Origin of the sequence: Amycolatopsis sp. WQ 127309 (assembly GCF_023023025.1) — a bacterium.
In the GTDB taxonomy this organism is placed as follows: Bacteria; Actinomycetota; Actinomycetes; order Mycobacteriales; family Pseudonocardiaceae; genus Amycolatopsis.
Genome location: NZ_CP095481.1, coordinates 6,002,800 through 6,060,470, shown reverse-complemented (window position 1 = coordinate 6,060,470; position 57,671 = coordinate 6,002,800). Strand labels below are relative to the sequence as shown.

General features: G+C 74.1%; 6 protein-coding genes (2 of these 6 only partly in view). All 6 read right to left on the bottom strand.

Annotated elements, in window-relative coordinates; translation table 11 throughout:
- Positions 1–1,545: the start of an amino acid adenylation domain-containing protein gene (locus MUY22_RS27940; RefSeq protein ID WP_247049355.1), read on the bottom strand. The gene continues 1,599 nt to the left of window position 1, outside the view; only the first 1,545 of its 3,144 coding nucleotides appear in the window; its start codon is at positions 1,543–1,545; the stop codon falls past the left edge of the window.
- Positions 1,546–1,556: 11 nt separating this feature from the next.
- The gene (locus MUY22_RS27935; protein WP_247049352.1) at positions 1,557–2,339 is read right to left on the bottom strand and encodes a hypothetical protein; all 783 of its coding nucleotides are present in this window, start codon (positions 2,337–2,339) and stop codon (positions 1,557–1,559) included.
- Between the two features lie 109 nt (positions 2,340–2,448).
- Positions 2,449–17,268 (bottom strand): type I polyketide synthase, encoded by a 14,820-nt coding sequence (locus MUY22_RS27930; RefSeq protein ID WP_247049351.1) that lies wholly within the window; start codon positions 17,266–17,268, stop codon positions 2,449–2,451.
- Positions 17,269–17,404: 136 nt separating this feature from the next.
- Positions 17,405–27,778 (bottom strand): SDR family NAD(P)-dependent oxidoreductase, encoded by a 10,374-nt coding sequence (locus tag MUY22_RS27925; protein WP_371827692.1) that lies wholly within the window; start codon positions 27,776–27,778, stop codon positions 17,405–17,407.
- A 16-nt stretch (positions 27,779–27,794) separates the two neighbouring features.
- Positions 27,795–43,175 (bottom strand): type I polyketide synthase, encoded by a 15,381-nt coding sequence (locus MUY22_RS27920; RefSeq protein ID WP_247049347.1) that lies wholly within the window; start codon positions 43,173–43,175, stop codon positions 27,795–27,797.
- 42 nt (positions 43,176–43,217) lie between these two features.
- Positions 43,218–57,671, bottom strand: the 3' portion of a protein-coding gene (locus MUY22_RS27915) for a type I polyketide synthase (protein ID WP_247049345.1). The gene runs 8,040 nt beyond the window's last position; 14,454 of the gene's 22,494 nt are visible here — the last part of the coding sequence; its start codon lies off the right edge, out of view — the gene reads right to left on this strand; it ends in the stop codon at positions 43,218–43,220.

Sequence of the window (57,671 nt, the reverse complement as noted above, 5' to 3'; positions counted from 1 at the left end):
GACGATGTCGCCGGGCCCGGCGCCCTGGCCGCGCAGCCGGTCGGCGGTGGCCTGCGCGGTGAGCCACAGCTCGCGGTAGGTCACCGCGCGCTCGCCGTCCCGCACGGCGACGGCGGCCGGCTGGGTGGCGACGTGGTCGGCGACCGCCTCGAGGACCGTGCGCGCCCGAGTCGGCCGCCGGGTCCTGTTGGCCGCGTCGACCACGGCCCGGTCGGTGGGGCTGAACAGCGGCAGCTGCCCCACCGGCCGCTGCGCGTCGGCGCCGGCGGCGACGAGCAGTGCGTCGTAGCGGCGCAGCAGCGCCTCGACGTCGGCGCGGAAGTGCGAACCGGTCGCGTACCGTCCTTTGAGGACGGTCTCGTCCGCGTCCGCCTGCACCACCAGCTCCAGGTCGAACTTGCTGGTGCCGTTCTCGACGCTGACCGGCCGGGTGTGCACCCCGCCGATGCCGAAGCGCGGCAGCCCGCCGCCCGGCTGGTAGTTGAACAGGTGCCGGAAGATCGTGCTGCGCCAGTCGGAGCTCGCCCGCGGCAGCTCCGGGAGCAGCAGGTCGACCGGGACGTCGGCGTGCGCCAGCGCGTCGAAGTACACCGAGCGGGTGCGGGCGACGAGGTCGGCGAAACCGGCGCCGAACTCGACGCCGACCCGCAGCGGCAGCACGTTCACGTGGTAGCCGATGGCACCCTGGGCGTGCGGCGGCCGGGTGTTGACCGGCGTGCCGACGACCAGGTCCGGGCCGGCGCCGTGCCGGGCCAGCAGCAGGTAGTAGGCGGCCATGTGCACGACCGCGTCGGGGGCCCGCAGCTCGCGCCGCAGGCGGTCGAGCGCGGCGAGGGCCTCACGGGAGAGCCGGTGCTCGACGAAGTCCCCGTCCAGGACGGACCCGGCCGCCTCGGGCGTGCCGACCGAGAGCCCGAGCGCGGTGGCGTCGAACCCGGTGAGGTGGTCGCGCCAGTAGGCGATCCCCGTCTCGGTCGGCACGACGTCGGGGGTGGCGCGGACCTCGGCCGCGAGCACGGCCGGGCACGAGCGCCCGACGGCCAGCGCCTCGTAGGCCTTCGCCAGTTCGGTGAAGAAGACGGCGGCGGAGATGGTGTCGAACACGAGGTGGTGCGCGGACACGCACACCACGTCGCCGTCCGGGCACCGGAAGTGCGCCAGCCGGATCGGCGGTGTCCCGCCGATCTCGAGCGGCGCCGCCGCGAACCCGGCGACCCGCGCGTCCACCAGCTCCCGGCTCGTGTCCACAGTGGACACGTCGAGGGTGACCGCGGACGCGGGCAGCACCTCGGCGGTGAGGCGGGTGCCCTCGTCGTGGAAGACCCGGCGCAGCCCGTGGTGCCGCCGCTGGACCAGCCGCGCCGCTTCCGCGAGCACCACCGGGTCCAGCGCGACCGGCACCTCGAACCGCACCGCGACAGTGTTGACGCCGCTGCCGGGGACCAGCCGGTCCAGCAGCCACAACGCCTCTTCCTTGGACGTGACGCCGGCTCTCGCCGGTACCTCGACGTCCTGCCCCGGGCCCTTGCCGGTGAACGTGCGCATCGTGGGTTCTCCTACTTCAGCAGGCCCGACACGGCTTCGGCCACCGCGGAGCGGCGAAGCAGGTCGTGGCGGTCGAGGTCGAAGGAAATCTCGGCGCCGGCCAGGTGGCGGCCGTCCGCCGGGGCGTCGGAGTTGATGACCGTGCAGGTGCTCAGGTCGACGGCGGTGTCGACCTGGGTCGCGCCGACGAGGTAGTGCACGTAGGCGTCGAACCAGCTCATCATCTCGTTGCGGCGCGCCTCGTTGAGGCCGAGCCGGCCGAGGCCGACGTGCCCGACCTCGCGGTAGAGCTTGATCAGCGAGTCGCCGAGCACCACGAGGTCGTCGGCGCCGTCGGTCTCGGCGAAGCCGACGGTCTTCGACTCCTCGATCTCCTGCGGGGTCAGCACGCCGACGAGCTTGTCCAGCAGCTTGTGGAACTGCCAGTACAGCACGATCGCGCTGACCGGTTCCGGGTCGAACATGACGACCGCGGGCTGCGTGCCCCGGCGTTCGCCGATCCGGCGGGCCAGCGCCGAGGCGTAGACGCCGCCGACGCAGAACCCGAGCACGCCGCGGATCTCGCCGCCGGGCAGCGCGTCGAGCCACCGGGTCAGGTAGTCCTCGCCGGTCATGTCGTCCTCGGTGCCCGGCTCCGGCTGCATCGTCTCCCAGACCGTGCTGGGCACGCTCAAGGCGGGCGCCAGATCGGAGAACGTCGCTTCGGAGCGGCCGGGGGAATAGAAGTCGACCGCCAGCACGAAGTCGTTCTTCGCGCCGTTCTTCAGGATTCGCCATTCGGTGAAATCGTTCATCACAACTCCCCAGTACTCTGGAATTCGCGTCAAGCCTAAATGGAGGACCCCCAGGTCATTAACCCCTACCGGAGACCCTAGGGGTGCGAGATCTCCGGCAGGGCGGTGATCAGGAAAGCTGGGCCAGCCAGTCGTTGACGTGCTTGGCGACGACCTCGGCGTGCTCTTCCAGCATCGTGTAGTGATTTCCTTCGGTCTCCGCCTCGGTGGTGGCGGAAACCCACTTCGACCGCCAGTCTCCGGCGGGCCATTCCGGCATCGGCTCGGCCGCGGTGACGAGCAGGACCGGAACGGTGACTGCGGGGGCGCGCCATTGTTCGAACAGCCGGAAATAGGCGCCCATCGCGGTGAGCCGGTCGTCGTCGACCGGCGCGTAACGGCCGTCGCGGTCGGCCATGCCGCCCATCAGGCCGGGCAGCAGTTCGTCGATTCCGTCGCCGCCCGGCGCGTACCCGTCGAGAACGACCAGCGCCCGCGGGCGCAGGCCGCGTTCCTCCAGCCGCGCGGTGACGGCGTGGGCGAGGACCGCCCCCGACGAATGCCCGGCCAGCACGAACGGCCCGTCGCCGGCCCGCTCGGCGACGGCGTCGGCGATCAGCTCGACCGCCGCGTCCGCCGAGGCCGGAAGTGCTTCCCCGGTCCCGAATCCGGGCACCGACAGCGACGACACGCCACGCACGCCACGCAGCGCGGCGCCGATCCCGGCGTACTGGTGCGGCCCGGAGATGGCGGTCATCGACGGGACGCAGATCAGGCTCGGCTCGGCCGTCTCCGGCGCCAGCCGCACCAGCGACGCGGCGGGCGTGCCGGTGGGCCGGAACCGCGACGCCGTCATCAGCATGCTGACGAAGTCGCCCGCCTGGCCCTGGGCGCAGGCTTGCCGGAACAACGCGCCGAGCGTGCTTTCGGCCGGTTTGCCGGAGGACGTGCCCGCGAGCCGCTCCGCCAGGTGTCCGGCCAGCGCGTTCGGCGTGCCGAACTCGTAGACCAGCGCGGGCGGCAGGTCGAGACCGGTCAGCTCGGTGAGCCGGTTGCGGAGCTCGACCGCGGTGAGCGAGGCGAACCCGAGTTCGAGGAACTCGCGATCAGCCTCGACGGCGTCCGCGGAACGGTGACCGAGCACGAACGCGGCCTGCTCACGGACGACGCCGAGCAGGATCCCGACGCGCTCGGCACCGGTCGCCGAGCCGAGCCCCTCCAGCGCGCCGAGGCGGACCGGTTCCGGCTTGGCCTCGACGACGGGGGCCAGCACGTCCAGGAACGCGGCCGGCCGGGTGGCACGCAGCCCGGGAGCCACGGCCGCCCAGTCGACGTCGGCCAGCACGAGCCCGCGCTCGCCCCGCCCCGCCGCGGCACGCACCGCGGCCAGCAGGTGCCGCGGATCGAGCGGAGCCACACCTGGTGTGGTCGGCGTGCCCTCCCACGGCCCGGTGGCGACACACAGCGTGCCGGCCCCCCGCCGCTGGGCAAGCGCCATGAGCTGGGCACCGGCCGCGGCGTCGACCGCCGCCCCCGCCCCGCCCCAGACGCACGCGCCCGGCACGAGCACCAGGAACGCCTCGACGTCATCGCCGACTTCGAGCGCTTCGGCGACCTGCTCCTGCACGGCCGCTTCGAACGCGCTCGGCGTGAGCGCGTCCAGCGGCGCGGGCGAAGACGGCGTCACGAGGTGGACGACCGTGCGAGCGCCCGCGGTGACATCGCGGGTCGGTTCGGCGCCGAGGCCGACGAGCCAGTCCTCGACCGACTCCGACACGGCCCCGGTGAGCAGCACCGGACCTTCCGGCGTCCACGGCGCGCCCGCGTTGTCCTCACGCCCACCGCCGGCGAGCACCGCGCCCTCCGGCATCCCCGCGTCGCCGAGCGGCGCGCGCACCAGCCGCCGGGCGAGCACACCCGCCGGCCGCACCGCGACCTCGTCCTCACGCCCACCGCCGGTGAGCACCGCCCCCACCCGGCGCCAGTCCGCGGCCGTGGGCGCGGCCGGCAGGTCGAGCAGGCCACCCCAGCGGTGCGGGTACTCCTGCGCGGCCACCTGGCCGAGCGCCCAGACCTGCGCCGGGCCCGCCGTGGGCACCGCGTCGGCCGTCCCGGTCCGGACGGCGCCGCTGGTCAGGCACCACAGCGGCGCCTCGACCCCGGCGTCGCCGAGGGCTTGGACCAGCGCGGTGCTGAGCGCGAGCCCGTGCGTCTCGTCCAGCGCCAGCAGCGAAATCACGCCGCCGACCGGGCCGTCGAGCACCGTGCGCAGGCCGCCGGCGAGCAGGTCGCGGTCGGCGTCGGTGTCGTCCAGCGCCACCCCGGCCGCGGTCGCGCCGAGGCCTTCGAGCAGCCGCACGGCACCGGCGACACGCTCGTCCTCGGCGTGCGTGGCGGGTGCCACGACGAGCCAGGTGCCCGACGTCATGCCACCGGCCGGTTCCGGGATCGAGTGCCACTCGGCCCGGTACCGCCAGCTGTCCACAGTGGACTCGGTGCGCCGGCGGCGGTGCCACGCGGACAGCGCCGGGAGCACGGTGTCGAGCGCGGCCCGGCCGTCCTCGCCGACGTTCAGCGCTTCGGCCAGCGCACCGGCGTCGGCGCGTTCGACCGAGGCCCAGAACGCCGAGTCGGGAGCCGTCGCGGCGGCCACGGGTGCTTCGGCCCGCAGCCAGTAGTGCTCCCGCTGGAAGGCGTAGGTGGGCAGGTCCGCCCGGGCCGGGCCCCAGCCCGCGGCCCGCGTCGCCCAATCGAGCCGGACGCCGCGGACGTGCAGCGCGGCCAGCGCCGCGGCGAACGCGGCCGGTTCCGGCCGGTCGCCCCGCAGGGCCGGGACGACCAGGACCGCCTGGTCGTGGTCGAGCGACTCGCGGGTGAGGCCGGACAGCGGCGCGTCCGGTCCCAGCTCGACGAACGTCCGGACGCCCAGGTCGTGCAGCGCGGCGACCCCGTCGGCGAACCGGACCGCGGCGCGGACGTGCCGGACCCAGTAGCCCGCGTCCACCTCGGTGAGCAGCTCGCCGGTGACGTTCGAGACGATCGGCACCACCGGCGGCCTGTAGGACAGGCGTTCGGCGACCGCGCGGAACTCCTCGAGCATCGGCTGCATCCGCGCGGAGTGGAACGCGTGGCTCACGCTCAGCCGCTTGGTCTTGCGGCCGAGGCCGCGGAAGTGCTCGGCCAGCGCGAGCACGGCGTCCTCGTCGCCGGAGACCACAGTGGACTCCGGGCCGTTGAGCGCGGCGATCGAAACGCCGTCGCCCAGGTGCGCGTGGACCTCGTCCTCGCCGGCCTGCAGCGCGACCATCGCGCCGCCGGCGGGCAGCGCCTCCATCAGCCGGGCGCGGGCGGTGATCAGCTCGGCCGCGTCGGCCAGCGACAGCACCCCGCCGACGTGCGCGGCCGTGATCTCGCCGACCGAGTGCCCGAGCAGGAACGCCGGGCGCAGCCCCGCGTGCTCGGCCAGCCGGTACAGCGCGACCTCGATCGCGAAGAGCGCCGGCTGGGTGTACCCGGTGCGGTCGAGCAGGTCCGGCTCGTCGATGATCGTCTTCAGTGGACGGTCGAGGTGCCGGTCCAGTGCCACGCAGACGTCGTCGAACGCGGCGGCGAACACCGGCTCGGTTTCGTACAGCTCGCGGCCCATGCCGGCGCGCTGGCTGCCCTGCCCGGAAAACAGCACGGCCACCGCCCCGGCGTGCCCCGCCGTCCCGCGCAGGACGCCCGGGCCGTCGGAACCCGCGGCCACGGTGCGGACGCCGTCGAGCAGCTCGTCCCGGTTCGCGCCGAGCACGACGGCCCGGTGCTCCCAGGTCGCGCGGTGCGCGGCCAGGGTGCGGGCCACCGCCGCGGCGGACAGCTCGGGTTCCCCGGCGACGCGGGCGGCCAGCCGGTCCGCCTGCTCGCGCAGCGCGGCCTCGGTCCGCCCGGAGATCAGCCACGGCACCTGAGTGTCCTCAGTGGACTCGTCGGGCACTGCGACGGCCGGCGCCTGCTCGATGATCGCGTGTGCGTTGGTCCCGCTCACGCCGAACGACGAGACGCCGGCGCGGCGCGGGCGGCCGGTCTCCGGCCACGCGCGCTCCTCGGTCAGCAGCTCGACCGAACCCGCCGTCCAGTCCACTTGGGACGACGGCGCGTCGACGTGCAGCGTCTTCGGCAGCACGCCGTGACGCAGCGCTTCGACCATCTTGATGATGCCGCCGACACCCGCCGCGGCCTGGGTGTGGCCGATGTTGGACTTCAGCGAGCCCAGCAACAGCGGTTCGCCGGAGCGGTCCTGCCCGTAGGTCTCCAGCAGGGCCTGGGCTTCGATCGGGTCGCCCAGCTTCGTGCCGGTGCCGTGTGCCTCGACGGCGTCGACGTCCGATGCAGCCAGACCGGCCGTCGCCAGCGCCTGGCGGATCACCCGCTGCTGCGCCGGGCCGTTCGGCGCGGTGAGGCCGTTGGACGCGCCGTCCTGGTTCACCGCCGTGCCGCGGACGACCGCGAGCACCTCGTGGCCGTTGCGCCGCGCGTCCGACAGCCGCTCTAGCAGCAGCATGCCCGCGCCCTCGCCCCAGCCCGTGCCGTCGGCGGCGTCGGCGAACGACTTGCACCGGCCGTCGGAGGACAGGCCGCGCTGGCGGGAGAACTCGATGAACACGTTGGGCGTGGCCAGCACGGTGACGCCGCCGGCCAGCGCGAGCTCGCACTCGCCGGACCGCAGGGCCTGCGCCGCGAGGTGCAGCGCGACCAGCGAAGACGAGCAGGCCGTGTCCACGGTGACCGCCGGGCCCTCGAGCCCGAAGGTGTACGACAACCGCCCGGACGCGACGCTGCCCGAGGTGCCGGTGCCGAGATAGCCCTCGACGCCCTCCGGCACGGAAGCCAGCGAAGTCGCGTAGTCGTGGTACATCACGCCGGCGAAGACGCCGGTCCGGCTGCCGCGCAACGTGCCCGGGTCGATCCCGGCGCGCTCGAAGGCTTCCCACGACGTCTCCAGCAGCAATCGCTGCTGCGGGTCCATCGCGATGGCCTCACGCGGCGAGATGCCGAAGAAGGCCGCGTCGAACTCGCCCGCGTCGTAGAGGAAAGCGCCTTCACGGGCGTACGAGGTGCCCTGGTTGTCCGGGTCGTCGTCGAACAGCCCGGCGACGTCCCAGCCGCGGTCGGCGGGGAACACCGAGATCGCGTCGGTGCCCTCGGACACCAGCCGCCACAGGTCCTGCGGGCCGCGCACGCCGCCCGGGTACCGGCAGCCCATGCCGACGATCACGACCGGGTCGTCGGCGGTGGCCGCCTTCCGGGCGACCGGCCCGGTCCGGACCGCACCGGCCAGCCGGCGGTCGAGCTCGGCGGCCAGCGCCGCGGGCGCCGGGTAGTCGAAGACCATCGTCGCGGGCAGGCGAAGGCCGGTGGCCGCGCCAAGCCGGTTGCGCAGCTCGACCGCGGTCAGCGAGTCGAAGCCCAGCTCGCGGAACGCGCGGTCCGGGTCGACCGCCTCGGCCGACGCGTGCCCGGCGACCGCGGCGGCCTGACCGCGCACCAGGTCCAGCAGGAACGCCGCGCGCTCGCCGGCGGGCATGCCCGCCAGCCGCGCCTCGACCGAATCGACGGCGGCCGCGCCCGCCAGCGCCGCCGTCCGCCGGCCCGGCGCGCGGACCAGGCCGCGCATGACCGGCGGGATCATCCCGGCCGCGGCCTGCTTGCGCAGCGCCGGGACGTCGAGCCGCATCGGCACGACCAGCGCGTCCGGCGAACCCACGGCCGCGTCGAACAACGCCATGCCCTGCGCCGACGACAGCGGGGCGACTCCGCCGCGGCTCATCCGGCGGACGTCGGCGTCGTCGAGGTCGCCGGTGAGCGCGCTGCGCTCGGCCCAGAAACCCCAGGCCAGCGAGACCGCGGGCTTGCCAGCGGCGCGCCGGCGCTGGGCCAGGGCGTCGACCACGGCGTTGGCCGCGGCGTAGTTGGCCTGCCCGGCGCTGCCGAGCAGCCCGGCGGCCGAGGAGAACAGCACGAACGCGCGCAGGTCGCGGTCCGCGGTCAGCTCGTCCAGGTGCAGCGCCGCGTCCGCCTTCGGCCGCAGCACCGTGTCGAGACGCTCTTCGGTCTGCGCCTCGACAACCCCGTCGTCGAGCACCGCCGCCGCGTGGATCACCGCGGTCAGGTCGGGCACCCCGGCGAGCAGCTCGGCCAGCGCGTCGCGGTTGGCGACGTCGCAGGCCGCGATGGTCACCTCGGCACCCAGCTCGGTCAGCTCGGCGGCCAGCTCCGGCGCGCCCGGCGCCGCCCAGCCCTGACGGCCGGTCAGCAGCAGGCGACGAACGCCGTGCGTGGTCACCAGGTGCCGGGCCAGCAGCGAGCCGATCGTGCCGGTGGCCCCGGTCAGCAGGACCGTGCCGTCGCCGCCCAGGACGTCCACAGTGGACTCGGCGGGCGCCAGGCGCGGCACCAGGACCCGGCCGCCGCGGATCGCCCGCTGCGGTTCGTCGCCCGTCAGCGCACCGGCCGGGATGCCGCCCGCCGGGTCGACGTCGAGCAGCAGGAACCGGCCCGGGTGCTCGGACTGCGTCGAGCGGAGCAGGCCCCAGACAGCGGCGGTCGCGACGTCCGGCGACTCGCCGTCGATCGCGACGGCGCCGCGCGTGACCAGCACCAGCTGTCCGGTGAAACGCTCGTCGGCCAGCCAGCCGCGCACCAGTTTCAGCGCGCGTCCGGCGTTCGCCCGGACGTCGTCCGCGGCGAAGCTGACCAGCACCAGATCGGGCTGGTCGGCCTCGGCGAGGGCGTTCGGCGTGTCGTGGCAGACCGCGCCGAAAGCGACGGCCAGGCCGAACGGGTCCTCGCCGAGTACCGCCACCGACGGCGTCTCCTCGGTGACCGGAACGTCGGTCCAGGTGACGCGGAAGAGCGAGTCCGCGGCGGCCGGCGTCGCGGGTGCCGCCATCGGCCGCAGCACCAGCGACTCCACCGTCACCACCGGCCGGCCCGCCGGGTCGGCCGCCGACAATGCGAGACCGTCGGTCCTGGACGGCGTGAGCCGGACCCGCAGCGAACTGGCGCCGGAAGCGTGCAGCGTGACCCCGGTCCAGGCGAACGGCAGGCGCCCACCCTCGACCAGCCCCAGCCCGGCCGCCTGGACGGCGGCGTCGAGCAGGGCCGGGTGCAGGCCGAACGCGGCCGCGTCGGCGCCGTCGGGCAGCGTGACCTCGGCGAACACCTCCACCCCGCGCCGCCAAGCGGCGGTCAGGCCCTGGAACACCGGACCGTAGGCGAACCCGTAGTCGGCCAGACCGTCGTAGTAGCCCGCCAGCGACACAGCTTCGGCGCCCGCGGGCGGCCACTCGGTGTCCACTTCGGACTCCACCGCGCCGGAGCCGAGCACACCGGACGCGTGCCGCGTCCACGCCTGCTCGTCCAGCGAGCGCTCTTCCCGCGAGTACACCGTGAACGCGCGCATCCCGTTCGGGTCCGGCTCGCCGACGACGATCTGGAGCAGCACGTGGCCGGTCTCGGGCAGCACCAGCGGGGCGTGCAGGGTCAGCTCGTCGAGGCGGTCGCAGCCGGACTGGTCGCCGGCCCGGATCGCCAGTTCGACGAACGCGGTCCCGGGCAGCAGCACCGCGTCGCCGACGACGTGGTCGGCCAGCCACGGGTGCGTCTGCCGGGAAAGCCGGCCGGTGCACAGGTACCCGGCGTTCTCGGCGAACCCGACCGCGGCACCCAGCAGCGGGTGCGCGACCGCGCCCAGCCCGGCCGACGACACGTCCGCGAACGCGGGCGCGGCCGGCTCCGGCCAGTAGTGCTCGTGCTGGAAGGCGTAGGTCGGCAGGTCGGCGCGGCGGGCGCCGGAACCGGCGAACACCGCGGCCCAGTCGACGGTGACGCCGTGCGCGAACGCCTCGGCCAGCGCGAGCAGCATGCGGTCGCGGCCGCCCTCGTCACGGCGCAGCGTGCCGCTGACGGTGGCCGCCGAACCGGCGTCGTCGATGGTCTGCTGGATCCCGACGGTCAGCACCGGGTGCGCGCTGACCTCGACGAACGACTCGTGACCCAGGGCCAGCAGCGCCCGGGTGACCTCCTCGAACCGGACCTGCTGCCGCAGGTTGCGGTACCAGTAAGCGGCGTCCAAAGCAGACGTCTCGACGGGGCCGCCGGTGACCGTGGAGTGGAACACCGTGTCGGTGTCGCGCGGCCGGATCGGGGCGAGCAGCCGCAGCAGCTCGTCTTCGATGGCCTCGACGTGCTCGCAGTGCGACGCGTAGTCGACCGCGATCCGGCGCGCGCGGACGTGGTGGCCGCGGCAGTGCTCGACCAGTTCGTCGAGCGCGTCGGCGTCGCCGGACACGACAGTCGCCTCGGGGCCGTTGACCGCGGCGACCGAGATCCGCCCGGCCCACCCGGCCAGGAGTTCTTCCGCACCGGCGCGGGAAAGCGCGAGCGAGACCATCCCGCCGCGACCGGACAGCGCCAGGATCGCCTGGCTGCGCAACGCGACGACGCGGGCGGCGTCCGAAAGGGACAGTGCCCCCGCGACGGCGGCCGCCGCGATCTCGCCCTGCGAGTGCCCGATCACCGCGGCCGGGCGGACGCCGTAGGCGCGCCAGACCTCGGCCAGCGAGACGTTGATCGCCCACAGCACCGGCTGCACGACGTCGACCCGCTCGATGGGCTCGGCCGCGCGGACGACGTCCAGGAGCTGGAAGTCGACGAACGGGGCCAGCGCGGCAGCGCACTCGGCCATCCGCGCGGCGAAGACCGGCTCGGTTTCCAGCAGCTCGACGGCCATGCCGGGCCACTGCGAACCCTGGCCGGGGAACACGAACACCGGCCGCTCGCCGCGGGCGAACCCCTGCGAGACGCCGTGCCCGGCGATGCCACCGGCCAGCGCGGCGAGCCGCTCCTTCAGCTCGTCGGCGTCGCGCCCCACCACGACCGCGCGGTGCTCGAACACCGACCGCGTGGTGGCCAGCGCGTGGCCGACGTCGACCGGGTGGCCGTCCACAGTGGCCAACCGAGCGGCCTGGGCCCGCAACGCGCCTTCGGTCCGCGCAGTCAGGACCCAGGGAATCGCGCCCTGGTAGGACGGTTCGACAGTCTCGACGTCCATTTCGGACGGTGCTTCGATGATCGCGTGCGCGTTGGTTCCGCTGACGCCGAAGGCCGACACGGCGGCGCGACGCGGACGGCCGGTCTCCGGCCACGCGCGCTCCTCGGCGAGCAGCTCGACCGCGCCCGCGGCCCAGTCGACGTGCGGGGTCGGCTCGTCGATGTGCAGAGAGCGCGGCAGGACGCCGTGCCGGATGGCCTGGACCATCTTGATCACGCCGCCGACGCCGGCCGCGGCCTGCGTGTGCCCGATGTTCGACTTGAGCGAGCCGAGCCAGAGCGGTTCCGTGCGCTCGCGGCCGTAGGTGGCCAGCAGGGCCTGCGCTTCCACCGGGTCACCGAGCGTCGTGCCGGTGCCGTGCCCTTCGACGACGTCGACGTCCGAAGTGGACAGTCCGGCGTTGGCCAGGGCCTGGCGGATCACCTTCTGCTGCGCGGGTCCGTTCGGCGCGGTGAGGCCGTTGGACGCGCCGTCGGAGTTGACCGCGCTGCCCCGGACGATCGCCAGCACCGGGTGTCCGTTGCGGCGAGCATCGGAAAGCCGTTCCACGACGAGCATCCCGGCGCCCTCGCCCCAGGCGGTGCCGTCGGCGGCGGAGGCGTACGGCTTGCAGCGGCCGTCCTTGGCCAGCCCGCGCTGGCGGGAGAACTCGACGAACGGCCCCGGCGTCGGCATCACCTGCACGCCGCCGGCCAGCGCCATCGAGCACTCGCCGCTGCGCAGCGCCTGCACCGCCCAGTGCAGCGCGACCAGCGACGACGAGCACGCCGTGTCCACCGTGACCGCCGGACCTTCGAGGCCGAGCGTGTAGGCGATCCGGCCGGACATCACGCTGGACGACGTCCCGGTGAGCATGTAGCCCTCGGCGTTCGCCGTGCTGCTGGTGAGCACCGAGGTGTAGTCCTGCGTGGCCCCGCCGACGAACACGCCGGACCGGCTGCCACGCAGGGTTTCCGGGTCGATCCCGGCGCGTTCCAGTGCCTCCCAGGCGATCTCCAGCAGCAGCCGCTGCTGCGGGTCCATGCTGAGCGCCTCGCGCGGGGTGATTCCGAAGAACCCGGCGTCGAACAGGCCCGCTTCGTGCAGGAAAGCGCCTTCTCGGGTGTAGCTCGTGCCGGCCGCTTCGGGGTCGTCGTCGTACAGCGCGTCCAGCGCCCAGCCGCGGTTGTCGGGGAACGTCGAGATCGCGTCGCGGCCCTCCGCGACGAGGTCCCACAGCTGTTCCGGCGTCGAGATCCCGCCCGGGTAGCGGCAGGCCATCGCGACGATCGCGATCGGCTCGTCGGTGGCGCCGACCGCGGTGACCTGGGCGGCGTCGGCCGCGACGCCGAGCACCTCGGCACGCAGGAACTCCGCGAGCACCCGGGGCGAGGGGTAGTCGAACACCAGCGTGGTGGGCAGGGTCAGGCCGGTGACGATCGTGAGCCGGTTGCGCAGCTCGACCGCGGTCAGCGAGTCGAAGCCGAGCTCGCGGAACGCCTTCTGCGCGCCGAGCCCCTCCGCGCCGGCGAAGCCGAGCACCGCGGCGGCGTGCTGCGAGATCAGGTCGACGAGCAGGTCTTCCTGGTCGGCGGCCGACATCCCGCTCAGCCGCGCGTGCAGCGCGGACGCCTCGGGCGTGCGCTCGGCGGCGGCCTGCTCGGCCGCCGCCCGGAGCGCGCGGACCGCGGGCAGCTCGTCCAGCAGCGGCCGCGGGCGGGCCGCGGTAAACGCCGGGAAGAACCGCTCCCAGACGACGTCGGCGACGGCCAGGAACGTCTCGTCACGCTCCAGCGCCTGACGCAGCGCGGCGATCGCGAGCTTCGGGTCCATGGCCGGGACCCCGCGGCGGCGCATCTGCTCCCCCGCCTCGCCCTCGGCCATGCCGCCGTCGGCCCAGGCACCCCACGCGATGGAGGTGGCCTTGAGCCCGCGGGCGCGGCGCTGCTCGGCGAAGGCGTCGAGGTAGGCGTTCGCCGCGGCGTACGCGCCCTGGCCACCGCCACCCCAGACGCCCGCGTTGGAGGAGAAGAGCACGAAGGCGTCCAGCTCGGGGAAGACGTCTTCGAGTGCCTGCGCGCCGGTGATCTTGGCGGTGGCGATCCGGGCCAGGTCGTCGAGGACGAGGTCGTCGACGGCGCCGGTCTCGCCGAGGCCGGCCGCGTGGAAGACCGCGGTGACCGGGCCGTCCAGGCTCGCGGCGAGCGCAGTGAGGGCGTCGCGGTCGGCGGCGTCGCAGGCCGCGACGGTGACGCGGGTGCCCAGCTCGGTCAGCTCCGCGGCCAGCTCGGCCGCCCCCGGGGCGTCCGCGCCGCGACGGCTGGTGAGCACGACGTGCGCGGCCCCGGCCGAGGCGAGCCAGCGCGCGACGTGCGCGCCGATGGCCCCGGTGCCGCCGGTGATCAGGACGGTCGCGCCGTCCGGCCGCCAGCCCGGCCGACGCGAGACGGTACCCGCGACAGGCGCGGGCACCAGGCGTCGCGCGAGAACGCCGTTGTCGCGGACCGCGACCTGGTCCTCGGTGCCGGTCAGCACGGCGGCGAGCCGGGCGGCGGCGCGGTCGGAGACCTCGATGGGCAGGTCGACCAGGCCGCCCCAGCGCTCGGGCCGTTCCAGGCCGAACACCCGGCCCAGGCCCCAGACCGCGGCCTGGGCCGCGGACGAGACCGGCGCGACCGCACCGGCGGTGGCGATCCACAGTGGAGTGTCGCCCAGGGCCCGCATCAGCTCGGCGGTGGCCGCGAGTCCCATGGGGACGGACGCGGCGTCCGGGTGCGGCCGCTCGTCCAGCGCCAGCAGGGAAAGCACGCCGTCGACGGGCTCGGTGAACTGGTCGATACCGGTCACGACACGAACGTCGACACCGGCCGCGCGCAGCGCCTCGGGCCACGCGGTCTCGACGCCTTCGGGGACGACCACGAGCCAGGTGCCCCGCGGAACCCCGGCCGGTTCCGGCAGCGGGTTCCACGCGATCCGGTACCGCCAGCCATCCACAGTGGACTCTTCAGCGGCCTGGCTGTGCCACGCCGACAGCGCGGGCAGCACCGCGCTCAGCGGGTCGTCGGCGTCGACGGCCAGCGTCGCGACCAGTTCCCCCAGGTCACCGCGGTCGACGGCGGCCCAGAACGCGGACTCCAGCGCGTTCGTAGCACCGAACGCCGCGCCCGCGGGGAGTTCCGGCGCGTCGAGCCAGTACCGCGCCCGCTGGAACGGGTACGTCGGCAGGTCGACGCGCTTCGGGCTGATCCCGGCGAAGAGCGCCGACCAGTCCGGCGACGCCCCGGCCGCGATGGCCGCGGCGAGCGCGTGCCGCACGGTCGTCTCTTCGTCACGCCCGGCCCGCAGCGCCGGGACGGCGGTGACGGTGCCGGTCAGGCACTCCTGCGCCATCGCGCAGAGGATGCCGTCCGGCCCCAGCTCGGTGAACGTCGTGACACCGCGCTCTTCGAGCGTGCGGACGCCGTCGGCGAACCGCACCGCGCGGCGGACGTGGCGCACCCAGTAGTCCGGGTCGGCCAGCTCTTCGGCGGTGGCGAGCCGTCCGGACACATTGGACACGATCGGAATGCGCGGCTCGTGGTAGGCCAGGGTTTCCGCGACGGCGTAGAAGTCCTCCAGCATCGCGTCCATCCGCGGCGAGTGGAAGGCGTGGCTGACCGTGAGCAGCTTGGTCTTGCGGCCCAGGGCGGTGAAGTGGTCGGCGACGGCGAGCACGGCGTCGTCGTCACCGGAGATGACGGTCGAAGCCGGGCTGTTGAGCGCGGCGACGCTCACCGCGTCGGTCAGCAGCGGCGTGATCTCGTCCTCGGTGGCCTGGATCGCCACCATCGCACCGCCCTCGGGCAGCGCCTGCATCAGCTCGCCGCGCGCGGCGACGAGCGCGACCGCGGCCGGCAGGTCCAGCACGCCCGCGGCGTGCGCGGCCGCGATCTCGCCGATCGAGTGCCCGATCAGGAAGTCCGGCGTGACGCCGAAGTGCTCGAACAGCCGGAACAACGCGACCTCGACGGCGAACAGTGCGGCCTGCGTGTAGCGGGTCTTGTCCAGCAGCCGCTCGGGGTCGTCGAACAGGACTGTCCTGAGTGGAGTGTCCAACCGGGACCCGAACGCGGCGCAGACGGCGTCCAGCGCCTCGGCGAACGCGGGCTGGGAAGCGTACAGCTCGCGGCCCATGCCGACGCGCTGGCTGCCCTGACCGGTGAACAGGAACGCCGTCTTGGCGCCGGCGACCCCGGTGATCGCGCCGGGCTCCCCCGCGGCGATCGCGGCGAGGGCGTCGAGGACCTCCCCGGGTTCGTCGGCGAGGACGACCGCGCGGTGCTCGTGCAGCGTCCGGGTGGTGGCCAGCGAGTAGGCGACCTCGGTGACGTCGAACTCGGTGAGCTGGTCACGCAACTGCGCGGCCTGGGCGCGCAGGGCGGCGTCGGACCGGCCCGAGACGACCAGCGGAACCCGCCGCCCGTCGTTGGTGGGCTCGTCGACCTCGGCGGGTTCGGCCTGCTCGACGATCACGTGGGCGTTGGTGCCACTGAACCCGAACGAGCTGATCCCGGCGCGTCGAGCGCGGTCGACGTCCGGCCACGCGCGCTCTTCGGCGAGCAGCTCGACGGCGCCGGACTCCCAGTCGACGTGCGGGGTCGGCTCGGCCAGGTGCAGAGTCTTGGGCAGGACGCCGTGGCGCATGGCCTCGACCATCTTGATGATCCCGGCAACGCCGGCCGCGGCCTGGGTGTGGCCGAGGTTCGACTTGATCGACCCGAGCAGCAGCGGCTCGCCGGCGCGGTCCTGGCCGTAGGTCGCGAGCAGCGCCTGGGCTTCGATCGGGTCACCCAGCTGGGTACCGGTGCCGTGCGCCTCGACGACGTCGACGTCCGAAGTGGACAGTCCGGCGTTCGCCAGCGCCTGGTGGATCACGCGCTGCTGCGACGGCCCGTTGGGCGCGGTCAAGCCGTTGGAAGCGCCATCCTGATTGACCGCCGACCCGCGGACGACGGCCAGCACAGGGTGGCCGTTACGACGGGCGTCGGACAGCTTCTCGAGCAGCAGCACGCCGGCACCCTCACCCCAGCCGGTCCCGTCGGCGTCCGCGGAGAACGCCTTGCACCGGCCGTCGGAAGCGAGCCCGCGCTGCCGGCTGAACTCGACGAACGCCCCCGGCGACGCCATCACGGTGACCCCGCCGGCCAGCGCGAGGGTGCATTCCCCGTTGCGCAGCGCCTGCGCGGCGAGGTGCACGGCGACCAGCGACGACGAGCAGGCCGTGTCCACGGTGACCGCCGGCCCCTCGAGCCCGAGGGCGTAGGACACGCGGCCGGTGACAACGCTGCCCGCGGTACCGGTGGACAGGTACCCCTCGACGCCCTCGGGCACGGCCAGCAGCCGGGTCGCGTAGTCGTGGTACATCACGCCGGCGAACACACCGACCCGGCTGCCACGCACAGCGGCCGGCGGAATCCCGGCGCGCTCGAAGGCCTCCCACGACGTCTCGAGCAGCAACCGCTGCTGCGGATCCATCGCGACGGCCTCGCGCGGCGAGATCCCGAAGAACTCGGGGTCGAACTGCGCGGCATCGTGCAGGAATCCGCCCTCACGGGTGTAGCTCGTGCCCGCGGCGTCGGGATCGTCGTCGTAAAGCGCGTCAAGGTCCCAGCCACGGTCGGCGGGAAACCCGCTGACGCCGTCCCGCCCCTCGGCGACCAGCCGCCAGAGGTCCCCGGGCGTACGCACCCCACCGGGATAACGGCACCCCATCGCCACAATCGCGATCGGCTCCTGCGCCCCGGCTTCGGCCTCCCGAAGGCGGCGCCGCGTCTCGTGCAGGTCAGCGGTCACCCGCTTGAGGAAGTACCTGAGCTTGTCATCGTTCTGTTCGGTCATGTCAGCGCGCCCCTCAGCGTCGAGCCGTAGAAGTCTGTGTGCCGCCGAGCCCCAGCCCTGGCGTGTTGGCCACTCCGGTCAGCGAGTTGGCCGTCCTGGTCGGCGTGTTGGCCGTCGGCGGTGGTGAGTCGAGTGGTCATGAGATGCCGAACTCCTTGCCGATGAAGTCGAAGATCTCGTCGTCCGAGGCCACTTCCAGGTCTTCGGCGACCGACTGCTCCTCTTCCGGTTCCGGCTCCGCCCAGGCGGACGCCAAGCCCCGAAGCCGGCCGGCGATCCGGGCGCGGCCGGACTCGTCCGGCACCACCTGCGTCAGCGCGGCACCGAGCCGGTCCAGCTCGGCCAGGAGTGCGGTGATCGCGGCGGTGCCGTCCGGGGCCAGGTCGGCCGCGAGCCGCGCGGCCAGGTCCAGCGGGGTCGGGTGGTCGAACACCAGCGTCGCGGGCATCCGCAGCCCGGTGACCACGGCCAGCCGGTTGCGCAGCTCCACCGCCGTCAGCGAGTCGAACCCCAGCTCCTTGAACGCCCGCGCCGGCTCGACCAGATCGGCGTCGGCGTGCCCGAGCACCGCGGCGACCTGCCCGCGGACCAGGTCCAGCAGGATCCGCTCGCGGTCCTCGGCCGACGCGGTCGACAACCTCGCGGCCAGCGCCGCCCCGGCCCCTGCCGAGACGTCCGCACCACGCCGCGCGGGAACCCGGACGAGACCCCGCAGCAACGCGGGCACCTCGCCCTGCGCGCGAGCCGCGGCGAGGTCGAGCCGGACCGGCACGAGCGCCGGGTCGCCGGTCGCGACCGCCGTGTCGAACAGCGCCAGACCCTCCTCCGTGGACAGTGCGGCGACGCCACCCCGGTGCAGACGCCGGACGTCGGCGCCCTCGCCCATGCCGTCGTCCCACAGGCCCCAGGCCAGCGACGTCGCCGGCAGCCCCCGGGCGTGCCGGTGTGCGGCCAGCGCGTCGAGGAAAGCGTTTGCGGCGGCGTAGTTCCCCTGCCCCGCGTTGCCGAACACGCCGGCCGCGGAGGAGAACAGGACGAACGCGTCGAGGTCGCCGGTCAGCTCGTGCAGGTTGACCGCGGCGTCGACCTTCGGCCGCAGCACCGCGGCCACCCGCTCGGGCGTGAGCGCCGACAGGACGCCGTCGTCGAGGACGCCGGCCGCGTGCACGACGGCGGTCACCGGGTGCTCGGCCAGCACGGCGGCCAGGGCGTCGCGATCGGCGACGTCACAGGCAAGCATCCGCACCTCGGCCCCCAGTCCCGAGAGTTCGGCCGCCAACTCGGCGTCCGCACCCCGACGGCTGAGCAACAGCAGGTCACGGACGTCGTGCGCGGTGACCAGGTGCCGCGCGAGCACCCGGCCGAGCGCGCCGGTCGCGCCAGTGAGCAGGACCCGGCCACCCGGCCGGAACCGCGGCGCGTCCTCCGGCCGCGGCACCCGCGCCAGCCGCGGCGCGAAGACGTCCCCGGCACGCACGGCCAGCTGCGGCTCGTCGGTGGCCAACGCCCCGGCCAGCGCCTTCGAGGACTCGACGTCGTCATCGAGGTCGGCCAACCGGAACCGGCCGGGCTCCTCGGACTGCGCAGTGCGGATGAGACCCCAGACCGCAGCGGCGGCCGGATCCGGCACGGTGTCACCCTCGGCGGCGGCGACCGCGCCCCGGGTGAGCAGCACGAGCTGGGTCGCGGCGAACCGCTCGTCCGCGAGTACCGCTTGGACCAGCGCCAGCGCGAACCCGGTGGACTCGTGCGCGGCTGCGGCGGTGAACCCACCGGTGACCGGCACGACCAGCGTGTCCGGCGCCGGCCCGCCGTCGTCAAGGACGTCGGTGAGCGCGGCGAAGTCCGCATGGGCCACCGCCCCGATCGCCTCGGCCGCGGCCGGGTCGCCGGTGAGCAGAGCGAGCTGCCGGACGCCGTGGGCCACCGGGGCAACGGGCTGCCAGCCCATCCGGAACAGCGACTCGACGCTGCCCCCAGACGGCAGCGCAAGCGGCCGGACCACCAGCGACTCGACGCGGGCGACCGGCGTACCGGCGTGATCGGTGACGTCGAGCGCGATCGCGTCCACACCGGCCGGACGCAGCCGAACCCGCAGCGCGGTGGCCCCGGTGGCGTACAGCGAGACACCGGACCAGGAGAACGGCAGCCGCGGCCCACCGTCTCCCCCGGTCTTCGTGCTCCCCCGCGACATCGCGTGCAGCGCGGCGTCGAGCAGCGCCGGGTGCAGGCCGAACGCCGTCGCGTCGGCATCATCGGGCAGCGTGACCTCGGCGCAGACGTCCTCACCGTCCCGCCAGATCGCCCGCAGCCCCTGGAATGCCGGCCCGTAGTCGAACCCGGCCAACGCCAGGTCGTCGTAGATCCCCTCCACCGCAACAGATTCGGCACCCACGGGCGGCCACTCGGCCAGCACCTCCGGGACGGCCGCACCGCTCGCAAGGGCGCCAGTAGCGTGCACGGTCCACGGCTCACCGTCACCAGTGCGCGAATGCAGCGCGAGTTCCCGCGCCCCGGACTCGCCGGGAGCCCCGACAGAAAGCTGCAGCTGGACCGAACCCTGCTCGGGCAGGACCAACGGCGCGGCAAGCGTCAGCTCCTCGACGCGATCGCAGCCGACCTGGTCACCGGCCCGCAGAGCGAGTTCGACGAACGCCGTGCCGGGCAGCAGCACGGTGCCCCCGACGGCGTGGTCGGCCAGCCACGGGTGCGTCCGCCGCGACAGCAACCCGGTGAACACGACGGAGTCGTCGCCGGCCAGGTCGACACTCGCACCGAGCAGCGGATGCCCGGCAGCACCAAGCCCCGCCGACGCGACATCACCGACCATCGCCGGCGGGTGCAGCCAGAACCATTCACGCTGGAAGGCGTACGTCGGCAGGGCAACCCGCCGCGCCCCGGTCCCGGCGAACACCTGGCTCCAGCCCGGCGCGGCACCCACGGTCATCGCCGCACCAGCGGCACCCGCAGTCATCGCGGCACCTGCAGTCATCCCGGTGATCACGGCGCCCGCCGCAATCGCGGCGCCGAGTGCGGTGACCGCCGAGGCGACCTCCGGACGGCCCTTGCGCAGCGCCGAGACCGCCGTCGCAACCACGGTGTCCTGGGCCATCGCGGACAACACACCGTCCGGGCCCAGCTCCACGAACGTCGTGACCCCGGCGGCCTCCAGCGTGCGAACGCCGTCGACAAACCGCACGGCCTCCCGAACGTGCCGCACCCAATAGTCGGCGTCGAACTCCGTGACCAGCTCACCGGTGACGTTCGAGACAATCGGTATAACCGTCTTACCGTAAGACAGAGACTCAGCTATACCCCGGAACTCCGCCAGCATCGGATCCATCAGCGGCGAGTGGAACGCGTGGCTCACGGCTAGCCGCTTCGTCTTGCGGCCCAGGTCGGCGAAGTGCCCAGCGATCGCCAGCACCTCGGCCTCGTCACCCGAAATGACCGTCGACTCCGGGCCGTTCAGCGCCGCGATGGTCACACGGTCAGACAGATATACCGAAACCTCGTCCTCGGACGCCTGCACAGCCACCATCGCCCCACCGGACGGCAGCGCCTGCATCAACCGCCCCCGCGCGGCGACCAGCGTCACCGCGTCAGCCAGGGACAACACCCCGCCGACGTGCGCGGCGACGATCTCGCCGATCGAGTGCCCGGCCAGGTACCCCGGCTTGACGCCCCAGCTCTCGAACAGCCGGAACAACGCCACCTCGAGCGCGAACAACGCGGCCTGGGTGTAGTCGGTCCGGTCCAGCAGGGCGTTCTCGTCGAAGAGAACCGTCTTCAGTGGAGTGTCCAAAGTGAACTCGGCACACACCGCGTCCAGAGCGGAAGCGAACACCGGGAACGCGTCGTACAGCTCACGCCCCATGCCCGAACGCTGACTGCCCTGCCCGGTGAACAGGAACGCCAGCCCACCAGCGGTCGTGCCGGTCTCGACAGCACCCAAGGCGTCCAGCAGCGCACCGGGCTCCTCGGCGGTAAGCACCACGCGACGCTCGTGCAACGTCCGGTTCGTGGCCTGCGAGAACGCAACGTCGGCGACACGGAAGTCCGTACCCGCCAGGTGATCACGCAGCCGCCGCGCCTGCGAGCGCAACGCCGCGTCGGTGCGGCCGGAAACGACCACCGGCACCGCACGGTCCACGCCCGGCACGACCCGAGCAGGCTCGACAGGCGCCTGCTCGATGATCGTGTGCGCGTTGGTCCCGCTGAACCCGAACGACGACACCGCCGCCCGCCGCGGCCGGTCCACCGACGGCCAGGCCCGCGGCTCGGTCAGCAGCGAGACCGCGCCGGCCGTCCAGTCGACGTGCGGAGTCGGCTCGCCGACGTGGAGCGTCCGCGGCACCACGCCGTGCCGCATGGCGAGAACCACCTTGATGATCCCGGCGACCCCGGCCGCGGCCTGCGTGTGCCCCAGGTTCGACTTGACCGAGCCCAGCAGCAGCGGCTCACCGGCACGCTCGGCGCCGTAGGTGGCCAGCAGCGCCTGCGCCTCGATCGGGTCGCCCAGCGATGTCCCGGTGCCGTGCGCCTCGACGACGTCGACGTCCGAAGTGGACAGACCGGCGTCGGCAAGGGCCTGGCGGATCACGCGTTGCTGCGACGGTCCGTTCGGCGCGGTCAGGCCGTTGGACGCGCCGTCCTGGTTGATCGCACTCCCGCGGACCACCGCGAGCACCTCGTGACCGTTGCGCCGCGCGTCCGACAGCCGCTCCAGCAGCAGCACGCCGGCGCCCTCGGCCCAGCCCGTGCCGTCCGCGTCGGCCGAGAACGCCTTGCAGCGACCGTCGGACGCGAGCCCGCGCTGCCGGCTGAACTCGACGAACGCGCCCGGCGTCGCCATCACCGTCACACCGCCGGCCAGCGCCATCGTGCACTCGCCGGAGCGTAAAGCCTGCGCGGCCAGGTGCACCGCGACCAAAGAGGACGAACACGCCGTGTCGACCGTGACCGCGGGGCCCTCCAGACCGAGCACATAGGACACTCGGCCGGAGGCGACACTGCCCGACCCGCCGGTGCCCAGGTAACCCTCGACGCCCGGCGGAATCGCGGGCAGCCGCGAGAGGTAGTCGTGGTACATCACACCGGCGAACACGCCGGTTTTGCTGCCACGCAAGGAAGTCGGGTCGATCCCCGCTCGCTCGACGGCCTCCCACGACGTCTCCAGCAGCAACCGCTGCTGCGGGTCCATCGCGATCGCTTCACGCGGCGAGATGCCGAAGAACGCCGGGTCGAACTCGCCCGCGTCGTAGACGAACCCGCCCTCGGAGGCGTGGCTGCTGCCCTCGCGGTCCGGGTCGCCGCCGAAGAGCCCGGAGACGTCCCAGCCGCGGTCGTCCGGGAACGCCGAGATCGCGTCCCGGCCGTCGCGCACCAGGTCCCACAGGTCCTCGGGGCTGCGCACGCCGCCGGGGTAGCGGCAGGCGGCCGCGACGATCGCGATCGGCTCGTCGACGCCGGTCTTCGCGGTGACCGCCTCGGCTTCGGCGACCTCGCCGAGCAGGTCGGTCCGGAGCTGCCCGGCCAGCGCGGCCGGGGTCGGGTAGTCGAAGATCAGCGTCGCGGGCAGCCGCAGCCCGGTTGCCGCGCCCAGCCGGTTGCGCAGTTCGACGGCGGTCAGCGAGTCGAACCCGAGGTCACCGAAGGTGCGGGTCACGTCGACGTCCTCGACGGCCGCGTGCCCGAGCACCGCGGCGATCTGCGTGCGCAGCGTCGCCAGAACCAGCTCGGAACGGTCGGCTTCGGGCGTGGCGGCGAGCTTGCGCGCCAGCGGCGAGCCGGTCGGCCCGGCCGCCGCGGTCCGCCGCGCGGCCGTGCGGATCAGTCCGCGCAACAGCGGCGGAACGTCGCCGCCGGCCCGGATGCCGGCCAGGTCCAGCCGGATCGGCACGACCAGGGCCCGCCCGGCGTCCGCGTCGAGCAGCGCCAGACCGTCCTCCGTGGACAGTGCGGCGATCCCGCCGCGGCCCAGCCGGCCGACGTCGGCGCCGTCGATCATGCCGTCGTCCCACAGACCCCAGGCCAGCGACGTCGCGGCCAGGCCCTGAGCCCGCCGGTGGGCCGCGAGGGCGTCGAGGAAAGCGTTTGCGGCGGCGTAGTTGCCCTGGCCAGCGTTGCCGAAGACCCCGGCGGCCGAGGAGAACAGCACGAACGCGTCGAGGTCTTCGGTCAGCTCGTGCAGGTTGAGCGCCGCGTCGGCCTTCGGGCGCAGGACGGCGTCCAGGCGATCAGCCGTCAGCGTGGACAGGACGCCGTCGTCGAGAACCCCGGCGGCGTGCACGACAGCGGTCACCGGGTGCTCGGCCAGCAACGCGGCCAGCGCAGCACGGTCGGCGACGTCGCACGCGGCCACGGTCACCTCGGCGCCCAGCTCACGCAACTCCGCCACCAGCTCGGACGCGCCGGGCGCATCCGGCCCACGCCGGCTGGTCAGCAGCAGCCGACGAACGCCGTGCGCCGCGACCAAGTGCCGGGCGACCGCGCTGCCGAGCGCGCCAGTGGCGCCGGTGACCAGCACCGTCCCGTCGGGTCGGAGCCCGGCGAGGGTGCCACCGGACGCGCTCACGCGAGTCAGCCGCGGCGCGAGAACCCGGCCGCCGCGGACCGCGACATACGGCTCACCAGCGGAAACGGCGATGGCCAGCGCGACCGAGCCGTCGGTGTCGACGAGCGCGATGCGGCCCGGGTGTTCGGCCTGTGCCGACCGCACGAGCCCCCCGGCGGCCGCACCAGCGAGGTCGGTGACGTCCTCGCCAGGCAGCACCGCGGCGCCGCGGGTGAGGACGACCAGCGACGTCTCGTCGAAGCGGACGTCGGTGAGCAGCGTCTGCAGCAGCGCCAGAGCGAGGTGCCCGCGCTCGTGGACGTCGCCGGTGAGGTTCAGCACCAGCACGTCCGGCGCCGACTCCAGGTCCTCGTCCAGCTCCAGGAAGTCTTCGTACCGCTCGATGTCCAGACCAGCGTCCGGTCCCAGCAGCACCCAGCGGCCGTCGACGGTCGTCTCGGCGGGCACCGGCACCCAGTCGACGCCGAACAGCGCGTCGGTGCCACGCTCGACACTTCCCAGCGGACGCAGGGCCAGCGACGACACCGTCGCGACGGGTGCGCCGGTGCCGTCGGCGATGGTCAGCGCAACCCCGTCCACAGTGGACGTCAGACGGACTCGCAGCTCAGTGGCCCCGGTCGCGTGCAGCGCAACACCGGACCACGCGAACGGCAGGTGCGCGCGGCCCGGCTCGACGAACGCGCCGAGCCCGATGGCGTGCAGCGCGGCGTCGAGCAGCGCGGGGTGCAGCGCGAACCCGGCCGCCGCGCGCTCGTCGGGCAGCGCGACCTCGGCGTAGACGTCCTCGCCGCGGCGCCAAGCCGCGCGCAGGCCCTGGAACAACGGCCCGTACCCGAAGCCGGCCTCACCGAGCGCGGCGTAGTGGCCGGACAGGTCGATCGCGTCACCGGCCGGGGGCCAGTCCCCCAGCGGCTCGGCCGGGATCTCCGACGCGGTCAAGGTGCCTTCGGCGTGCCGCGTCCACGGCTCGTCGGCGAGCGCGCTTTCGAGTCGCGAATGGACGGTCAGCGGGTACCGGCCCTGCTCGTCCGCGTTACCGACCCACACCTGCAGGTGGACGGCGTCGCGCTCGGGCAGCACCAGCGGCGCGTGCAGCGTCAGCTCCTCGACGCTCCGCGCGCCGACCTGGTCGCCGGCGCGCACCGCGAGCTCGACGAACGCGGTCCCGGGCAGCAGCACGGTGCCGCCGACGGCGTGGTCGGACAGCCACGGGTGGCTGTCCAGCGCGAGCCGGCCGGTGAGCAGCAGGCCGCCGTCGGCTCCGGCGACGCCGACCGCGGCGCCGAGCAGCGGGTGGTCGGCCGGGCCGAGGCCGAACCCGGTGGCCGAGCCGGTGAAGGTCCGCGCCGGGTACAGCCAGAAGTGCTCCTTCTGGAAGCGGTAGGTGGGCAGGTCGACCCGCGCGTGGTCGCCGGGCAGCAGCCGCGTCCAGTCGACGCGCGCGCCGTTCGCCCAGGCCAGGCCGAGCGCGGCGACGGCGGTCTCGGGCTCAGGACGGCCGGCGCGCAACGCGGGCAGCGCCTGGACACCTTCAACGGTCTGAGCCGTGAGCGCGGAGAGAACGCCGTCGGGGCCCAGCTCGACGAACGTGCGGGCGCCGGCCTCGTGCGCGGCGGTCACGGCCTCGGCGAACCGGACGGTCTCGCGGACGTTCCGCACCCAGTAGCCGGGGTCGGCCACCTGTGCGCCGATTTCCACTGTGGACACAGCAGGAATCCGCGGTTCGCTGTAGGTGAGCGACTCCGCGACCGCGCGGAACTCGGCCAGCATCGGGTCCATCAGCGGCGAGTGGAAGGCGTGACTCACGGTGAGCCGCTTGGTCTTGCGCTCGGTGAAGTGCGCGGCGACGGCGAGCACCGCGTCCTCGTCACCCGAGAGCACCGTCGACATCGGACCGTTCACAGCGGCGATCGCTACCCGATCCGTCAGGTGCGGAATCACCTCGGCCTCGGACGCCTGGACGGCCAGCATCGCGCCGCCCTCCGGCAGCGTCTGCATCAGCCGTCCACGCGCCGCGACGAGCTTGGCGGCGTCGTCGAGCGAGAACACTCCGGCGACGTGCGCGGCGGCGATCTCCCCGATCGAATGCCCGATCACGACGTCGGGTCGCAGGCCCCAGTGCTCGACCAGCCGGAACAGCGCCACCTCGATCGCGAACAGCGCGGCCTGGGTGTACCGGGTCTGGTCCAGTCGGCCGTCGTCACCGAACACGACATCGTGATCCAGCTCCAGGCGTTCGCAGACGGCGTCGAACGCGGCCGCGAACTCCGGATAGGCGGCATACAGCTCGCGCCCCATGCCGATCCGCTGGCTGCCCTGTCCGGTGAACAGAAAAGCCAGTTTCCCTTCCCCGGCCACACCCGTGACCGTGGTGTCGCCGACCAGTACCGCGCGGTGCTCGTGCGCGGCCCGCCCGGTCGCCAGCGCGTGGGCGACGTCGGCGGGATCGGCCGTCAGCTCGCGGATCGCCTCGACCTGCGCAGCCAGCGCCTCCGGCGAGCGTGCCGACACGACCCTCGGCACCGCCGGAACGTCCACTCGCGACAGTGCGGCGGGCTCTTCCGGTGGCGCCTGCTCGATGATGGTGTGCGCGTTGGTGCCACTGAACCCGAACGACGACACGCCGGCACGGCGCGGCCGGTCCACCGACGGCCACTCGCGCCGCTCGGTGAGCAGCTCCACTGCGCCCGCCGACCAGTCGATGTGCGGCGACGGCTCGCCGACGTGGAGGGTCCGAGGCAGCACACCGTGGCGGATGGCCTGGACCATCTTGATCACGCCGCCCACGCCGGCGGCGGCCTGCGCGTGCCCGATGTTGGACTTGAACGACCCCAGCCACAGCGGTTCGCCGGCGCGCTCGGCGCCGTAGGTCGCGAGCAGCGCCTGAGCTTCGATCGGGTCGCCGAGTGTGGTACCGGTACCGTGCGCTTCGACGGCGTCGACGTCCGCTGTGGACAGTCGCGCGTCGGCCAGCGCCTGGCGGATCACGCGCTGCTGCGACGGGCCGTTGGGCGCGGTCAGGCCGCTGCTGGCGCCGTCGGAGTTGACCGCGCTCCCCCGGATCACCGCGAGCACCGGGTGCCCGTTGCGACGCGCGTCGGAAAGCCTTTCCAGCAGCAGCATCCCGGCACCTTCGGCCCAGCCGGTGCCGTCCGCGTCGGCGGAGAACGCCTTGCAGCGGCCGTCGGCGGCGAGCCCGCGCTGACGGCTGAAGTCGATGAACGCGGCCGGGGTGGACATCACCGTGACGCCGCCGGCCAGCGCCATCGTGCACTCCTGGCGGCGCAGCGCCTGGCACGCCCAGTGCATCGCGACCAAAGAGGACGAACACGCGGTGTCGACGGTGACCGCCGGGCCCTCCAGCCCGAAGGTGAACGACACCCGGCCCGAGGCGACGCTGCCGGAGCTGCCGGTGCCGAGGTAACCCTCGACGCCTTCGGGCACGGCCGGCAGCCGCGACGCGTAGTCGTGGTACATCACGCCCGCGAAGACGCCGGTCCGGCTACCACGCAACGAAACCGGGTCGATCCCGGCCCGCTCGAAGGCCTCCCACGACGTCTCCAGCAGCAGCCGTTGCTGCGGATCCATGGCGAGCGCCTCACGCGGGCTGATCCCGAAGAACGCCGGGTCGAACTCGGCCGCGTCGTGCAGGAAACCGCCTTCGGCCGAATAGGACGTGCCGGCGTGGTCGGGGTCCGGGTGGTACAGCTTCTCGACGTCCCAGCCGCGGTCGCGCGGGAACGGCGTCACACCGTCCACACCGGACTCGACGAGCTGCCACAGGTCCTCCGGGCTCGTGATCCCGCCCGGGTAGCGGCAGCTCATCGCGACGATCGCGATCGGCTCGGCCTCGACCTCCTGCAGTCGCTGCCGGGTCTGGGCCAGGTCGGCGGTCACCCGCTTGAGGTAATCGCGGAGTTTCTCTTCGTTCACCATGGCTGCGTCCCGTTCAGATGCCGAGTTGGTTGTCGATGAAGTCGAAGATCTCGTCGTCGCTGGCCGAACCGAGCCGCGAGACCGATTCGTCCACAGCGGACGCGGGTGCACACCGGCCGAGCAACGCCTGCAGCCGGACGGCGAGCCCGGCGCGGGCGTCGTCGTCCAGCCCGGTCAGCGCGTCCCCGAGCGCGGTCTCCAGACGGCCCAGCTCGGCGAGCACCGGCGCCGGGCCCCCTGCGTCGACGGCGCCCAGCTCGCCGGCCAGGTGCGCGACGAGGACGTCCGGGCTCGGGTGGTCGAACAGCAGCGTCGCGGGCAGCCGCAAGCCGGTCGCGGTGCCGAGCCGGTTGCGCAGCTCCAGTGCGGTCAGCGAGTCGAACCCCTGCTCGAGGAACCCGCGGGCCGGGACGATCGCCTCCGCTCCGCTGTGCCCGAGCACCGCTGCGGCCTGTGAACGCACGAGGTCCAGCAGCAGCGCGACCCGGTCCGCACCGTCCACTCCGGACAGTGCGGCGTGCACCGCGGCGGCCGGATCCGCCTCGGCCGCCACGCGACGGGCCGGAGTGCGGACCAGGCCGCGCAGGACCGCGGGCACCCCGTGCGTCGCCGCGCGGGCCTGGACCAGCCCGGTGTCGAGCCGCATCGGCACGAACGCGGGTTCCCCGGACGCCAGCGCGGCGTCGAACAGCGCCAGGCCTTCGTCTTCGGTCAGCGCGGCCACCCCGCCGCGGGACATCCGCTTGACGTCGGCGTCGGCGCCCATGCCGCCGCCCTCGGTCGCCCACAGGCCCCAGGCCAGCGACGTCGCCGGCAAGCCCTGGTCCCGCCGGTACCCGGCCAGCGCGTCGAGGAAAGCGTTGGCCGCCGCGTAGTTCGCCTGGCCGGCGTTGCCCATCGTGCCCGCCGCGGACGAGAAGAGAACGAACGCGTCGACGTCCCCGGCCAGCTCGTGCAGGTTCAGCGCGGCGTCGACCTTCGGCCGCAGCACGACGTCGAGGCGGTCGGGGTCGAGCCCGGCGAACGTGCAGTCGTCGAGGACACCCGCGGTGTGCACGACCGCGGACACCGGATGCTCGGCCAGCAGCGCCGCCACGGCGTCGCGGTCGGCGACGTCGCAGGCCGCGAACGTCACCGCGGCGCCCAGCTCGCGCAGTTCGGCGCCGAGCCCGGTGTCGGTGCCGCGGCGGCTGACCAGCAGCAGGTTCCGCACGCCGTACGCCGTGACCAAGTGCCGGGCGAACAGCCCGCCCAGCGCGCCGGTGGCCCCGGTGACCAGCACCGTTCCGGCCGGGTCGAGGGACGCGAGCCCCTCGACAGCGGACTCGGCACGCGCCAGCCGCGGCGCGCTCGCCACCCCCCGGCGGAGCATCAGCTGCGGCTCGCCGGTGGCCAGTGCGGCGGGCAAAGCGCGCAGCGACGCGTCCTGGTCGTCGGCGTCCACCAGCACCAGGCGGTCCGGGTGCTCCGACTGCGCGGATCGCAGCAGGCCCCAGACCGCGGCGTTCGCGAGGTCGTCGGCGTCCGGGCCGGCCGCGTACCGGGTCCGGAACACGATCTTCGTGTCCAGCAGACGGTCGTCGGCCAGGGCGGCCTGGGCCTGGGCCAGCGCGCGGAAGACGGCCAGCCGCACCGCGCCGGCGTCGGCCGGGCCCGCCTCGCACGGCAGCACCAGGACGTCCGGAGCGACCTCGTCGTCGGTTGCGGAAAGGAAGTCCTCGTACTCGCGGACTTCGACGCCACTCGCTCGCAGGGCATCCGCCAACGCAGGGTCGTCACCGGCGATCGCCCAGGTGCCGGGCAGCTGCGCGGCCAGCGGGACGCCGGACCAGCCCAGCTGGAACAGCGACCCCGAGCGGGCCGGGGCCAGCCGCCCCGCCGGGCGGAGCACCAGGGCGTCGATCGTGGCGACCGGCGCGCCGGTGGCGTCCGCGATGTCCAGCTTGACCGCGTCTTTGCCCGCGCCGCTCAGCCGGACGCGCAGCCGGGACGCCCCGGTGGCGTGCAGGCCGACCCCGGTGAAGGAGAACGGCAGGCGGCCGGTGCCGGTGTCTTCGACCAGCGTGCCGAGCCCGACCGCGTGGAGCGCGGCGTCGAGCAGGGCGGGGTGCAGCCCGAACCCGGTGGTCTCCTCGGCGAGTTCGACCTCGGCGAAGACTTCGCCGTCGCGCCGCCAGGCGGCCTGCAGGCCCTGGAACGCCGGGCCGTACCCGAATCCGGCGCCGGCCAAGGCCTCGTACCAGCCGTCCAGGGGCACCTGCTCGGCCTCCGGCGGCCAGGACTCGAGGTCCGCGGCGGCCGGTCCCGGCTCGGCGGTGAGCGTCCCGGCCGCGTGCCGCGTCCAGGGGTCCCCGGTGTTCTCCGGTCGCGAGTGAACGGTCACCGGGCGACGCCCATCCTCGTCCGGCGCGCCGACGCCGACCTGCACCGCGACGCCGCCCTGCTCGGGCAGGATCAGCGGCGTCTCCAGGGTCAGCTCCTCGATCCGGGGGCAGCCCGCCTGGTCGCCGGCTCGCAGCGCGAGCTCGACGAAGGCGGTGCCCGGCAGCAGGATCACCCCCTGGACGGCGTGGTCGGCGAGCCACGGGTGGGTCCGCGTCGACAGCACGCCGGTCGCGACGAGTCCTTCGCCCCCGGCCAGCGCGACGGTCGCGCCGAGCAGCGGGTGGCCGCCCGGGGCGAGGCCGAACGCGCTCGCGTCGCCCGGTCGCGGTGCGCCCGCCGAGGGCCAGAAGCTCTGGCGCTGGAAGGCGTAGGTCGGCAGCGGGACCGGCCGGGTCGATGCCGGGCCGAACGGCTTGGTGACGTGCCCGCGCACCTGGAGGGTGCCCAGCGCCGTGACCGCGGTGAGCGGCTCGGGCCGACCCGAGCGCAGCGCGCTCACGAAGGTGCCGGTGGCGCTCTCCTGGGCGAGCGCCGTCAGGACGGCGTCCGGTCCCAGCTCGAGGAACGTCGTGACACCCTGGGCGGCCAGCTCGCGCACGCCGTCGGTGAACCGGACGGCCGCGCGGACGTGAGTGACCCAGTACTCGGCGTCGAACTCCGTCACCAGCTCGCCGGTGACATTCGAGACGATCGGTATAACGGTCTTACCGTAAGACAGAGACTCCGCTATACCCCGGAACTCCTCCAACATCGGGTCCATCAGTGGCGAGTGGAAGGCGTGGCTCACGACCAGCCGCTTGGTCTTGCGGTCCGCGAACTTCTCGGCCACCGCCAGCACGGCGTCCTCATCGCCCGAGATGACCGTGGACGCCGGGCCGTTCAGCGCCGCGATGGTCACCCGGTCCGACAGATATCCCGAAACCTCGTCCTCGGTCGCCTGGATCGCCGCCATTGCGCCGCCTTCGGGCAGCGCCTGCATCAGGCGTCCCCGCGCCGAAACCAGCTTCACCGCGTCCGCCAGCGACAGCACCCCCGCCACGTGGGCGGCCGCGATCTCGCCGACCGAGTGGCCGAGCAGGTGACCCGGCCGCACCCCCCAGTCCTCGAACAGCCGGTACAGTGCGACTTCCAGCGCGAACAGCGCGGGCTGGGTGTACTCGGTGCGGTCGAGCGCGGCCGCGTCCTCGAAGACGACCGTCCGCAGTGGACCGTCGAACTCCGCGCACACCGCGTCCAGTGCGGCCGCGAACACCGGGTACGTGTCGTACAGCTCGCGACCCATCCCGGCCCGCTGGCTGCCCTGCCCGGTGAAGAGCACGGCCAGCCCGCCGGTCGTCACCTCACCCTCCACAACGGACGGTGCGTGCTCGCCACGGGCCAGCACGCCCAGCCCGGCGCGGAAGCCGTCCCGGTCGTCCGCGACGACGGCCGCGCGGTGGTCGAACGACGCCCGCGTGTCCGTCAGGGCCCGGCCGATCTCGGCCAGGCCGAGCTGCGGGTGGGCGTCGAGGTGGGCGCGCAGCCGCTGCGCCTGGTCGCGCAGGGCCTGCGGCTCGCGGGCCGTGAGCACCCACGGGTGCGGCCCGGCCACGTCCGCAACCGGCGGTTCCGCCGCGGCCGGGACCTGCTCGATGATCGTGTGCGCGTTGGTGCCGCTGAACCCGAACGACGACACCGCCGCCCGGCGCGGCCGCCCGGTCTCCGGCCACGCCCGCTGCTCGGTGAGCAGCTCGACCGCGCCGGCGGACCAGTCGATGTGCGGCGACGGCTCGTCGACGTGCAGCGTCTTCGGCAGCACACCGTGGCGGATGGCCTGGACCATCTTGATCACGCCGCCCACGCCGGCCGCCGACTGGCTGTGCCCGATGTTGGACTTCAGCGAGCCCAGCCACAGCGGCTCGCCGGTGCGCTCGGCGCCGTAGGTCGCGAGCAACGCCTGCGCTTCGATCGGGTCGCCGAGGACCGTGCCGGTGCCGTGCCCCTCGACGGCGTCCACATCGGACGGTTCGAGGCGCGCGTTGGCCAGCGCCTGGCGGATCACCCGCTGCTGCGACGGGCCGTTCGGCGCGGTCAGGCCGTTGGACGCGCCGTCGGAGTTCACCGCGGTCCCACGGACGACCGCGAGCACCGGGTGCCCGTTGCGCCGCGCATCGGAAAGCCTTTCCAGCAGGAGCATTCCGGTGCCTTCGGACCAGCCGGTGCCGTCCGCCGCGGCGGCGAACGCCTTGCAGCGGCCGTCCTCGGCCAAGCCCTGCTGACGGCTGAAGTCGATGAACGCGGCCGGGGTCGACATCACCGCGACCCCGCCGGCCAGCGCCAGCTCGCACTCGCCCTGCCGCAGGGCCTGCGCCGCGAGGTGCAGTGCCACCAGCGACGACGAACAGGCCGTGTCCACGGTGACCGCCGGGCCTTCGAGCCCGAAGGTGTAAGCGACCCGGCCGGACGCGACACTGCCGGACGTCCCGGTGCCCAGGTAGCCCTCGGCGCCGGCCGGAACGGTGTGCAGCAGCGCGGAATAGTCGTTGTACATCACGCCGGCGAACACGCCGGTGCGGCTGCCGCGGACCGCGTGCGGGTCGATGCCGGCGCGCTCGAACGCCTCCCACGACGTCTCCAGCAGCAGCCGCTGCTGCGGGTCCATGGTCAGCGCCTCGCGCGGGCTGATCCCGAAGAACGCCGGGTCGAACTGGTCGGCGTCGTGCAGGAACCCGCCGTGGCGGGTGTAGCTCGTGCCGGCTTGGCCGCGGTCCTCGGCGTAGAGCGAGGCGAGGTCCCAGCCGCGGTTGGCGGGGAACTCCGAGACGGCGTCGCCGCCGGTCTCGACCAGGCGCCACAGCTCCTCCGGCGAGCGGACGCCGCCGGGGTACCGGCAGGCCATCGCGACGATCGCGATCGGTTCGTCCACATGGGACGCCGCGGCCACGACCGTCTCCCGCTCCTGCGTGCCGAGCAGTTCGGCGGCAAGGAACGCGGCCAGGACCTCCGGGGTCGGGTAGTCGAAGACGAGCGTCGCGGGCAGCCGCAGCCCGGTGGCCGCGTTGAGGCGGTTGCGCAGCTCGATCGCGGTCAGCGAGTCGAAGCCGAGCTCGGTGAACGCGGTGCGCGCGCCGATCGCGTCCGGCGTGGCGTGGCCGAGCACCCCGGCGACCTCCGCACGGACGACGTCGAGCACCAGCGCGTCGCGGTCCTCGGCCGTCGCCAGCCGCGCCGCGAGGGAACCGGGCTCAGCGGCCGCAGCGGCGCGGCGGGCCGGAACCCGCACGAGGCCGCGCAGCAGCGGCTGCACCGTCCCGTTCGACGCCGCCTGCGTCCGGAGCACGTCGAGCACCAGCCGGACGGGCACGAGCTGGGCCTGGTCGGCGGCCAACCCGGCGTCGAAGAGCCGGAGACCGTCCTGAGTGGACAGCGCGGCGACCCCGGACGACTCCAGCCGGCGCAGGTCGGCCTCGTCGAGGGTGCCGCCCATGCCGCCGGTCTCGGCCCACAGGCCCCAGGCCAGCGACGTCGCGGGTTCGCCCAGCTCACGGCGGTGCGCCGCGAGCGCGTCGAGGTAGCTGTTGGCCGCGGCGTAGGCCGCCTGGCCCGCGCCGCCGAAGACGCCGGCGGCCGAGGAGAACAGGACGAACGCGTCGAGGTCTTCGGTCAGCTCGTGCAGGTTGCGCGCCGCGTCCGCCTTCGGGCGCAGCACTGCGGCGAGCCGTTCGGGGGTCAGCGAGCCGAGCACGCCGTCGTCGAGGACACCGGCGGTGTGCACGACGGCGGTCACCGGGTGTTCGGCAAGCAGCGCTTCGAGGGCGTCGCGGTCGGCGACGTCGCAGGCCGCGAACGTCACCTCGGCGCCCAGCTCCCGCAGCTCGGCACCCAGTCCGGTGTCGATGCCGCGGCGGCTGACGAGCAGCAGGTTCCGCACACCGTGCGCGGTCACCAGGTGCCGGGCGCACAGCGAACCGAGTGCGCCCGTGCCGCCGGTGATCAGGACGGTCCCGTCGGGCCGGAACGTCACCGGCGCACCCGGGGTCTCCACGGCCAAGCGCGGCGCGAGCACCTTGCCTTCGCGGATCGCCGTCTGCGGCTCGCCACTCCCGGCGGCCGCGAGGATGCGCGCGACGTCGGCGTCACCGGCGTCGACCAGCGTGAACCGGCCCGGGTTCTCGGTCTGGGCGGTGCGGATCAGGCCGATCGACGCGGCCGCGCCGAGGTCGGTGATCCGGTCGTCCGGACCGGCGGCAACCGCGCCGCGGGTGACCACGACCAGCGCGGACTCCGCGAACCGCTCGTCGGACAGCCATTCCTGGGCGAGCGCCAGAGTGCGGTCCACATCGGACACCTCGACCACGACGGCCGGCGGCACCTCGGTCAGCTCGGCGAGATCGGCCACCACGGCGTAAGTCGCCGGATCCGGCTCAGCACCGGCAGCGACGGCCGTCCAGTCCACTTTGTACAGCGGCAGGTGGTCCCCGGCGAGCTGCGCGGCCTGAATCGGGCGCAGGACCAGAGAATCGACACTCAGCACCGGCTGCCCGGCGGGATCGGTCGCCTCGATCGAGACGGCGTCGGTGCCCGCCGCAGTCAGCCGCACCCGCAGCGCGGACGCACCGGTGGCGTGCAGCGAGACCCCGGACCAGGAGAACGGGAGCCGGGCACCATCGGCGTCGAGGACGCCGAGGCCGATGCCGTGCAGAGCCGCGTCGAGCAGGGCCGGGTGCGCCCCGAAGCGCGACGACTCGACGTCGGCGTCGAGCGCGACCTCGGCGAACACCTCACCACCGCGGCGCCAAGCGGCCCGCAGGCCCTGGAACACCGGGCCGTAACCGAGACCGGTGGCGTAGAGCGCGTCGTAGAGGCCGGCAACGTCGACCGGTTCGGCCCCAGCGGGCGGCCACTCCCCATCGGACACTCGCGCCACGCTCTCCGGCACCAGGGTGCCGCTGGCGTTGCGAACCCACGGCTCGCCGCCGATGCGCGAGTGGACGGCCAGCGATCGGCGGTCGCCGAGGGCGGCACCGAGGGTCAGCTGCACCGTGACCTCGCCGTCGGCGGGCAGGATGATCGGCTGCTGCAGGGTCAGTTCTTCGATCCGGGCACACCCGAGGTCGGCGCCGGCCCGCAAGGCCAGCTCGACGAGCGCGGTGCCGGGCAGCACGATCGCGCCGTGCACCTGGTGTTCAGCCAGCCACGGCTGGGCAGCCACGGACAGCCGTCCGGTGAACAGCACACTGTCCACTTCGGCCAGTTCGACGGCCGCGCCGAGCAGCGGGTGCCCAGTGGCGACCAGGCCCGCGGCGGCGACGTCGGCGGCACTGACCGGGGCGTGCAGCCAGAACCAGCTGCGCTCGAAGGCGTAGGTGGGCAGATCGACACGGCGGGCGCCGTCGAACAGCGCCGCCCAGTCGACCGGGGAGCCGGTCGTGTGCGCCACGCCGAGCGCGACCACCGCGGTGTGTGCCTCGGGACGGCCCTTGCGCAGTGCCGGAACGAACGTCGCGTCGGGAACGATCTCCTGACCCAGCGCCGACAACACGCCGTCCGGCCCCAGCTCGACGAACGTCGTGACGCCCCGGGCCGCCGCCGCGCGGACGCCGTCGAGGAACCGGACGGCCTCACGCACGTGCCGCACCCAATAGTCCGCGTCGAACTCCGCGATCGGCGAACCGGTGACGTTCGAGATGATCGGTATAGCCGACTTACGGTATGACAGAGACTCCGCTACACCGCGGAACTCGGCCAGCATCGGGTCCATCAGCGGCGAGTGGAACGCGTGGCTCACGACCAGCCGCTTCGTCTTGCGGCCCAGGTCGGCGAAGTGCGCCGCCACGGCCAGCACCGCGTCCTCATCACCCGAGATGACCGTCGATGACGGGCCATTCAGCGCGGCGACGGTCACACGGTCTGACAGATATACCGAGACCTCGTCCTCGGTCGCGTCCAGAGCCACCATCGCGCCACCCGTCGGCAGCGCCTGCATCAGACGACCTCGCGCCGACACCAGCTTCACCGCGTCCGGCAGCGACAGGACGCCCGCGACGTGCGCCGCGGCCAGCTCGCCGATCGAGTGGCCGACCAGCACGTCCGGCCGCAGGCCCCACGACTCGTAGAGCCGGAACAGCGCCACTTCCAGCGCGAACAGCGCCGCTTGCGTGTACTGGGTCTGGTCGACGTCCCCGTCGAGGTCCAGCCCGGCGGCGATCTCGTCGAACGCCGTCGCGAACACCGGGTAGGCCGCGTACAGCTCCCGGCCCATCCCGGCCCGCTGGCTGCCCTGGCCGGTGAACAGGAACCCCAGCCCACCGCCGGCCACGGCACCGGACTCACCGCGCGCGACCGCTTCCAGCCCGGCACGCAGCTCGGCGACGTCCGCACCGGTCACGACCGCGCGGTGCGCGAAGCGGACCCGTCCGGTCGCCAGCGAGAAGCCGACGTCGGCAGGATTCTCCTCGGCAAGGAAGTCCAACAGCCTCGAGGCCTGGCCGCGCAGCGCCTCGGGCGTCTTGGCCGAGAGCACCCACGGCACCACCGGCATCGACGCCGGCGCGACAACCGGAGAAGGCTCCGGGTACTGCTCGATGATCGTGTGCGCGTTGGTCCCGCTGACGCCGAACGACGACACCGCCGCACGACGCGGCCGGCCCGTCTCGGGCCACGGCCGCTGCTCGGTCAGCAGCTCCACCGCGCCGGACGCCCAGTCCACGTGCGGGGTCGGCTCGTCGACGTGCAGCGTGCGCGGGAGGACGCCGTGGCGCATCGCCATGACGACCTTGATGATCCCGCCGACACCGGCCGCGGCCTGCGTGTGCCCGACGTTCGACTTGAACGACCCGAGCCACAGCGGCTCGCCGGTGCGCTCGGCACCGTAGGTCGCCAGCAGGGCCTGCGCCTCGATCGGGTCGCCCAGCGTGGTGCCGGTGCCGTGCGCCTCGACGACGTCCACATCGGACGGTGCGAGCCGCGCTTCGGCCAGCGCCTGCCGGATCACGGTCTGCTGTGCGGGCCCGCTCGGCGCGGTGAGGCCGTTGGACGCGCCGTCGGAGTTCAGCGCCGAGCCGCGGACGACGGCGAGCACCGGGTGCCCGTTGCGGCGCGCGTCGGACAGCTTCTCCAGCAGCAGCATGCCCGCGCCCTCGGACCAGCCGGTGCCGTCGGCCGCGGCGGCGAACGACTTGCACCGGCCGTCGAACGACAGCCCGCGCTGCTTGCTGAACTCGACGAACGCCCCCGGCGTCGACATCACGGTGACCCCGCCGGCCAGCGCCAGTTCGCACTCGCCCGAGCGCAGCGCCTTGGCCGCCCAGTGCAGCGCGACCAGCGACGACGAGCACGCGGTGTCCACCGTGACCGCCGGGCCTTCGAGACCGAAGGTGTAGGCGACGCGGCCGGACGCGATGCTGCTCGACCCACCGGTGCCGAGGTAGCCCTCGACGCCGGGCGGGGTCGTGTGCAGCCGCGACGCGTAGTCGTGGTACATCACGCCGGCGAACACGCCGGTCCGCGTGCCGCGCACGGACTCCGCCGGGATCCCGGCGCGCTCGAACGCCTCCCACGATGTCTCCAGGAGCAACCGCTGCTGCGGATCCATCGCCAGCGCCTCACGCGGGCTGATCCCGAAGAAGGCCGGATCGAATTCGCCCGCGTTGTGCAGGAAACCGCCTTCTCGGACGTAGGACGTGCCCGACGAATCCGGGTCGACGTCGTGCAGCGCGTCGAGGTTCCAGCCGCGGTCGCCGGGGAACGGCGAGATGCCGTCGCCGCCGTCGAGCACCAGCCGCCACAGGTCTTCCGGGCTGGCGATGCCGCCGGGGTAGCGGCAGCTCATCGCCACGATCGCGATCGGCTCGTCGCTGCCGGACGTCGTCACGGCGACGCGTGCGCGGCTTGGGCCGCCGGTCAGCTCGCCGCCGAGGTACCCGGCGACCTTGGCCGGGTTCGGGTGGTCGAACACCAGTGTCGCGGGCAGCCGCAGGCCGGTCGCGGCGGCGATGCGATTGCGCAGGTCGACCGCGGTGAGGGAGTCGAACCCGAGGTCCTTGAACGCCCGGCCCGGCTCGATCTCGCCCGCATGGGCGTGCCCGAGGGCCAGCGCGACCTGCGTCCGGACCAGGTCCAGTAGCGCGGTGTCGCGGTCGGCCGGGGACAGCTCGGCGATCCGCGAGCCCAGCGTCGAGGCGGCCGCGGCGGTGTCCACCATGCGGCGGACGGGCACGCCGGCCAGCCCACGCATGATCGGCGCGAGCGCGCCCGTGGACGCCTCGGCCCGCAGCACGGCGGGATCGATCCGCATCGGCACGAGCACGGCGTCCGATGTGGACAGCGCGGTATCGAACAGTTCGGTGCCCTGCTCGGCAGAAAGCGCTAACACGCCGGCGCGGTTCATCCGGGCGCGGTCGGCGTCGTCCAGCGACGCGGCCATGCTGCCGCCCGCCGCCCACAGGCCCCAGGCCAGCGACGTCGCGGTGAGGCCCTGGGCGCGGCGGTGCGCGGCGAGGGCGTCGAGGAAGGTGTTGGCGGCCGCGTAGTTGGCCTGCCCGGCGCTGCCGGTGATGCCGGACGCGGACGAGAACAGGACGAACGCGCGCAGGTCGGCGTCCGCGGTCAGCTCGTGCAGGTTCAGCGCGGCGGCCGCCTTCGGGCGGGCCACCGTCGCGAGCCGCTCCGGGGTGAGCGCCGAGATCACGCCGTCGTCGAGCACCCCGGCGGTGTGCACGACCGCGGTCAGCGGGTGCGCGGCCGGGATGCCCGCCAGCACCGCGGCGAGGGCGTCGCGGTCCGCGACGTCGCAGGCCGCGAAGGTGACGCGGTCCCCCAGTTCGGCGGCCAGCTCGGCCGCGCCGTCGGCGTCGGCGCCGCGGCGGCTGAGCAGCAGCAGGTGCCGGACGCTGTGACGCTCGGCGAGGTGCCGGGCGAACAGCTTGCCGAGCGCGCCGGTGCCGCCGGTGATCAGGACCGTGCCGTCCGGGTCCAGGTCGGACGGCGTTTCGTCCGCCCGGGCGACCCGCGCCAGACGTGGGGCGAGAATGGCGCCGTCACGGATGGCGGTCTGCGGCTCGCCGGTGGCGGCCGCCGCGACCAGGTCGCCGATGCCCGCGGCCGCGTCCAGGTCGACCAGGAAGAACCGGCCGGGGTTCTCCGACTGCGCGGACCGGACCAGGCCCCAGACCGGTGCCGCGGCCAAGTCGGCCACGCCGGTCTCGTCGACCGGTACCGCGCCCCGCGTGGCCACGACCAGCGCGGACTCGTCGAACCGCGAATCGGACAAGAACTCCTGGAGCACGGCCAGTGCCCGCTCCGCCGCGTCGTCTCCGGCGAACCCGGCGACGACCACCTCGGGCACGTCGTCGCCCAGCTCGGCGGCGCCGTCGAGGCCCAGCTCGTCCGGGCCGGCCAGGACGTACTCGTGCCGCGCCGGGGTGGCCGGGACGGCGGTCCAGTCGACGCGGAACAGGCTGTCGTGGCCCCGGGTCCGGGCGGCCGCGATCTGCTCGGCCGACACCGGCCGCAGGACCAGGGACCCGATCGAGGCGACCGGACGACCTTCGGCGTCGGCCAGGGTGAGTGCGACGGCGTCGGTCCCGGCCCGGCTCAGCCGGACCCGCAGTGCGGACGCACCGGTGGCGTGCAGCCGGACGTCGGTCCACGCGAAGGGCAGGCTGCCGCCGCCGGTCTCGGTGAGGAAGCGGCCCAGGCCGACCGCGTGCAGGGCGCTGTCGAGCAACGCCGGGTGCAGCCCGAACGGCGCGGCGTCCGTGCCGGCGGGTAGCGCGACCTCGGCGAACACATCGTCGCCGCGCCGCCAGGCCGTGGTCAGGCCGCGGAAGACCGGGCCGTAGCCGAAACCGCGCTCGACGGTCCGGTCGTAGAAGCCGGTCAGGTCGACCTGCTCCGCGTCGGCCGGGGGCCACTCGGTGAGTCCGTCCTGAGTGGACTGATTCGCGGTAGCCAGAACGCCGGAGGCGTGGAGGGTCCAGGGCTCGTCGTCGAGTCGCGAGTGGACGGTCAGACTGCGGCGGCCGTCGTGGTCCGGCGCGCCGAGGGCGAGCTGGACGGCGACGCCGCCGGTCTCCGGCAGCACCAGCGGGGCCTGCAGGGTCAGCTCTTCGAGGTGGTCGCAGCCGGCCTGGTCACCGGCGCGGACGGCCAGCTCGACGAACGCGGTGCCGGGCAGCACGGCCGGGCCGGACACCCGGTGCTCGGCCAGCCACGGGTGCGAACGCAGGGAAAGCCGGCCGGTGAAGAGGAAGCCGTCGCCGTCGGCCAGCCCGACGGCGGCCCCCAGCAGCGGGTGCTCGACGGCGTTCAGCCCGGCCGAGGTGAGGTCGCCGGGGCCGGAGGTGGCGAGTTCTGGCCAGTACACGGACCGCTGGAAGGGGTAGGTGGGCAGCTCGACGCGGCGGCCATCGGGCAGCAGCGCGGCCCAGTCCGGAACCGGGCCACGCACGTGGACTTCGGCCAGCGCGGTCAGCAGGGTGCGCTCCTCCGGCCGGTCCGCGCGCAGCACCGAGCTGAAGGAGGCGTCATCGGCACAGTCGGCGCCCATCGCCGACAGCACGGCGTCGGGACCCAGCTCGAGGAACGTGTCGACCTCGTTCGCGCACAGAGTGCGGATGCCGTCGAGGAACCGGACGGCCTCACGGACGTGGCGGACCCAGTAGTCCGCGTCGAACGACGTGACCAGCTCACCGGTGACGTTCGAGACGATGGGGACAACCGGCTGACCGTAGGACAGCGACTCGGCCACCCTGCGGAACTCGTCGAGCATCGGGTCCATCAGCGGCGAGTGGAACGCGTGGCTCACGGTGAGCCGCTTCGTCTTGCGGTCGGCGAACTGCTCCGCGACCGCCAGCACCGCGTCTTCGTCACCCGAGACGACGGTCGAGTTCGGGCCGTTCAGCGCGGCTATGGCCACCCGGTCCGAGAGGTGTGGCGTGATCTCGTCCTCGGTCGCTTGGATCGCCACCATCGCACCACCCGACGGCAGCGCCTGCATCAGCCGGCCCCGCGCGGCAACCAGCTCGGCGGCGTCGGCCAGGGACAGCACCCCGGCCACGTGCGCGGCGGCCAGCTCACCGACCGAGTGGCCGAGCAGGAACCGCGGCCGCAGCCCGAGGTGGGTGACCAGGCGGTAGAGCGCGACCTCGACGGCGAACAGCGCCGGTTGGGTGTAGCGCGTCTGGTCCAGCAGCTCGGCGTCATTCAGGACTGTCGCCAGCGGCCGGTCGAGGTGGACGTCCAGCGCGGCGCAGACCTCGTCGAACGCGGCCGCGTAGACCGGCTGGGTCCGGTACAGCTCGGCACCCGCGCCGACGCGCTGGCTGCCCTGGCCGGTGAACAGGAACGCGAGCTTGCCGTCGGACACCGTGCCGCGGACCTGGCCGGGACGCTCGGTGTCCGCAGCGAGCGCGGACAGCGCGTCGGCGAACCCGGCGCGGTCCGCCTCGATCAGCACCGCCCGGTGCTCGTGGGCGGTCCGGGTGACGGCCAGCGAGTGGCCGAGGTCGTCGAGACGGACGTCCGTGGCCAGCTGCCCGCGCAGCGACGCGGCGAGTTCGCGCAGGGCCGCGCCACTGCGCGCGGAGAGCACCCACGAACGCAGCTTCGGGGCTTCCGCCGGCCGGGCAGCGGCCGGTTCGGGCAACGGCGCCTGCTCCAGCACGACGTGCGCGTTCGTCCCGCTCATCCCGAACGACGAGACCGCCGCCCGGCGCGGCGCCCCGGTCTCCGGCCACGGCCGCGCCTCGGTGAGCAGCTCGACCTCGCCCGCCGTCCAGTCCACTTTGGACGAAGGCGCGTCGACGTGCAGCGTCTTCGGCAGCAGACCGTGCTGCATCGCCTGCACCATCTTGATCACGCCGGCGATGCCCGACGCGGACTGAGCGTGGCCGATGTTCGCCTTGAGCGAGCCGAGCCACAGCGGCCGTCCCACGGGCCGGTTCCGGCCGTAGGTGGCCAGCAGCGCCTGCGCCTCGATCGGGTCGCCCAGCGCGGTGCCGGTGCCGTGCGCCTCGACGGCGTCCACATCGGACAGTGCCAGCCCGGCGGCGGTGACGGCCTGCCGGATCACCCTCTGCTGCGCGGGGCCGTTGGGGGCGGTCAGGCCGTTGGACGCGCCGTCGGAGTTGACCGCCGAGCCGCGGACGACCGCGAGCACCGGATGGCCGTTGCGCTGCGCGTCGGACAGCCGTTCCAGCAGCAGGACGCCGACGCCTTCACCCCAGTTGGTGCCGTCGGCGGCCTCGGCGAACGCCTTGCAACGGCCGTCGACGGCCAGCCCGCGCTGGCGCGAGAACTCCACGAACGCGCCCGGCGTCGACATCACCGCGACGCCGCTCGCCATCGCCAGGCCGCACTCGCCGTTGCGCAGGGCCTGCACGGCCAGGTGCAGCGACACGAGACCGGACGAGCAGGCAGTGTCCACAGTGACCGCCGGCCCCTCCAGACCGAGGGTGTAGGCGATCCGGCCGGAGACGACGCTGGCCGCGTTGCCGGTACCGAGGTGACCCTCCATGCCGTCGCGCGCCAGCAGCAGGAGCGTCGCGTAATCCTGCATGTTGGTGCCCGCGAACACGCCGGTCTTGCTGCCGCGCAACGACTCCGGGTCGATCCCGGCGCGCTCGAGGACCTCCCACGACGTCTCCAGCAGCAGCCGCTGCTGCGGGTCCATCGCCAGCGCCTCGCGCGGGCTGATGCCGAAGAACGCCGAATCGAACTCGGTGGCCCGGTCCAGGAAACCGCCTTCGCGGACGTAGCTGGTGCCCTGGTGGTCGGGGTCCTCGTCGTAGATCGCGTCGAGGTCCCAGCCGCGGTCGCCGGGGAACGGCGTGATCGCGTCGGCCTCGTCGACCGCGACCCGCCACAGCGCCTCGGGCGTGTCGACACCGCCGGCGTACCGGCAGCTCATCGCCACGACCGCGATCGGCTCGGTGTCGGACGACTCGGCCGCGGCCAGGCGCTGCCGGGTCTCGTGCAGATCCGCGGTGACCTTCTTGAGGTAGGTCACCAGTTTTTCTTCGGTCGCCATGTCAGGCCTGCCCCTCATTCCCCAGTGGACGGTTCGTGCCCGTCATGACATCCCCAGCTCGTTGTCGATGAATTCGAGGAGTTCGTCCGCGCTCGCGTCGCTCAGCTGCTGCGCGGCGGTCACCTTCGGCTCGGCGGCGCGGCGGTCGTTCCAGCGCGCCAGCACCGCCTGCAGCCGGGCGGCGACCGCGCCGTGCAGATCGTCCACTCCGGACGGAACGTCGGCGGTGGCCAACGCCGTCTCCAGGCGTTCCAGCTCGTCCAGCAGCGACGCGCCGGTGTCCGGGGCCAGCCCGGCCAGCAGGTGCGCGGCCAGCGCCGACGGCGTCGGGTAGTCGAAGACCAGCGTCGCCGGCAACCGCAGCCCGGAGGCGGTGGCGAGCCGGTCGCGCAGTTCGACCGCGGTCAGCGAGTCGAACCCGAGCTCACGGAAGGCCCGGTTCGGGCCGACCTGCTCGACGCCGTCGGCGTGGCCCAGCACGGCCGCGGCCTCCCGCCGGATCGCCCCGGTCAGCGCGTCTTGGCGCTCGGACGCCGGAGCGTCCGCGAGCAACCGGCTGAAAGCGGTTTCGCCGACGACGACCGGTTCTTCCGCCGGGGCCATGGCTTTCGCCGCCTCCGGCACACCGGTCAGCAGCGGCCGCGCCCGGCTCACCGAGAACGCCGGGGCGAACCGCGCCCAGTCAACGTCGGCGACGGTGAGCTGCGGGTCGCCGTCCGCGAGGGCCTGGCCGAGCGCGGTGATCGCCGCGTCCGGCGCGATCGCGGGCAGGCCGCGGCGGCGGAGGTGCTCTTCGGGTGCGCCCTGCGCCATGCCGCCGTCGGCCCACGGGCCCCACGAAACGGCGGTGGCCGCCAGGCCCCGGGCGTGCCGGGACGCGGCGAGCGCGTCGAGGCTCGCGTTGGCCGCCGCGTAGGCCGGCTGGCCGCCGCTGCCCCAGATCCCCGAGATCGAGGAGAACAGCACGAACGCGTCGAGCGGGGTGTCGCCGAGCAGCTCGTCCAGGTGCCGCGCGCCGGCCACCTTCCCGGCCAGGACCTGCGCGAACAGCGCCGGCGTGACCTCGGGCAGCGGCACCGGGACGTCCAGCCCGGCGGCGTGCACGACGGCGTTGGGCGGGTACTCGGCGACCAGCTTCGCCACGGCGTCGCGGTCGGCGACGTCGCAGGCGACCACGCTCACCCGGGCGCCCAGCTCGGTGAGCCCGGCGGTCAGTTCGGCGGCGCCGGGCGCGTCCGCGCCCCGGCGGCTGGTCAGGACCAGGTGCTCGGCGCCGCTCTTCGCCAGCCACAGCGCGACCCGGGCACCGAGGGCGCCGGTGCCGCCGGTGACCAGCACCGTGCCGCGCGGGTTCCAGGTACCGGTGCCGGTGCGCGGCCGCCGTTCCAGCCGGCGGGCCAGCGTCCCGGACGACCGGATCACGACCTGGTCCTCCCCGTCGCGATCGCCTGCGAGCACCGCGGCCAGGCGGGTCGCCGCGCGCTCGTCGAACCGCTCGGGGATGTCGACCAGACCGCCCCAGCGCTGCGGGTACTCCAGTGCGACGACCCGGCCGAGGCCCCAGACCTGCGCCGGTTCCGGCCGGTCGACGCCGTCGCGGGTGACAATCCACAAGGGAGCGTCGAGTCCGATTTCGGCCAGGGCCTGGACGAGCGTGACCGTGCCGGCCACCGCTGTGGGCAGCACCGGGTGTTCCGAGTGCGCACCCTCGGCGGTACCCAGCAGCGAAAGCACCCCGGCGAAGTCGTGCCCGGCGGTGGCGAGCAGCAACTGGTCCGCGAATGCCCCGTGCGGGTCGACGTCGACGCCGACGACCTTCGCGCCGTGCGTCTCCAGCGCGTCGGTGACCGAGGTGGTGCGCTCGCCGACGACCAGCCACGTCCCCTTCAGCACCGGCGACGCGGTGGTCTCGAACGGGACCCAGCGGACGCCGTAGCGCCAAGAGTCCACGATGGACTGCTCTCGACGGCCTTCGTGCCACTCGGACAACGCGGGCAGCGCTTCTTGCAGCGCGTCCGCGGGGAACCCCGGCAGTGTCGACAAGTCACCCTGGCGCACGGCCGTCCAGAACTCGTCGTCGCCCGCGGAAGCCTTTTCCGGAGCGGGCGCGGCCGTGGGCCAGAAGCGGGCGTGCTGGAACGGGTAGGTCGGGAGGTCGACCCGGCGCGGCGTGGTGCCGGCGAAGACGACGTCCCAGTCCGGGGCGAACCCGCGGACGTAGAGCCGGGCCAGGGCGGCGGCGAACGCGTCGGCTTCGGGCCGGTCGCCGCGCAGGGCCGGCGTCACGACCGGGTCCTCGGTCACGCCGGTGAACGACTCGGCGGCCATCGCGCTGAGCACGCCGTCCGGGCCGATCTCGGTGAACGTCGTCGCGCCGGCCGTCTCCAGGGTGCGGACCGCGTCCGCGAACCGCACGGCCTCGCGGACCTGGCCGACCCAGTAGTCCGCGCCGAGTTCGGTCGCCGGCTCACCGGTCACTGTGGACACCAGCGGGATCCGCGGCGGTGCGAAGGTGACGCGTTCGGCGACGGCCCGGAACTCCGCCAGCATCGGGTCCATCCGCGGTGAGTGGAAGGCGTGGCTGACGGTGAGCCGCCGGGTCTTGCGCCCGGTGGCGCCGAACCCGGCGGCCAGGTCGAGCACAGCCTGCTCGTCGCCGGACACGACTGTCGCTTGTGGACCGTTGACCGCGGCGATCGCGACGCCGCCGGTGAGCAGCGGCACGACCTCGTCCTCGCTCGCCTGGATCGCGACCATCGCGCCACCGGACGGCAGGGCCTGCATCAGCCTGCCGCGGGCCGCCACCAGCGCGGCCGCGTCGGCGAGGTCGAACACCCCGGCGACGTGCGCGGCGGCCAGTTCGCCGATGGAGTGCCCGGCGACGAAGCCGGGCGTCACGCCGAAGCTTTCCAGGAGCCGGTACAGCGCGACTTCGAGGGCGAACAGCGCGGGCTGGGTGTAGCCGGTGTGGTCGAGCAGCGCCGCGTCGTCCGAGCCGGGCGCGGCGAAGACGACCGTCCGCAGTGGACGTTCCAGGTGCTGGTCGAGGTGCGCGCAGACGGCGTCGAACGCGGTCGCGAACGCCGGGTGCGCCGCGTACAGCTCCCGGCCCATCCCGGCGCGCTGCGCACCCTGCCCGGTGAACAGGAACGCCAGCGCCCCGTTGCCGACCGTGCCTTCGACGAGACCGGGCGCGGCCGCACCGGCGGCGAGCGCGGCCAGCGCGGCCAGCCGCGTCTCCTGGTCCGGTGCGACGATCATCGCGCGGTGCTCGTGCGCGCCGCGCCGGGTGGCGAGGGCGTGCGCGAGGTCCAGCGGATCGACGTCGGCGGCCAGTTCGGCAGCCCTGGCTCGCAGCGCCGGGGCACTGCGAGCGGACAGCACCCAGGGCAGGAGCGCTGGCCGCGTCTCCGAGCCAGTGGCCTCCTGCGTTTCGGGGGCCTGTTCGAGGATGATGTGGGCGTTGGTGCCGCTCATGCCGAACGACGACACCCCGGCGCGCCTTGGGCGATCCACCGACGGCCAGTCACGGGCCTCGGTCAGCAGCTCGACGGCACCGGCGTTCCAGTCCACTTGGGACGACGGCGCGTCGACGTGCAGCGTCTTCGGCAAGAGACCGTGCTGCATCGCCTGAACCATCTTGATGATGCCGCCGACGCCCGCGGCCGCTTGCGTGTGTCCGATGTTGGACTTCAACGACCCGAGCAGCAACGGCGTCTCGCGGTCCTGGCCGTAGGTGGCCAGCAGCGCCTGCGTCTCGATCGGGTCACCCAGCGTTGTGCCGGTGCCGTGGCCCTCGACCGCGTCGACGTCCGAAGTGGACAGACCGGCGCTGGTCAGCGCCTGGCGGATCACGCGTTGCTGCGCGGGTCCGTTGGGCGCGGTCAGGCCGTTGGACGCGCCGTCCTGGTTGATCGCACTCCCCCGCACGATCGCCAGGACCGGGTGGCCGTTGCGCTGCGCGTCGGACAACCGCTCCAGCAGGAGCATGCCGACGCCTTCACCCCAGCCCGTGCCGTCGGCGGCGTCGGCGAAGGCCTTGCAGCGGCCGTCCGCCGACAGCGCGCGCTGCCGCGAGAACTCGATGAACGTGCCCGGGGTCGCCATGACCAGGACACCGCCGGCCAGTGCGAGTTCGCACTCGCCCTGCCGCAGCGCCTGGGCCGCGAGGTGCACCGCGACCAGCGACGACGAGCACGCCGTGTCGACCGTCAGCGCCGGGCCCTCCAGGCCGAACGTGTAGGACAGCCGCCCGGAGACGACGCTCGCCGCGTTGCTGGTGGCGACGTACCCCTCGGTGTTCTCCGCCGCGCCGAACAGCAGCGCCGCGTAGTCCTGGCTGTTGGTGCCGGCGAACACGCCGGTCCGGCTGCCGCGGAACGCCTCGGGCGGGATGCCCGCGCGCTCGAACGCCTCCCACGACGTCTCCAGCAGCAGCCGCTGCTGCGGGTCCATGGCCAGTGCTTCACGCGGGCTGATGCCGAAGAACGCCGGATCGAAGTCCGCCGCGCCGTTCAGGAAGCCGCCTTCCTTGGCGTAGCTCGTCCCGGGTGCTTCCTGGCTCGGGTCGTATAGCGTGCCGAGGTCCCAGCCACGGTCGGCGGGGAACTCGGAGACGGCGTCGACGCCGTCGGCGACCAGGTGCCACAGGTCTTCCGGCGACCGCACGCCACCGGGGTAACGGCAGCTCATCGCCACGATGGCGATCGGGTCGTCGTCCACAGTGGACACGGCTTCCACGAGGGTGGTCGCCGTGTCGCCGACCAGATCCGCCCGCAGGCTCGCGGCCAGCGCGGTGGAGTTCGGGTGGTCGAAGACGAGAGTCGCAGGCAGCCGGACACCGGTCGCGGTCGCGAGCCGGTTGCGGAGTTCGACGGCGGTGAGCGAGTCGAACCCGAGGTCCTTGAACGCCCGGCCGGACTCGATCGCCGTGGCGCTGTCGTGGCCCAGCACCGCGGCCGCCTCGGCCCGGACCAGCGCGACGAGCGTCCGGTCCTGTTCGGCGCGGCCCATGCCGGCCAGCCGGGTGCGGAACGTGTCGTCGCCGGGCACCGGCCCGGCCTCGGCCGCGGCGAGGGCGGCCCGGGCCTCGGGCACGCCGTCGAGCAGCGGACGCGGGCGGACCGAGGCGAACGACGGCGCGAACCGCGTCCAGTCCACATCGGCCACGACCACGGCCGGATCCTGGTTCACCGCCTGGGCGAGCGCGGCGATCGCCGTCTCCGGCCGCATCGGCGTGACACCGCGGCGGCGCAGGTGGGCCGTCGCGTCACCGCGTGAGGCCATGCCGCCACCGGCCCACGGTCCCCAGGCGACGGCCGTGGCCGGCAGCCCGCGGTCGCGGCGTGACTGGGCGAGCGCGTCCAGGTAGGCGTTGGCGGCCGAGTAGGCGGCCTGCCCGCCCGCGCCCCACACGCCGGAGATCGAGGAGAAGAGGACGAACGCGTCCACGTCCCCGGCGAGGCTGTCCAGGTGGGCCGCGCCGAGGACCTTCGCAGACAGCACGTCGGCGAACGCCTCGGTGTCCACAGTGGTCAGATCGGTCGGCAAGTCGACACCTGCGGTGTGCACCACGGCGTCCACCGGGTGCTCGGCCAGCAGGGTCTTCACGGCGTCGCGGTCGGCGACGTCGCAGGCGGCGATCACGACGTCCACACCGGACTCGGCGAGTTCGTCGCGCAGCTGCGCGGCACCCGGCGCGTCGAGGCCGCGGCGGCTGGTCAGCACCAGCCGCTCGGCGCCGTTCCCGGCCGCCCAGCGGGCGACTTCCGCGCCCAGCGCACCGGTACCACCGGTGATCAGGACGGTCCCGCCCGGCGTCCACGACGTGGTGGCCGCCGGTCGCGGCGCCCGGACGAGGCGGCGCACGTAGACGCCGGAGCCGCGGACGGCGACCTGGTCCTCGTTGCCGCCGGTGAGGATCGCGGTGAGGCGGGCGCCGGTGCGCTCGTCGAAGTCCTCGGGCAGGTCGATCAGCCCGCCCCAGCGCTGGGGCAGTTCGAGCGCGGCGACGCGGCCGAGGCCCCAGACCATCGCCTGGGCCGCGTTGCGCAGTCGGTCGGCCCGGCCGGTCGACACAGCGCCGCTGGTGAGGACCCACAGCGGGGCGTCGACGCCTGCCTGGATCGCGGTCAGAGCAGCCTTCACGCTGCCCGGCATTGCGAGGTCACCGTCGTCCTCGGTCAGCACGGCCAGCACGCCCGCCACCTCGCCGACGCCGGCGAGCTGCGCGGCGAGAGTCTCGTCCAGGGTGATCCGGACGACGTCCGCACCGGCCCTGGTCACAGCGTCGGACACGGCGGTGTCGCCGTCGGAGACCAGCCAGGTGCCGGACAGCGTGGGCTCGCCGAGGTCCGTCCAGGGCTGCCAGGTCGTCCGGTAGCGCCAGCCGTCCACTGTGGACTCGGTGTGCTGCTGCCGTCGCCACGCCGACAGAGCGGGCAGGACTTCGCTGAACGGCTCGTCGCCGGTGAGGGCGAGGGCGCCGGTGAGGCGGCCGAGGTCGGCGTTCTCCACCGCGGTCCAGAACTCGCGCTCGGCTTCGGTCCCGGCCACCGGCTCGGCCGACGCCGCGGCCTCGGGCCAGAACCGACGGCGCCGGAACGCGTAGGTCGGCAGATCGACGTGGCCGCCACGGCCCCCGGCCACCGCCGTCCAGTCCGGCGAAACACCGTGGACGTGCGCGGTGGCGACGGCCGCGATGAGCGTGTCCTCCTCGGGCCGGTCACCCCGCAACGCCGGGGCGAACACCCCGCCGGCTACGCAGTCCTGGGCGAGTGCGGTCAGCACGCCGTCCGGGCCCAGCTCGAGGTACGTCGTGACCCCGGCCGCTTCGAGGGTCCGCATGCCGTCGACGAATCGCACGGCCTCGCGCACGTGCCGCACCCAGTACTCCGGGTCGGTCACCTCACCGGCGACGATCGGGATCCGCGGCGTGGCGAACGTCAGGGATCGGGCGACCGCACGGAACTCGTCCAGCATCGGGTCCATGAGCGGCGAGTGGAACGCGTGGCTGACCGTGAGGCGCTTGGTCTTGCGGTCTGCGAAGTGCGCCACCACAGCAAGCACCTCGGACTCGTCGCCGGAGATCACCGTCGAGGTCGGGCCGTTCAGGGCGGCGATGGTCACACGGTCAGACAGATATACCGAAACCTCGTCCTCGGTAGCCTGGATCGCGACCATCGCGCCACCGGTCGGCAGCGCCTGCATCAGGCGGCCCCGCGCGGCGACCAGCGTCACCGCGTCGGCCAGGGACAGCACACCAGAGACGTGGGCTGCGGCCAGCTCGCCGATCGAGTGGCCCACCAGGAAGTCCGGTCGCAGGCCCCAGTGCTCCAGCAACCGGAACAGGGCCACCTCGACCGCGAACAGCGCGGCCTGAGTGTAGACGGTCTGGTCGAGCAGAGCCGAGTCTTCGAAGATGACCGTCCGGAGTGGACGGTCGAGGTGCGTGTCGAACTCAGCGCACACCGCGTCCAGGGCGTCGGCTAAGACGGGGAACGCCGAGTACAGCTCTCGGCCCATCCCCGCTCGCTGACTCCCCTGGCCGGTGAACAGGAACGCCAGCCGGCCACCGGTCGCCGTGCCGGTGACGGCTCCGGCTTCACCGCTGCCGAGGGCGCCGAGGGCGGCCCGCAGTTCGTCGCGGCCGGTGGCCAGGAGCGCGGCGCGGGCGGGCAGCGCGGCCCGGGTGGTCGCCGACGCGACGGCCAGCTCGGCCGGCGTCACGTGCGGAGCGGCGTCCCAGTGCGCGAGCAACTGCCGGGCCTGCGCCCGGACGGCCTCGGCGTCGGTGCCCGACACCAGCAGCGGCACCCGGCCGATCGCCCGAGATTCCGGCGCGAAGTCCGGCGCCTGCTCGATGACGGCGTGCGCGTTGGTGCCGCTCATGCCGAACGACGACACCGCAGCTCGCCGCGGCCGATCGACCAAAGGCCAGTCGTGCGCCTCGGTCAGCAGCGACACCGCACCCGCGGTCCAGTCGACGTGCGGCGACGGCTCGTCGACGTGCAGCGTCTTCGGCAGCACGCCGTGACGCATCGCCTGGACCATCTTGATGATCCCGCCAACGCCAGCGGCCGCCTGCGTGTGGCCGATGTTGGACTTCAGCGAACCCAGCAACAAAGGCTCGGACCGGTCCTGCCCGTAGGTCGCGAGCAGTGCCTGGGCCTCGATCGGGTCGCCGAGCACCGTGCCGGTGCCGTGGGCCTCGACGGCGTCGACGTCCGAAGCAGCCAGACCGGCGTTGGCCAGCGCCTGCCGGATGACGCGCTGCTGGGCCGGGCCGCTGGGGGCGGTGAGGCCGTTGGACGCGCCGTCCTGGTTGATCGCGGTCCCGCGCACCAGCGCGAGCACCGGGTGGCCGTGGCGGCGCGCGTCGGACAGCCGCTCCAGCAGCAGCATGCCGGCGCCTTCGCCCCAGCCCGTGCCGTCGGCGGCCGCGGCGAACGCCTTGCAGCGGCCGTCCGGCGCGAGGCCCCGCTGCCGTGAGAACTCGACGAACGTGCCCGGGGTGGCCATCACCAGCGCCCCGCCGGCCAGGGCCAGCGAGCACTCGCCGTTGCGCAGGGCCTGCGCCGCGAGGTGCAGCGCCACCAGCGAAGACGAGCAGGCCGTGTCGACCGTGACGGCCGGGCCTTCGAGGCCGAAGGTGTAGGCGAGCCGGCCCGAGACGACGCTGGCGGAGTTGCCGGTCGCGACGTGCCCCTCGGCGCCCTGCGGCGCGGTCATCAGCAGCGCCGCGTAGTCCTGGCTGTTGGTGCCGGCGAAGACGCCGACCTCGGTGCCGCGCACCGCCTTCGGGTCGATGCCGGCGCGTTCGAACGCCTCCCAGGTGATCTCCAGCAGCAGCCGCTGCTGCGGGTCCATGCCGAGCGCTTCGCGCGGCGAGATGCCGAAGAAGTCGGCGTCGAACTCGGCCACGTCGTGTAAGAAGCCGCCTTCGCGGGCGTAAGACGTGCCTTCGCTCTCGGGGTCCGGGTCGTACAGCGCGTCGAGGTTCCAGCCGCGGTCGCCGGGCATTTCGGACACCGCGTCGCGGCCGTCGGCCACCAGCCGCCAGAGGTCCTCCGGCGAGCGGACGCCCCCGGGGTACCGGCAGCTCATGGCCACGATCGCGATCGGGTCGTCGGCGTCGCGCACGGTGCTGACCGCGGCCCGCGCAACGGCTTCCCCACCGAGCAGCAGCGTGACGAGGTGCGTGGTCAGGACGGCCGGCGTCGGGTGGTCGAACACGAGCGTCGCGGGCAGGCGCAGGCCCGTCGCGGTGCCCAGGGCGTTGCGCAGCTCGACCGCGGTGAGCGAGTCGAAACCCAGTTCTCGGAAGGCTTTCCCGGGTTCGACCTCGCCGACGCCGGTGTGGCCGAGCACCGCGGCCGCGTGCGTGCGCACCAGGTCCAGCAGCACCCGCTCGCGCTCGGCGTCGGCCATCCCGGCCAGCTGCCGGGCGAGCTCGGACGTCTCGGCAGGCTCTTCGTCGCCGGCCAGAGCGGCGGCGACCTCGGGGATGGTGTCGAGCAGCGGGCGCGGGCGGGCCGCGGCGAACGACGGCGCGAACCGCGCCCAGTCGACGTCGGCCACGACCAGCGCGGTCTCACCGGCGCCGACGGCCTGGGCGAGCGCGCGGACCGCGAGCGTCGCGGACATCGGCTCGAGACCACGGCGGCGCAGCTGGTCGGCGGCGTCGCCGCGCGAGGCCATGCCACCGCCGTCCCACGGGCCCCAGGCAACGGCGGTCGCGGTCAGACCGCGGTCGCGGCGGGACTGCGCCAGCGCGTCGAGGTAGGCGTTGGCCGCCGAGTACGCGCCCTGGCCGCCGGAACCCCAGGTCCCGGAGATCGAGGCGAAGAGGACGAACGCGTCCAGCTCGGTCTCGCCGAGCACGGCGTCGAGGTTCGCCGCGCCCGCGACCTTGGCGGCCAGGACGTCGGCGAACTCGGCCGTGTCACCGTCGGCCAGGGGCGTCGGGCGGTCGACACCGGCGGCGTGCACCACGGCGTCCACCGGATACTCGGCGATCAGGGCGGCGACGGCGTCGCGGTCAGTGACGTCGCAGGCGGCGATCACGACGTCGACGCCGAGTTCGTCGCGCAGGGCTTCGGCACCCGGCGCGGCGAGCCCGGAACGGCTGGTCAGGACGAGCCGCTCGGCCCCGTTTTCCGCGGCCCAGCGAGCGACCTGCGCGCCCAGGGCGCCGGTGCCGCCGGTGACGAGCACGGTCCCCCGTGGCGTCCAGAGGTCCGTTGCAGACTTGTCGGCGCGGACGAGACGGCGGACGTGGACGCCCGAGCCGCGGACGGCGACCTGGTCTTCGGCACCGGTGAGCACCCCGGCGAGGCGGGCGCCGGCCCGCTCGTCGAGCACCTCCGGCAGGTCGACGAGGCCACCCCAGCGCTGCGGCAGCTCCAGGCCGGCCACCCGGCCCAGGCCCCACGCGGCGGCTTGACCGGCGGCGCGGACGCGGTCGGCGCGTCCGGTCGAGACGGCGCCTTCGGTCGCCACCCACAGGGGCGCGGTGACGTCGGCGTCACCCAGCGCCCGCAGGACGTCCAGCAGCTGAGCGGACGCGGTGGCCGGGTCATCGGCGGTGACCAGCGAAAGTACCCCGGCGATCTCGCGTTCCCAGCCGGCACCGGCGATCTCGACGGCCAGGGATTCGCGGGCCGCGGGCTCGACGACGACGGTCTCCGCGCCGTAGCGGGCCAGCACCCCGGCCAGCGGGTGGCCGGCGGGGGCCAGCAGCAGCCAGGTGCCGGACAGCACCGGCGCGGGCAGGTCGGTCAGCGGCTGCCAGGTGATCCGGTACCGCCAGGAGTCCACTATGGACTTCTCCTGGCCGGACCGGCGCCAGTTCGCCAGTGCGGGCAGCAGGGTCTCGGCGTCGCGCTCGGTGATGGCGAGGGTCGTGGCGAGCGCGGCCGCGTCGTCGGCTTCGACGACGGTCCAGAACTCGGCGTCGTCCGAAGAGGTCTCGAACCCATTGGGCAGCTCGACTTCCGGCCAATAGCGCCGGTTCTGGAAAGCGTAGGTGGGCAGGTCGATCCGGCGGGCGCCGGCCAGGACCGTGGCCCAATCCGGGACGTGGCCGCGGACGTGCGCCTGGCCGAGGGCGTGGGCGAACGCCTGCTCCTCGGACCGGCCACTCCGCAGCACGGGCGCGAACACGGCGTCGGTGACGCAGTCCTGCCCCATCGCGGACAGCACTCCATCCGGGCCCAGCTCGAGGTACGTCGTGACGCCGGTCGCCTCCAGGGCGCGCATGGCGTCGGCGAACCGGACGGCCTCGCGGACGTGCCGCACCCAGTACCCGGGATCGGTGACGTCACCGGCGAGGATCGGGATCCGCGGCTCGGCGTAGGTCAGGGTCTCGGCGACCGCGCGGAACTCGTCCAGCATCGGGTCCATCAGCGGCGAGTGGAACGCGTGGCTCACCGTGAGCCGCTTGGTCTTGCGGTCCGCGAACTGCGCGGCCACGGCCAGCACCGCGGCCTCGTCACCCGAGATCACGGTCGAGGCCGGGCCGTTCAGGGCGGCGATGCTCACGCGCTCGGTCAGGTGCGGCGCGACCTCGTCCTCGGTCGCCTGGATCGCGACCATCGCCCCGCCGGTGGGCAGCGCCTGCATGAGCCGGCCCCGCGCGGCGACCAGCGTCACGGCGTCCGCCAGCGACAGGACCCCGGCGACGTGCGCCGCGGCCAGCTCGCCGACCGAGTGGCCCGCGAGGAAGTCGGGACGGAGACCGTAGTGCTCCACCAGCCGGAACAGGGCGACCTCGATCGCGAACAGCGCGGCCTGGGTGTACGCCGTCTGGTCCAGCAGCTCGGAGTCCCCGAAAAGGACGGTCCGCAGTGGACGGTCCAGGTGCGTGTCGAACTCCGCGCACACCGCGTCCAGCGCGTCGGCGAAAACCGGGTGCGTCGAGTACAGCTCACGGCCCATCCCGGCCCGCTGGCTGCCCTGGCCGGTGAACAGGAACGCCAGCCGGCCTTCCCCCGCGACGCCAGTCAGGGCCGACGGTTCGCCCGCGGCCAGAGCCGCCAGCCCGGCCAGCAGGGTCTCGCGGTCGGTACCCAGCACGGCCGCGCGGTGCGGCTGCCGCGACCGGGTCGTGGCCAGCGAATACGCGACGTCCGCGGGCTCCCAGCCGTCGGTGTCCAGGTGCGTCAGCAGCCGGGCGGCCTGCTCGCGCAGGGCCTCGGCGGTGTGCGCGGACAGCGTCCACGGCGCCATCGGCACCGAGACCACCGGTGCCTGGTCGGCGGGCGGCGCCTCCTCCAGCACCACGTGCGCGTTGGTGCCGCTCATGCCGAACGACGACACGGCGGCACGGCGCACGCGGCCCACCTCGGGCCACGGGCGGCCCTCGGTGACCAGCTCGACCGCTCCCGCCGTCCAGTCCACCTGGGACGACGGCGCGTCGACGTGCAGCGTCTTCGGCACGGTGCCGTGCTGCATCGCCAGGATCATCTTCATCATCCCGGCGACGCCCGCGGCGGCCTGCGTGTGCCCGATGTTCGACTTCAGCGAGCCCAGCAGCAGCGGCTCGCCGTCGCGGTCACGACCGTAGGTGGCCAGCACGGCCTGCGCCTCGATCGGATCGCCCAGCGTGGTGCCGGTGCCGTGCGCCTCGACGACGTCGACGTCCGAAGTGGACAGTCCGGCGGCGGCGAGGGCCTGGCGGATCACGCGTTGCTGGGCCGGGCCGTTGGGTGCGGTGAGGCCGTTGGACGCGCCGTCGGAGTTGATCGCCGAGCCCCGCAGGACCGCGAGGACCGGGTGGCCGTTGCGACGGGCGTCGGAAAGCCTTTCCAGCACCAGCATTCCGGCGCCTTCACCCCAGCCGGTACCGTCGGCCGCGTCGGCAAACGCCTTGCAGCGGCCGTCCGCGGCGAGGCCCCGCTGGCGCGAGAACTCGATGAACGTGCCGGGCGTGGCCATCACCAGCGCCCCGCCGGCCAGCGCCAGCGAGCACTCGCCGGCCCGCAGCGCCTGCGCGGCCCAGTGCACCGCGACCAGCGAAGACGAGCACGCGGTGTCGATCGTCGCGGCCGGGCCCTCCAGCCCGAAGGTGTAGGCGAGCCGGCCGGACACGACGCTCGCGGCGTTGCCGGTGGCGACGTACCCCTCGGCGTCCTGCCGCGCGACCATCAGCAGGGTCGCGTAGTCCTGGCTGTTCGAGCCGACGAACACACCGGTCCGGCTCCCCCGCAGGGACTCAACCGGGATGCCGGCCCGTTCGAACGCCTCCCACGACGTCTCCAGCAGCAGCCGCTGTTGCGGGTCCATCGAAAGCGCTTCACGCGGGCTGATGCCGAAGAACGCCGGGTCGAAGTCGCCCGCGTCGTGCAGGAAACCGCCGGTACGGGCGTAGGACGTGCCGGGGTGGGCCGGGTCCGGGTGGTAGAGCGCGCCGAGGTCCCAGCCGCGGTCGGCGGGGAACTCGGTCACCGCGTCGCCGCCGGAGACGACCAGGTCCCAGAGGTCTTCCGGGCTGCGCACGCCGCCGGGCAGACGGCAGCTCATGGCGACGACGACGATCGGGTCGTCGCCGGTCACCGTCACAACCGGCGTCTCGGGTCCATTGTGGACGGTACCGAACAGCTCCGCGTCGAGCTGTCGGGCGAGCGCCTCGGGGCTCGGGTGGTCGAAGGCGAGCGATGCGGGCAGCGCGAGCCCGGTCGCCGCGGTGAGGCGGTTGCGCAGGTCGACCGCGGTCAGCGAGTCGAAGCCGAGGTCGCGGAACGCGCGGGCCGCCGGCACCGCGGCGGTGGCGTCCGGGCCGGAGTGGCCGAGCGCGAGCGCGGCCTCCGCGCGGACGACATCGAGCAGAGCGCGCTCCCGTTCGGCGGGGGCGAGCGGCGCGAGGCGGGTGACGAGCGCGGGCCGGTCGCCGGCCGCCGGAGCGGTGTCGAGCGCGCGGACCTCGGGGAGGTCGCCGATCAGCGGCCGCGGCCGAGCCAGCCGGTAGCCGGGAGCGAACCGCGCCCAGTCGACGTCGACGACGACGACAGCGGCGTCGCCGCAGGTCAGGGCGGTGACGGCGAGTTCGGGCGCAAGCGCCGGCAGGCCACGGCGGCGCAGGTCGGCCTCGGCTTCGGCGCCGACCATGCCGCCCTCGGCCCACGGGCCCCAGGCGATCGCGGTCGCCGGGACGCCCCGGGCGCGCCGCTGCTCGGCGAGCGCGTCGAGGAAAGCGTTTGCGGCGGCGTAGGCGGCCTGGCCGCCACTCCCCCACACTCCCGCGATCGACGAGAAGAGCACAAAGGCGTCGACGTCCCCGGCGAGTTCGTCGAGGTTGGCCGCGCCGGCGACCTTGGCCTCGACGACGGCGGCGAGCCCGTCCCGCGTCAAGTCGGCGAGCCGCGCCGGGTCACCCGCGCCGGCCGCGTGCACGACGGCGTCCACCGGGTACTCCGCTAGCAGCGTGGCGAGCGCGTCGCGGTCGGCGACGTCGCAGGCCGCGACGACCACGTCCACACCGGACTCGGCGAGTTCGGC

Coding starts and splice junctions, on each gene's coding strand:
- MUY22_RS27935 (WP_247049352.1), bottom strand. CDS start 2,339: ATGAACGATTTCACCGAATGGCGAATCCTGAAGAACGGCGCGAAGAAC.
- MUY22_RS27930 (WP_247049351.1), bottom strand. CDS start 17,268: ATGACCGAACAGAACGATGACAAGCTCAGGTACTTCCTCAAGCGGGTG.
- MUY22_RS27920 (WP_247049347.1), bottom strand. CDS start 43,175: ATGGCGACCGAAGAAAAACTGGTGACCTACCTCAAGAAGGTCACCGCG.